The following is a 57,671-nucleotide window of genomic DNA, read 5'->3' on the forward strand; positions in this document are numbered from 1 at the left end:
AGGCTGCCGCCGAACGCTATTACCGCTATTTCCCCGACTCGCAGAATTATCACCAGGCCCACGATTTCGATTTCTGGGTGCTCGATCCGGTGCGCCATCGCTACATCGGCGGCTTTGGTGCGATCCACTGGATCGACGATCTGACCTTGGCCAACCCGTTCGCCGGCAAGGCGGAAATCAGCATGGTCGAGCACATGAACAGCGATCACGCCAAGGCCATCGCCCATTACGTCGAGCTCGCCGGGCTGCCCAACAGCACGCCGGCGCAACTGGCCGGGATCGACAGCGAAGGCATGCACCTGCGCATTGGTCAGGCCGTCTACTGGTTGCCCTTCGCGGCGCCATGTAATACGCCGACACAAGTGCGCGAGGCCTTGGTTTCTCTGGCTCACGCCCAGTCCTGGCCGAAAAAAGCGCAAAGTTAAGCTTGAATTCACGCAAGGGCGACGTCATCTAAGGCTTACTGCAAGGCATTTCTTGCGTTGAGGAAACTTTGATGCGCCCTTTTCTGTTGCTCTTTCTGCTGTTTCCAGTGCTGGAGCTGTTCGTATTCGTCAAAGTGGCAGGCTCAATCGGGTTCTTCCCGGCCCTGCTGCTGATCATTCTCGGCTCGATGTTCGGTGTGTTCGTGCTGCGCGTCGCCGGTCTGGCCACCGCATTGCGTGCCCGGGAAAGCCTGAATCGCGGCGAATTGCCCGCGCAGACCATGCTCGAAGGCCTGATGCTGGCACTGGCCGGTGGCCTGTTGATCATTCCCGGCTTCATCAGTGACGTGCTCGGTCTGGTGATGCTGTTGCCGGTCACCCGTCGTCTGCTGGCGAACAAGATGCGCCAGCGTGCTGAAGACCAGGCGATGCGCCAGCGTGCCTTCGCCGACGACCTGCAACCCCGTGGCGGCCCGGCCCCGCGCGAGCCGCTCGGTCGAGAGCCGAATGTGATCGAAGGCGAGTTCGAACACCGCGACAACAAGTGATATCAGCATCGACACGGCACCTGCGGGTGCCGTGCTCGTTTATGGCTGTTATTTACCGTGTCTGGATGAAAATTTTTTTCCGCCAGCCCTTGTAATCGGCTTGTACGCCCCTATGTATCGGTCACCGAAAGGTTTCCGGTATTCAAACCGGACAGACTTGCGCGGTTCGCTCGACGGACCGCAACCGGCGCAGGCCGGATTCGTTAAACCCGCCGGGACTACACCGGCCGATGAAAACCACAATTAGGAGAGATCGACAATGAAGCTTCGTCCTCTGCATGACCGCGTCGTCATCCGTCGCAGCGAAGAAGAAAAGAAAACCGCTGGCGGTATCGTCCTGCCAGGTTCGGCTGCTGAAAAAGCCAACCACGGTGTGATTCTCGCTGTAGGCCCGGGCAAAGCTCTGGAAAACGGTGAAGTGCGTGCACTGTCCGTGAAGGAAGGCGACAAGGTTGTGTTCGGTCCTTACTCCGGCAGCAACACTGTGAAAGTCGATGGCGAAGACCTGCTGGTAATGAGCGAGAACGAAATCCTCGCGGTTATCGAAGGCTGATATCCCCGTTCATTTTCCCGCTACTACAAAGTATTTAAGGAATATCGATCATGGCTGCTAAAGAAGTTAAGTTCGGCGATGCCGCCCGTACCAAGATGCTCAAAGGCGTCAACGTTCTGGCTGACGCGGTAAAAGCGACCCTGGGCCCGAAAGGCCGTAACGTGGTTATCGAGAAGAGCTTCGGCGCTCCGACCATCACCAAGGACGGCGTTTCCGTCGCCAAAGAAATCGAACTGGATGACCGCTTCGAAAACATGGGCGCGCAGCTGGTCAAAGACGTTGCCTCCCGTGCCAACGATGACGCTGGTGACGGTACTACCACCGCTACCGTTCTGGCTCAGTCGATCGTCAACGAAGGCCTGAAAGCCGTCGCTGCCGGCATGAACCCGATGGACCTGAAACGCGGTATCGACAAGGCGACCATCGCCATTGTCAAAGAGCTCAAAGCCCTGTCCAAGCCATGCGCTGACTTCAAAGCCATCGCTCAGGTCGGCACCATCTCGGCCAACTCCGACAACTCCATCGGCGACATCATTGCCGAAGCCATGGAAAAAGTCGGTAAAGAAGGCGTGATCACCGTTGAAGAAGGCTCGGGCCTGGAAAACGAACTGTCGGTTGTAGAAGGCATGCAGTTCGACCGTGGCTACCTGTCGCCATACTTCGTCAACAAGCCGGACACCATGGTTGCCGAGCTCGACGGCCCGCTGATCCTGCTGGTCGACAAGAAGATCTCGAACATCCGCGAAATGCTGCCAGTGCTGGAAGCCGTTGCCAAAGCCGGCCGTCCGCTGCTGATCGTGGCCGAAGACGTTGAAGGCGAAGCCCTGGCGACTCTGGTTGTGAACAACATGCGTGGCATCGTCAAAGTCGCTGCCGTCAAGGCACCGGGCTTCGGCGACCGTCGCAAGGCCATGCTGCAGGACATCGCTGTTCTGACCGGCGGTACCGTTATCTCCGAAGAGATCGGTCTGAGCCTGGAAAGCACCACCCTGGAGCACCTGGGTAACGCCAAGCGCGTCACCCTGTCCAAGGAAAACACCATCATCGTTGACGGTGCTGGCGTGCAGGCAGACATCGAAGGCCGTATCGCTCAGATCCGCGCCCAGGTTGCCGAAACTTCCTCGGACTACGACCGTGAAAAACTGCAAGAGCGTCTGGCCAAGCTGTCCGGCGGCGTTGCAGTGATCAAGGTTGGCGCTGGTTCCGAAGTTGAAATGAAAGAGAAGAAAGCCCGCGTTGAAGACGCCCTGCACGCAACCCGCGCAGCCGTTGAAGAAGGCGTGGTACCTGGCGGCGGCGTGGCGCTGATCCGTGCTCTGGAAGCACTGACCGAGCTGACCGGCGACAACGCTGACCAGAACGTCGGTATCGCTGTGCTGCGTCGCGCTGTTGAAGCGCCGCTGCGTCAGATCGCTGCCAACTCCGGTGACGAGCCAAGCGTAGTCGTCAACGAAGTGAAGAACGGCAAAGGTAACTTCGGTTACAACGCTGCTTCCGGCGAATACGGCGACATGATCGAAATGGGTATCCTGGACCCAACCAAGGTAACCCGTTCGGCTCTGCAAGCTGCAGCCTCCATCGGCGGTCTGATCCTGACCACCGAAGCAGCGGTTGCCGACGCACCGAAGAAAGAAGGTGCAGCTGGCGGCGGTATGCCAGACATGGGCGGCATGGGTGGCATGGGCGGCATGATGTAAGCCAGCCCTGGCCCTGTAACGCTAAACCCCGCTGGCGAAAGTCAGCGGGGTTTTTTATTGCCCAAGTTCAGCATCCACCCGAACCAATGTGGGAGCGAGCTTGCTCGCGAAAGCGTCGGATCAGCCAACATAAATGTTGGATGACATACCGCATTCGCGAGCAAGCTCGCTCCCACAATTGGATCTGTATTTCAGGCGTTGATTGGTGGTGCCAGGATGCTGGCATCCGCCCTCATCGCTGGGCGATACAGCACCCAGTAATAAGCCCCCAGGCAAATCAGCCAGCAGAAAATCGCCGTCCACACGTTGTGCGAAAAGAAGTGCGCACCCTGCATCATGCGACTGATCGAGAACACCGAGCCCAGTGCAAAGGCGAACACAAACGCCTGCCGCGCCAGTCGCGGGCGGCGGTCGCGCAGCACGAAGAACAGTGCAAACAGGGTGAACCCGGTCGCCGCGTGGCCGCCGGGCCAGCAACGTCCCGGTTTGTCCGTGGCGGGGCGATGCTCCATGAGTTTGCTGTAGGTCTCGTGGCCGCCGAATTGCTCCAGGCTCCATGGGCACTGCACAGCGGTGACGGCTTTGACCGGAGTGACAAATGAAGTCGCCAGCCCCAGCGACAGCACCAGACAGCCCAATTCGCGCTTGAACGGTTTCAGCTTCGCGATGAAAAACGCGCCGATGAAACCCAGAATGGCAAACACCGAGAAGCCGATCACCAGCTGTTTTGCCCGGTCATGCAGGATGTCTTCAAGCACATAGCTGTGCCGTCCGATGAAATCCCCCGCGACCGGGTCGTAGAACATCTGCGCCAGAGCCATGTCCAGATCGGTCAGTTCGAGCAACAGCAGAATGATCGCCGCCGCTGCGGGAATGCCCAGACACAACCACCAGTTCAGCGGTCTTGAAGCGGGAAGGGCAGAGGTCGACACCATGGCAGGTTCCTTGGTCGATGAACGGAGGAGAGAGCGTAATCGCGCGGAGTCTGCGCGCGCTGGCGTCGGCGATTTGTTAACCGAAAGTGAAAAAAACGTCGCAGCGCGCGCAGCGCAGGTTTATCGAAAAACGCCCCTAGCCCTGAGCCACACTTGGCCGTAAGCTGCGCGGGCCAAGACGGCCGTTACCCCGTTCGGAGGAGATGTCCATGCGAATTCTGCTGGTCGAAGACAACCGTGACATCCTGGCCAATCTGGCCGATTACCTGGGCATGAAAGGCTATACCGTCGATTGCGCACAAGACGGCTTGTCCGGTCTGCATCTGGCGGCGACCGAGCATTACGACCTGATCGTGCTCGACATCATGCTGCCCGGCATCGACGGCTACACCTTGTGCAAGCGCCTGCGTGAAGACGCCCGGCGCGATACGCCGGTGATCATGCTGACCGCCCGCGACCAACTCGACGACCGTCTGCAGGGCTTCAAGTCCGGTGCCGACGATTACCTGATCAAACCATTTGCGCTGTCCGAACTGGCCGCCCGCGTCGAAGCGGTCATGCGCCGTGCTCAGGGCGGGGGTCGCCGGGCATTGCAGGTCGGTGACCTGAGTTACGACCTCGACACCCTGGAAGTGACCCGCGAAGGCAAGCTGCTCAAGCTCAACCCGGTCGGTCTCAAGCTGCTCGCGGTGTTGATGCAGAAGAGTCCGCACGTGCTGCGTCGGGAGATTCTCGAGGAAGCGCTGTGGGGCGATGACTGCCCCGACAGCGACAGCCTGCGCAGCCATGTTCACCAATTGCGCCAGGTGATCGACAAGCCATTCGCCAAGCCACTGCTGCACACCGTGCACGGTGTCGGTTATCGCTTGGCCGAGGGGCGAGATGGAGTTTAAGCAGAGTCTTTCCCAGCGGATCATCATCGCCTTTGCGCTGATGAGCGCACTGGTCGCCGGCGCTTTCGCCATGGGCATCGTTGCGACGGTGCACCTGGTGGAAGAGAAACTGATTTCCGCAGGGCTGGGCGGCGACCTGCAACGTTTGCTGCTGATGGACAACGTCTCCGACTGGAGCCATCGGCCCGAGCCGGATCAGTTGTTCTACTTCAGTGGCGGGCCGGGTGATTTCGACCTGCCCAAGGATCTGCGTCACCTCGATGCCGGTTTCCACGAGGTATTTCGCGAGCAGCTGTCCTATCACGCCATGGTCGAAGTGGTGGATGGTCGGCGTTATGTCTTGCTGCAGGACCAAAGCGATTTCGAAGAGCGCGAGCGCGTGCTGTTTGCCGTGGTGCTGGTGGGCTTCGTGCTCAGTCTGGCGCTGGCGGTGTTCCTGGGCTGGGTGCTCGCGCGCAAGGTGATGGCGCCGGTGGTGCGCCTGGCGCGGCAGGTCCGGCATCGCGACCAGTTGCTCGGGCTGGCGCCACCCTTGGCGCCGGACTACGCGGCGGATGAAGTCGGAGAACTGGCGGTGGCGTTCGATGCCACCCTGGGGCGCTTGCGTCAGGCGCTGAACCGCGAGCGTTTGTTCACCAGCGACGTCAGCCATGAATTGCGCACGCCGCTGATGGTCCTCGCCAGTTCCTGCGAACTGCTGCTGGAAAACCCCGGTCTCGATCAGCGCGGTCGCGCCCAGGTCGAGCGCATTGCCCGGGCCAGCGAGGAGATGCGCGAACTGGTGCAGACCTTCCTGATGCTGGCGCGCGCACAAAACGAAGAGGCTGGCGCCGCGCCGCAGCAGAACCTCACGCAAGTCGCCGAGAGCCTGCTGTGCCTGTGGCGCGAGCCGATCGAGCGCAAGGGCCTGAAGCTGATGTTCGAGCCGGGCGATCCACCGGACAGACGTTACAACGCGACCTTGCTCAATGCGGTGATGGGCAACTTGCTGCGTAACGCACTGCATTACACCGAAGAGGGTTTTATTCGCCTTACCCTCACTGCCAACGGTTTTGTCGTCGAGGACTCGGGGGTAGGTATTCCCGAGGAAAAACGCGAGGCGATGTTCGAACCATTTGTGCGCGGTAGCGAGAAACGTGGCGAGGGTCTCGGCCTGGGCCTGTCGCTGGTCCAGCGCATCTGCGAAAACCAGGGCTGGACGGTCAGTTTGAGCACGATGGAGCCCAATGGCTGCCGATTCGAGGTAGATCTTGGCGTGAATGCCAGCAAATAGTGGCTCGAGGCTACTCCCGCCCACCTGTCTAAATCCTGTATAACGTTGTAATACTTTGCAGATTTACCTGACAGAATTTTCACAATTGGATGACCTGACGCTGACACGCCGCTGCTTAAGGTGGCGTCATCAGAACAGGAGTCCAGATGATGGCCGGCCCGATCAAGCTCGATTTTTCCGAAAAATACGACGACCAACACGCACAACGATATCTGCGCAAGCACCAGCAAAGCCTCGGTCGCCGCCTGTCGCACTGGCGCGATGAGCAAGTCGGTCGCAAGGCCTTGGCGCTGGCGGGAGATCCCGGGCTGGTGCTGGATCTGCCCTGCGGTGCCGGGCGTTTCTGGCCAATGCTCGCGGAGAAGCCCAACCGGGTGATCATCGGCGCGGACAATTCCGAGTCGATGATCAAGACCGCGCTGCAAGGGCAACCGGCCGATGTGGTCAAGCGTGTACAACCGCTGCACACCTCGGCATTCGATATCGCTCTGCCGGATAACTCGGTCGACAGCATCTTTTGCATGCGTCTGTTGCACCACATCGGCGAGGCCGAGCACCGTCGGGTGATCTTGCGCGAGTTCGAGCGGGTGACCCGTGACAGCGTGATTGTTTCGTTGTGGGTTGACGGCAATTTCAAGGCCTGGAAGCGCAAGCGCGCCGAGCGGGATCGGCCAAGTCATGATTACCAGAATCGATTTCTGATTCCGGCGGCGACGATCGAGAAAGAATTTGAACAGGCGGGTTTCCGCATTCAGGAACAACTGGACTTCATACCGCTCTATGCGATGTGGCGAGTTTACGTATTACGCAAGAGGTAGAGGATGGCAGTGCAAGCAGCGGTTGAAGCGGATGTCGCTCCCCAGGATCGTTTCGATTATTACTGGAACCAGCGCGGCGAATGGGTTGAAGAGCCCAATGTGCGCCGTGGTGGCGAAAGCGGTGTACAGCGCATAGTCGACCGTGACGGTCAGCTCTTGTACGCCAAGCGCCAGACCGGGCACATCTATCGCAGTTGGTTGCACCCCTTCGGTCGCCCGACCGTATTGCGTGAACTCGATGCGCTGACCGGCGTAAGCAAACTCGGCGTGCGTGTTCCGCAGATCGTTTTTTGCGGCGCGCAACCGGATCCGCAACACAAGTGGCGCGCGCTGCTCGTCACCAAATCCCTCGACGGTTTCCAGGAACTGGAACACTGGCTGGCCGCTGCCGGTGGTCGCGATCAATGTGGCGACGTGGTCTACGAGAAAGTCCTCAAGGACCTCGCCGAGAACCTGGCGCGCATGCACAAGGGCCGCTGGCAGCACAGCTGCATCTACATCAAACACGTTTTCGTGCGCGTCACCGGTGAAGGTGAAGCGGCGCAGGTTGAAGTGGCGTTGATCGATCTGGAGAAGTGCCGTCAGCGTCTGACACCCTATCGCGCCGCGCAGCATGACATGAAGCAACTGCGTCGCCATTCGTCGTTCCGCGATGCCGACTGGAAAAAACTCGTCTACTTTTATGAGACGGCGTTTGGCAGCGCTATCAAAGGTTTATAGCGATGAAACTCGAAATTGCACGAGGTTTGTTCCTGATCGGGGCCTTGGCAGTTGCTTCACTGGCGGTGGCTGCCTGGGAGCAGCCGCGCATGCAGGTCATAGGAGCGTCCGGGAACGACGCTCATTGTTCGGTTCCACGGGTGGCGAAAGCCTCCGTGGCGACCCAGCCCGATCATGATTTGCTGTTGTTCATGTTCGGACTGTCTCAGGGAATGAGGCCAGCCAGTTGAAACGATTCAAGCCCAAATGAAAGGCCTCGCAGTTGCGAGGCCTTTTTTTGGAATACGGATTGTGTAGGAGCTGGCGAAGGCTGCGATCTTTTGATCTTGCTTGATCGTTCCTACGCTCTGCGTGGGAACGCCTCAAAGGACGCTCCGCGTTCCAATGGGACGCGGAGCGTCCCGAGCTGCATTCCCACGCAGAGCGTGGGAACGATCAAAATACCGCATTCGCGAGCAGGCTCGCTCCCACAGCGTGATGCGTGTTATTTGCGGTCCGGTTTCGCCAGGAACGTGTAAACACACGGCAGCACGAACAGCGTAAACAACGTGCCGATCGACATCCCCGTCGCAATCACCATGCCGATATCAAAGCGGCTCACGGCGCCCGCGCCGGTGGCCAGAATCAGCGGCACCATGCCGAACACCATTGCCGCCGTTGTCATCAGCACCGGGCGCAAGCGAATCGCCGCTGCTTCCTCCACCGCTTCACGGGCGCTCAGGCCCTTGTCCTTGCGCAACTGGTTGGCGAATTCGACGATCAGGATGCCGTGCTTGCTGATCAGGCCGATCAGCGTCACCAGCCCGACCTGGGTGTAGATGTTCATGCTCGACCAGCCGAGGAACAGCGGGATCAGCGCGCCGCAGATCGACAGCGGTACGGTCACCAGAATCACCAGCGGATCGCGGAAGCTTTCGAACTGTGCGGCCAGCACCAGAAAGATGATCGCCAACGCCAGGGCAAACGTGACCCACAATGCGCTGCCTTCCTGCACGTACTGGCGCGAGGCACCGCCGTAGTCGAAGGCAAACCCGGCCGGTGCTTCTTCGCGGGCAATCTGCAGCACGGTGTCGATGGCTTCGCCCATGCTCACCAGCGGGAAACCGGAAATCTTCGCTGCGTTGAGCTGCTGGAACTGATTGAGCTGGCGCGGCCGTGCGCGGTCGCTGACCTTGATCAGCGTCGACAGCGGCAGCAATTCGCCCTGGGTGTTTTTCACGTAGTAATTGTTCAGCCAGTCCGGGTTGTCGCGGTAGGCCCGTTCAACCTGGGCGATGACCTTGTAGCTGCGCCCGTCGATGGTGAAGCGGTTGATCTCCGCCTCGCCGAGCAAGGTCGCCAGCGTGCTGCCGAGGTCAAGCATCGACACGCCCATCTGCGCGGCCTTGTCGCGGTCGATATCCACGACTACTTCCGGCTTGTCGAATGCCAGATCGAGGTCGACGAAGGCGAACTTGCCGGACTCCATGGCGCGTTTCTCGATGCGCTCGGCGACTTGCAGCAGCAGCTCGTAGTCATTGGCCGTGTTGACCACGAATTCGAAGGGCAGACCCTCACCGGTGCCTGGCAGGGAGGGCAGGTTGAAACCGAAGATCTGCAGGCCGGGAATGCTCTCCAGTTTGCTCTGCACCTCGGGAAGGATTTCCATCTGCGTGCGGCTGCGCTCGTTCCAAGGTTTGAGCAGGAAACCGCCGATACCGGCCTGCACGCCGTTGTAGCCGTTGATCTGGAACGATGAGTAGTACTCGGGAAACTCTTTGAAGATGGTGATGAATTCGTCGGTGTAGGTGCTCAGGTAGTCGAGGTTGGTCGGCTGCGGTGCGCTGGCCATCATGAAAATGATGCCTTGATCCTCGTCCGGGGCCAGTTCCGATTTGGTGAACTTGAGAAACACCGGAATCAGGCACAGCACGATCACCGCAAACACCAGCACCACCGGCCGGGTATTGAGCGTGCCATGCAGCATGCTTTGATAACGGCGCTTGAGGCCTTCAAAGACGCGGTCGAGGCGATGGGCCAGGCCGCTGGGATTCTCTTCGTGGCGCAGCAGAAACGCGCACATCATCGGCGACAGCGTCAGGGCGACGACGCCGGAAATCACCACTGCGCCGGCCAGGGTCAGGGCGAACTCCTTGAACAACGCCCCGGTCAACCCGGTGAGGAAACCGATCGGCGCATACACCGCCGCCAGAGTGATGGTCATCGACACCACCGGCATGGCAATTTCCCGCGCGCCTTCCAGGGCTGCATCGAACGGCGTCTTGCCTTCCTCGATATGACGGTGGATGTTCTCCACCACGACGATCGCATCGTCCACCACCAGACCGATGGCCAGCACCATGGCCAGCAGCGTCAGAAGGTTCATCGAGTAACCCATCATCTGCATGAAGAACATCACGCCGATCATCGACAGCGGAATGGTCACCACCGGGATCACTACCGAACGCAGCGCGCCGAGGAACAGGAACACCACGACGATGACGATCAGCACCGCTTCGAACAGGGTTTTCACCACCTCATCGATCGACGCCTGAATGAACAGCGTGGCGTCGTAGGCGATTTCGCTTTTCAGGTTCGGCGGCAGCTGCGCTTCCAGCTCGGGCATCAGCTTGCGCACTTCCTTGATCACGTCCAGCGGGTTGGCGCCGGGGGTGGCCTTGATGCCGATGTACACCGACGGCGTGCCGCCGAACGAGCTGATCGAATCGTAGTTTTCCGCGCCCATTTCCACCCGCGCGACATCACGCAGCAACACACGGCTGTCGCCATCGACCTTTAGCGGAATCGCCGCGAAGGCCTCGGCGGATTTCAGTTCGGTGTTGGCGTTGATGCTGGTGACGGTGTACTCGCCTTTCACCTCGCCGGCAGCGGAGAGGAAGTTGTACTGGCGCACCGCAGCGGTCACGTCGGCGGCACTGAGGCCGAAGCCGGCGAGTTTCACCGGGTCGAGCCACAGACGCATGGCGAACACCTGATTGCCGAGAATTTCCGCTTCGGCCATGCCCGGCAGCGTCGCCAGTTTTGGCTGGATGACCCGCGACAGATAGTCGGTGATCTGCGGGTTGCTCAGGTCCTTGCTGAAGAAACTGATGTACATCAGCGCCGAAGCGTCGGCGGATTCCTTGCTCAGCACCGGGTCTTCGGCGTCCTGCGGCAGCTTGTTCTTCACCTCGTTGGCCTTGGCCAGCAGTTCGGTGAACAAGCGGTCGGTGTTGGCACCGATGCGCGCGTAGATCGAAATCACCGAGAAGTTCTGCCGGCTGACCGAGGTCATGTAATCGATGCCCTCGGCGCTGGCCAGGCTCTGTTGCATCGGCTGGGTGATGTAGCCCTGAATGGTTTCGGCGTTGGCCCCGGGATAAGCCGTGGTCACCGTGATCAGGGCGTTTTCCATTTGTGGGTACTGGCGCAGCGGCAGCTTGCTCCAGGCCTGAAAGCCCAGCAGCACAATCAGCAGGCTGACCACGGTGGCGAGCACCGGGCGGCGGATGAACGGATCGGTAAAAGCCATGGGGATTCCTTGATCAGTCGGCGCGAGGCGGACTGTTCTGCTCGCCGAGGGTCTTGTCGTCGCTGATGGCAATGTGGGCGCCGTTGTCCAGTTTGATCTGGCCAGCCGTCACCACTTGTTCGCCGCTCTGCACGCCCTTGTTGATCATCACCAGGCCATCGCGGCGTTCACCGGTTTCGACGAAACGACGTTCGGCGATCAGCAGCGGTTGGCCGTTTTCATCCTTGGCGACGCTGCCGTCCTCGGCCTTCTTCTGCCCGACCACATAAACCGAGTTGCCGTACAGGGTGTAGGTGATCGCGCTTTCCGGCACGACGATGTGCTTCTGCGGATCGGGCAGCAGCACTTCAAGGCTGGCGAACATGCCCGGCAGCAGCTTGCCGTCGGGGTTGGCCAGGGTGGCGCGGACGAGGATATTGCGCGTGGTGCTTTCGACGATCGGGTTGATCGCGCTGATCTTGCCGGCAAAGTTCTGCCCCGGATAAGCGGCGACGGTGAACTGCACGGGCTGGCCGATAGCGAGTTTTGGCACCGCTTGTTCCGGCACGTAGAAGTCAGCGTAGAGGCTGCTCAAATCCTGCAACGTGGCGATTTTGGTGCCGCTGGCGAGGAAGTCGCCAACGTCGACCTGACGGATGCCGATGGTGCCGCTGAAGGGCGCGAGGATGCGTTTTTTCGCCAGCGAAGCGTTGAGCTGATTGACCGTGGCCTTGTTCTTTTGCAGCACGGCGGAAAGGCGGTCGTACTCGCCTTTGGAGATCGCGCGGCTGTCGACCAGTTGCGCGCCACGGCCGAAGTCCAGTTGCGCCAGGCCCAGATCAGCCTTGGCGGTTTCCAGCAGAGCGGTCTCAACGGCGCTGTCGAGTTGCAGCAACGGTTGCCCGGCCTTGACCTTCTGCCCGGATTCGAATTTGAGTTCAGTGACGGTGCCGGAGACTTCCAGACTCAAGTCGACACCTTGCAGTGCCTTGAGCGTGCCGACGGTGGGCAGACGCATCTGCCACGGCTGTTCGCCGGCAGCGGCCACGGCGACACTGATCGGCGGCTTGGGCTTGGAAAAGCCCTGGATCATCGTGTAGATCGAAAAGGCTTTGTATCCGCCCAGTACCAGGACGAGCAGCAAAACAACACCCAACATGATCAGCATGCGGCGACGCAGCATATGTCCAGTTCCTTGGATAAATCATGAGACAGGCGGGCACATTACTCCGAGTCAGGTGGGGATTCCAACTGGCAGTTATTACGTGAAGGCCGGATATGAACCCTGTGGCGAGGGGATTTATCCCCGTTGGGCTGCGAAGCGGCCCCCTGAATCCTTCAGTCATACCGCAATTGCAGTTTTAAGGGCGGCTGCGCCACCCAACGGGGATAAATCCCCTCGCCACAGGATGGGGGGCCATCTCAAAAATGAGCGGGTATCAGGCCATCAAGTGCAGATGGTTGTCCCAGAGCCCCGCCGGCAATTCCAGCGGCTTGGCCAGCAGTTGTTCCTGCCGGCAATCGTAGTAACGGCAACGGCCCTGACCCGAGGTCACGACAAAGCCATCCTTTACCGCTCCGACGCCGGCGCAATCCGGCAGCGGCGCATCGAGGCGCAGTTCGCCGCTGTCCAGATCCCAGATAAAGAAGCGATTGCCGCGCGGCGCTGTCAACGCGACCAGACGCAGGTCGCTGTGCACCGCGACGCTGGCGGTGTAGTGCCCCATCGCCTGCAACTGATCTTCCGCTACCGGGAACGCCACGAACGCTTGCCCGGGTCGCTTAATCGCCAACAGCTCCGAGCGCTCGTGGGACGGCCCCATGAATTGCTGGCCGGCGACGATGGTACCGTCACTGGCGATGCCCAGGTGGCGCACGCTGTTCATCTGCTGGGCGAGGGTTTCCTTGCTCAGCAATGTGCCGTCGCGCTGCATCAGCACCAGGCTTGGCTCCATGGCGTTAAGGTTCATATCGACGCGGCTCTCCGCCTCGGTGCGAATCCCGCCGTTGGCCACCACCAGCGTCTCGCCGTCGGGCATCCACGACACCTGATGCGGGCCGAGGCCGTGGGTAGAGATCTCGCCTGTGTGCACCAGCCGTTCGCCCTCGAATTTGTACACGCCGAGCAGGCCACGCCCGGGATCGCTCGTATCGTTCTCGGTGGCGTACAGGTATTCGCCGTCCTTGTGCACCACGGCGTGGCCGTAGAAGTGCCGGTTCGGCTGCGAGGTCACGGTCTGCAGCAACGTGCCGTCGCGCAGGTCGATCAGGTAACTCTCGGTTCCCGGACGTCGCGCAACGAACAGCGCCAGCGGCTGCGTCGGATGATTGATGATGTCGTGACAACGCTGGCCGACGTGGGTGGCGAACACCCGCGTACCGTCGAGCCGATAGCCGACGGCGTAATGCTTGCCGTCAGTATCGTCACGCGCCGACAGCAGCAGCGGGCTCTGATCCTTGCGTTTGAACAGCGTCCAGCCGCCCAGCGTCACTGCTCCCAGCAGTGCACTACCTAAAGTCAGAACCTGACGTCGCAGCATGGCACTCGCCCTCATCAGTCACCGTCGTTGGCGTTGAAGCCCAGTTGGATGCCCAGCGCCTTGGCCAGTTCGCCTTCGTGCAGGCGATGGACGACGTTGAGGCTGTCGTAGATGTCGTTGAGTTGCTGGCGACCGGCGTCGTCTTCAAGCATTTCGCCGAGCGAACGCTGGGTGCTGTCGAACAGTTTCAGCGAAGCGGCGTAAGCGGCATCGATCTTGTCGGCCAACGGCTTCTGCTCGGCCGGCAGCAGACCGCGCAGGCCTTTGTTGTCGACGCCTTCCCAGACGGTTTTGGCGGCGGCAAGGCTGGCTTCCAGTGCGGTCAGCGACGACTGGCTGCGCCACGCATCCGCCTGGAATGGCTGCGGCACGCCTTTGCTCTGGCGGCCCATCGGCGTGCCGAGTTTTTTCTTCAGGGTATCCAGTGCCGTCACTTGTACGCGCAGCAGATCGGCGATCGCTTCGTGGGAGTCGGCGTAGCGCTGGTTAGGGAACTTGCTCATCTGCGCGAGCATGCCGTCGGTATTGTTCCAGCCCTGCAGGATCTCTTCGGCCAGTTGCTTCTGGCGTTCGCCGATGGCGATCAGCAGCGGGCAGTATTTGGCTTTCTGCGCATCGTTGGCGACGTCAGGCTTGGCGTCGAAGAGGATGTATTCGTAAGCCGACAGGCCTTGCACCACGACGCTGGATTTGGCCAGTGCGGCGGCATCGATCTGCGGCTGGGCGACGACCAGTTGCTCGACCTGACGGCCGACGAGGTTTTTCTTGTCCGGCCAGAACTGCACTTGCCACGAACGATTGCCCTCGGCCAGCGGACCGATCAGCAGCGGTTGCAACTCGGCCCAGGCTTTCTGCGCGTGGAGGAAATCGGCACGGGCGGTTTCCAGGCTTTCCTTGCCCTGGCAATAGGCGAGGGCGCTGACCGCCAGTTGCCGGTCGGCTTCGACCCAACGGGTGTAGGTCGGCAGGATCACCGATTTGGCGATCGCCGCCGAAGTGACCGCTTGCGGGTCCTGCGGCGAGCAGGCGCCGAGGGCGAGCGCGGCAAGGCTGGTGAACAGTAACTTGGGACGGAACATGTCGGGCTCCCGATGTTTTTTCAGTATTTAAAGTGAGTTCAGAAACGCCAGCAACGCAGCGCGCTGCTCGGCATTGAAAGACAAAACCTGTTGCTGCGCCGCCGTCGCTTCGCCGCCATGCCAGAGCACCGCTTCGAGCAGGTTGCGTGCGCGACCGTCATGCAAAAACTGGGTGTGACCGCTGACCGCTTGCGTCAGGCCGATCCCCCACAACGGCGGCGTGCGCCAGTCGCGGCCGGAGGCCTGAAATTCGGTGCGGTTGTCCGCCAGACCTTCGCCCATGTCATGCAGGAGCAAGTCGCTGTATGGACGAATCACCTGATTGGCCAATTCCGGTTCGGCGGCATCGGCGGCGGTGGTGTATTTCGGCGTGTGGCACGACTGGCAACCGGCCTGGAAAAACAGATTCTTGCCGGCCAGCACCTGTGGATCGTTGACGCCACGGCGCGCCGGCACTGCGAGATTGCGGCTGTAGAACAGCACCAGCCGCAGGATGTTGTCGCTGACTTCCGGCTCGCCGTCCGGGCCATTACCGTTCGGCGCCTGTTTGCAGGCAGTCTGCGCCTCGGTGCAATCGTCGAACGGCCGCAGGCTGGTGGTCAGGCCCATGTCACCCGAGAACGCATGAACATTCTGTTGATTGAGATTCGGCTGCCCGGCTTTCCAGCCGAACCGGCCGACGACGGTTTTCTGAAACTGGTCATCCCAGACACGGTTGGGCCGGCCGTTGATGCCGTTGTTCTCTTTCGCCTGGGCGGCGGCGTTGGCGAGGATCGCCTCCTCGGGGATGGCTTCGAGCAGGCCCAGACCAATCATCGGCGGCGCCACCCGCGCGGAAAAACGCGTGTCCGGGTGCATCGGGCCGTAACCGAGTTGAGTGATCTGCAGGGTCGGTTTGCGCAGCTCGACTTCAGTGCCGTCCTTGAAGCGTACCGGCACCGGCGTGTAGTCGACGCGGACCTTGCCTTCCGGGGCGACGCCGGGCACGGCCATGTCCTGGAATTGCCCGCCATACACCGGCTCCGGCACCACGCCGAGCTGTTCGATGACTTTGGCGTAGGGCGGCGCGTCGGGAATCGACAGGCGCACCAGCATCGACACTGCATTGCTTGCATCAGGTGCCGGCGGATGCCCGCGACCGTCCTTGATGTGGCAGTTCTGGCAGGCGTTGGTATTGAACAGCGGGCCGAGGCCGTCGCGCGCCGTGGTGGTCGACGGCGCGATCACCCACGGGCTGCGAAAGAAACTGTTGCCGACACTGAAGTCCACGCGCCGCGACGGCGGCAGGTTGGCCGATGGCAGGGAGAAGGCGTTCTGATCGCTCTTGCGCACAGTCGCCGCACCGCCCGAACGCGCTTCCCCCGGCTCGGCCTTGGTGAAACGCGGGGCGTCATCGCAGGCACTCAGGCCCAGGGCCAGCAACAGTGCGGACAAGCGAAGCGGCAACGACAGCATCAGACATCCTGCAAACGGGCGAAAACAAAGGCGCAAAGTCTAACAGGGCGGGGGAGTTTGAATAAGAGGAATTATCGTTTGCTTGATATCGCGCAAGCCTTGAAGCGCATACCAACACTGTGGGAGCGAGCCTGCTCGCGAAAGCGACGCCAGACGCGCTGAAAATGCTGCGCCGGATCAAGCCTTCGCGAGCAGGCTCGCTCCCACAGGGATAGTGGTGTGCCAATAATGAAAAAGGCGACCCGAAGGTCGCCTCTTTTTGAGCGGACGCTGCGATCAGAATTCGTGATCGGCGCTGTCCGGGTTCAGGTCGCTGATGCCCAGTTTGCCGGCAGCGGCTTCGATCGAGCCGGTCTGCTTGACCAGCGCGGCGATGGCGTCGCGAACCACCTGGTTGCCAGCGGTGTTGCCGGCAGCGATCAACTGGTCGTAGTGCTCACCCTTGTTGGCGTGATCGACCATGACCTGGATCTTCGCTTCGGTCGCGGCCAGATCGGCTTTCAGCGCGGTGTCGGCAGCCGGATCGGCCTTGGCCACCAGCGACGACAGGCTGGCGCCGGTCAGCTTGGTGCCGTCAACACGGGTGTACTCGCCCAGGTAAACGTTACGCACGCCTTTGGCGTCGTAGAAGTGCGAGTAGTGGGTGTTGTCGCTGAAGCAATCCTGCTCGTCTTCGGGGGAGTTGGCTTCCAGGGAAACCTTCATGCGTTCGCCCGCCAGTTCACCCAGCGACAGGCTGCCCATGCCGAAGAGCATTTTGCGCAGGCCGGTTTCGCCTGGCTCGGCTTCCAGGGTGGCGCGGTAGTTGTCGGCCACGTTCGGCTTCCAGTTGCCGACCATTTCTTCCAGGTCGCTGACCAGCAGTTGGGTCACGGCTTTCAGGTAGGCACGACGACGCTCGTTATGACCACCGGTGGCGCCGGCGCCTTCCAGGTAGTCCGAGGCCGGACGGTTGCCAGCGCCAGGGCCGGTGCCGTTCAGATCCTGGCCCCAGAGCAGGAATTCGATCGCGTGGTAGCCGGTGGCAACGTTCGCCTCGGAACCGCCCAGCTCGTTGAGGCTGGCGAGTTTTTCCGGGGTGATTTCTTTCACGTCGACTTTGTCTTCGCCGACCTGCACTTCGGTGTTGGCAATGATGTTGGCGCTGGCGCCCGGGTTACCCAGTGCGTGCTCGTAGGATTTGTCTACGTAGTCGATCAAGCCCTCGTCCAGTGGCCAGGCGTTAACCTGACCTTCCCAGTCGTCGATGATGGTGTTGCCGAAGCGAAATACTTCGCTCTGCAGATACGGCACGCGCGCGGCAACCCAGGCAGCCTTGGCGGCTTTGAGGGTGTCGGCGTTCGGCTTGGCGAGGAACGCGTCGACGGCGGTTTGCAGGGTTTTCGCGGTGGATTCGGCATCGCTGTAAACGGCGAAGACCATGTCGGCGTAGTGCGCGACCACAGCCTTGGCGGCGGCATCGTCAACTTTACCGGCGGCAGGAGCAGGTGCAGCGGCAGGGGCTGGAGCAGCGCTGCTGGAAGCCGGAGTCATTTCGGAGGCTTTTTCTTTGTCCTTGCCTTCGCCGCAACCGGCGAGGGAAATAGCGATGGCCAGCAGACTGGCGGTAGCCAGAGGCATACGAATCATGGCGAACATCCTGCTTCGGTAGTTGAGTGGACTGGCGCCGGTGGCGCGCAAAACTGCGACATAATGCAAATCTTTCGCATTATGTGTAAAGGCGTGCTTGGAAATATTTCTTATTTAGGCAGGTGTGATGGCGCGATCTCTCGCTTTCAGAGAATCGCCGCGTTGCTGCGTTGCGCCTGCTTGAGGTAAATACCCAGTTCCCGCGCTGGCAGCGGTTTGCTGTAGTGGTAGCCCTGACCTTCGTGGCAACCCTCGGAAATGATGTAGCTTTCCTGCTCGGCGGTTTCCACGCCTTCGGCAATCACCTGCATGCCCAGGCTCTTGCCCAGTTGAATGATCGCGCGAACGATGGTCGCGTCATCGTCGTCATCGAGCAGGTCCTGAACGAAGCTCTTGTCGATCTTGATCTTGTCCAGCGGCAGGCTTTTCAGATAACTGAGGGACGAGTAGCCGGTGCCGAAGTCGTCGATCGCGATCAGCGCACCGGAGCGGCGCAGGCTGAGCAGATGCTGGGCGGCGGTGGTGATGTCTTCCATCAGGCCGGTTTCGGTGACTTCCAGTTCCAGACTGCGCGGCGGCAAGCGGTACATCTGCAACAGGTTGTTGACCACCCGCGGCAGCTCGGCGTGGTGCAGTTGCACGGTGGACAGATTGACCGCCATGCGCAGATCGACGAAACCCTGATCGTGCCACTCGCGCAATTGCTTGCAGGCCTGATCGAGCACCCACTCGCCGATGGCGATGATCGTGCCGTTCTGTTCGGCCAGCGGGATGAACAGGTCCGGAGGCACCAGACCGTGTTCCGGATGTTGCCAGCGAATCAGCGCTTCGACGCCGACCACGCGGTGGTCGCGATAGCTGATCTGCGGTTGGTAGACGAGGTAGAACTGGTCGCGGATCAGCGCATCGCGCAGGTCTTTTTCCAGCTCGCGACGACGGCGCATCTCGCTGTCGACGCTGGCGATATAGAACTGATAGCGATTGCGCGAGCGGGTCTTGGCCAGGGTCATGGTCTGTTCGGCTTTCTGCAACAGCTTCTCGGTGCTGTCGCCGTCCTCCGGAAACAGGGTGATGCCGATAGTCGCGCGCAGGCGGATTTCATGATCGTCGAGGGCGAAGGGCGCCTCGAGGTCATCGAGAATGCTTTGCGCCAGTTCTGCTGCTTCGTAAGGCTGTTCAATGTCGGCCTGCACCAGCGCGAACTGATCGCCGCCGAGGCGAGCGAGCGCGCCAAGACGACCACTGTGGGCACGTAAACGATCGGCCAGGGCCAGCAGCAATTGGTCGCCGGTCTGGTAGCTGAATTGCTCGTTGATGCCCTTGAAGTCATCCAGGCCGACGCACAACACCGCGACGCGGCGCTGCAGCTTGCCGGCATCGACGAGAATCTTGTCCAGTTGCTGCTGCAATTGCTGGCGGTTTGGCAGACCGGTGAGGAAGTCGTACTGGGCCATGCGCAGCAGGCTGTTTTCCGCTTCGTGGCGCAGGTGGGTGTTGCGTTCGATGGACTCGAGCAACTGGTTGGCGGTGTTGATCCACAGGCCCAGTTCGTTCTTTTCGTGGCCCTTGATCTGCGGAATCTTGTGCTCGCTGGGACGATCGGGGTTGATCTCGGTGAGGTGCTCGATGATTCGCGACAGCGGTTTGGTCAGCAGCCAGTGATAGACCAGATACAGCACCAGGCCCAACGCCAGTGCCCGCAACACCCCGGAAATGAAAATGATCACCGAGCTGACGATAAACCCTTCGCCATAAGTGGCGGTGTCGAGGGTGATGCTCAGGTCGCCGTAGTATTCGCTGTACGGACCGCGGCCGACCAATTGCGTGGTGAAGGTGCGTTCCTGGCCAAGAATCAGGTCGGTCAGCCAACGGCTGTTGGAATGCTGCAGCTCGCGGGATTTCTGCGCCAGCATGGCTTCGTTGGGATGGCCGATCGAGGCCTGACGCACGGCGTCGTCCTGGAACAGCCCTTCGATCACCTGCATGCCCATTTCCCGATCCAGGCTGTACACGGCCTGGGTCGATGGATCGCGGAACATGTCGAGGATGCGCTCGGCGTCGCCGGCAACCGCCTGACGGGTCTTGTAGGCATCGAAGACAATCTGCGCGCAGCTCAAGACTACGCCTACGATCAATGCCGACAGGAGCACGACCCGGAGCAACTTCACCGACAAGCTGTTCTTGAGTTCCAGCTTCAAAGGGTTATTCCTTGTTCCGTGCGGGTAGCGTCAAGTTGCCATGAGTATTGGCAATCCCGGGTTGGCAGTCAAAGGGACAATCGGGCACGGGAAAAGTCGCCGTGATCCTGGCCGCAATGTCGTCATTTGAGTAATAGCTCTGAATTAACTGTGTCGGTTGCAGTTGCCTTCAACTTGAGCACTGGGTCAAAGATTTTTTCTTGCCTGTGATGGTAGTCGGCTGGGGGCTGGCGGCAAACGGCGCGAAGCTGCTTTTATCGTGCGAGAAACGCCATGCGCCGGGCATAAAAAAACCCGACCGAAGCCGGGTTTCTCGTCTGGCGCGAAGCTTAAGCGGTGAAGGTCTTGCCTTCGAACTGCTCGGCCACGAACTTCCAGTTGACCAGGTTCCAGAACGCTTCAACGTACTTCGGACGCAGGTTGCGGTAGTCGATGTAGTAAGCGTGCTCCCAGACGTCGCAGGTCAGCAGCGGGGTGTCGCCGCTGGTCAGCGGGTTGCCGGCGCCGATGGTGCTGGCCAGGGCCAGGGAACCGTCAGCCTTTTTCACCAGCCAGCCCCAGCCGGAACCGAAGGTGCCGATCGAGGTTTTGCTGAATTCTTCCTTGAACTTGTCGAACGAACCGAACGCTGCGTTGATGGCATCTGCCAGTGCGCCGGTTGGTTGACCGCCGGCGTTTGGCGCCAGGCAGTTCCAGTAGAAGGTGTGGTTCCAGACCTGAGCGGCGTTGTTGAAGATGCCGCCCGAAGAAGTCTTGACGATTTCTTCCAGGGTCTTGCCTTCAAACTCGGTGCCTGGCACCAGGTTGTTCAGGTTCACGACGTAGGTGTTGTGGTGCTTGTCGTGGTGGAACTCCAGGGTTTCCTTGGAGATGTGCGGCTGCAGGGCATCGTGTGCGTAAGGCAGCGGCGGCAATTCGAAAGCCATGATGATTCTCCTAATCAGGTCTGTTGCGGTGAGCGCAAGGCCGATCACGGGCGGCCGGAAATGCACCGGCGAGTTTTTACTCTTTGCGGCGCAGGGTTCGGATCATAGCACCGGGGTCGCGCCTTAACCACGCAACAACTGTGTGGGATAGAGGTTCCAGAGCCTTTGGCAATTATTCATCCGGCGATGATCAACTGCGCGGCCACGGCGAACATCATCAACGCCACCACCAGATCGAGAATGCGCCACGTGCTCGGGCGGGCCAGCCACGGTGCCAGCCACGCCGCGCCGAGGGCCAGGGTGAAAAACCACAGCAACGATGCACTCGCCGCGCCGACCACATAAGCGCCCGGCACCGATTGCTGCGCGCCCAGCGAGCCGATCAGCAGTACCGTATCCAGATAAACGTGGGGGTTGAGCAAGGTCACCGCCAGAGCGCTGAGCATCACTGCGCGCAGCGAACGCACGGTCTGGTTTTCGCCTTGCTCAAGGCTCTGTTTCGAGCAGGCCCGGCGCAGCGCCTGGCTGCCGTACCAGATCAGAAACGTCGCACCGCCCCAACGGGCGATCGCCAGCAGGGTCGGGTTCTGCGCGAGGATCGTCGCCAGGCCGAACACCCCGGCCGCGACCAGAATTGCGTCACACACCACACACAATGCCGCCACCGGCAAATGGTGTTCACGGCGCAGGCTTTGCGCCAGGACAAAAGCGTTCTGCGTGCCGATCGCCATGATCAGGCCGAACGCCACCAACAGGCCGTTTACATAGCTTTGCCACATGAGAGAAATCCTTGAAGGAGAGTGCTTGCTGGCTATTCTCCGATGTGACGCTGTATAAGAAAAACCAATAGTGCTGATCGCCCATTAGGAAAACTGATGTTCGACTATAAATTGCTTTCCGCGCTCGCCGCTGTGGTCGAGCAGGCTGGATTCGATCGCGCCGCACAGGTGCTGGGCCTGTCGCAGTCGGCGATCTCCCAGCGCATCAAATTGCTTGAAGCGCGGGTCGGCCAGCCAGTGCTGGTGCGTGAAACACCGCCATCGCCGACCGAGATCGGCCGACGCTTGCTCAACCATGTGCAGCAGGTGCGTCTGCTCGAGCGCGACCTGCAATCAGTGGTGCCGGCGCTCGACGAAGAAGGCCTGCCCGATCGCCTGCGCATCGCCCTCAACGCCGACAGCCTCGCCACTTGGTGGGCCGCGGCCGTCGGCGATTTCTGCGCCGAGCAGCATTTGTTGCTCGACCTGATCGTCGAAGACCAGACCGTCGGCCTCAAACGCATGCGTGCCGGTGAAGTGGCTGCGTGTCTCTGCGCCAGCGAGCGCCCGGTGGCCGGCGCACGCAGCGTATTGCTCGGCGCCATGCGTTATCGGGCGCTGGCCAGTCCAGCCTTCATCGCCCGGCATTTTCCCGATGGCGTGCGCGCCGAACAGCTGCCGCGCACCCCGGCGCTGGTGTTCGGCCCGGACGATTTTCTCCAGCATCGCTATCTGGCGCTGTTGGGCGTCGACGGCGCGTTTGAACATCACTTATGTCCGTCCTCCGAAGGCTTCATCCGCCTGACCGAGGCCGGTCTGGGTTGGGGGCTGGTGCCGGAACTGCAGGTGCGCGAACAGTTGCAACGCGGGGTGCTGCGCGAATTGCTGCCAGATAAACCGATCGACGTGCCGCTGTACTGGCATCATTGGCGCAATGGCGGCCAGTTGCTGAACCTGCTTACCGAACAACTGCTGCGCTCCTCAAAGCAATGGCTAGTGGCTTGAACGCAGCATCAAGCGTCAAGCTGCAAGCGGCAAGAACACGTACCGTTTCAACTTGCAGCTGAAAGCTCGAAGCTTGCAGCTGCTTCCCTGGAGTTTTTGATGAAGATTTTGGTTACCGGCGCCAGCGGCTTTATTGGCGGGCGCTTTGCGCGTTTCGCCCTGGAGCAGGGCCTTGAAGTGCGGGTCAACGGTCGCCGGGCCGAGAGCGTCGAGCATCTGGTGCGCCGCGGTGCCGAGTTCGTGCCGGGCGATCTGACCGACGCCGATCTGGTGCACGACCTGTGCCGTGACGTCGAAGCCGTGGTGCATTGCGCCGGTGCGGTTGGCGTGTGGGGGCGTTATCAGGACTTTCATCAGGGCAACGTCGAAGTCACCGAAAACGTCGTCGAAGCGTGCCTCAAGCAGCGGGTGCGGCGGCTGGTGCATCTGTCGTCGCCGTCGATCTATTTCGATGGCCGCGACCATCTCGGTCTGACCGAAGAGCAAGTGCCCAAACGCTTCAAGCATCCCTACGCCGCGACCAAATATCTGGCCGAGCAGAAAGTCTTCGGTGCCCAGGAATTCGGTCTGGAAACCATCGCCCTGCGCCCGCGTTTCGTCACCGGTGCCGGCGACATGAGCATCTTCCCGCGCCTGCTGAAGATGCAGCGCAAGGGCCGGCTGGCGATCATCGGCGACGGCTTGAACAAGGTCGATTTCACCAGCGTGCAAAATCTCAACGAAGCCATGCTCAGCAGCCTGTTGGCGCAAGGTTCGGCGCTGGGCAAGGCCTACAACATCAGCAACGGTTCGCCGGTGCCGCTGTGGGATGTGGTCAATTACGTGATGCGGCGGATGGACGTCGATCAGGTGCGCAAATATCGCTCCTACGGTCTCGCGTACAGCGTCGCGGCGCTCAACGAAGGCGCGTGCATGCTCTGGCCGGGACGCCCTGAGCCGACCCTGTCGCGCCTGGGCATGCAGGTCATGAAAAAAAACTTCACCCTCGACATCAGCCGCGCCCGGCATTATCTCGACTACGATCCGAAAGTCAGCCTGTGGGCGGCCCTCGATGAGTTCTGCGCGTGGTGGAAAGCCCAGGACATCCGTTGAAACGATTCGGCCGGGCGGCAATGAACCGCCTTGCGGGTTGAGGGTCAATGCCTGCGGCTGCGGCGGTTATACTTCGCAGCATTTAGCCATCACCGCGTTTGCCAAAGGTTGCCTCAATGTCCATGCGAAACGATGCCCACGACGACGATTTCGACAACGTGCCAAGCCTGCGCGCCGACCCGTTCGATGACGATGACATCGCACCCGGCCCCCGCACTTCCGTGCATTCGCGCAGCGCGCCAGTGGTCAAGGTCAAGGCCGCCAGCACCGGGCCGCTGTGGGCGCTGGTCGGCGCGTTGTTTTTTGCCTTCATCGGTCTGGCCTGGTGGAGCTTCCAGCAGATCTCGCTGATGGAGCAGCAACTGGTCGCCACCCAGGAAAGCTTCGCCCGCATCAGCGAAGAAGCGGCAGGGCGCCTGCAGGATATTTCCGGCAAGGTCGTCGCCAGCCAGAGCAACGTCAGCAGCGACAGCGAAGCGCTGAAGCTGCAAATCAAGCAACTCGAAGGCAAGCTGCTCGACCAGAGCAAGCAGCAGCAAGGCGTGGCCGGGCAGGCCAGCGAACTGGACAAGCGTCTGGCGCAGATGACCGCGCAGACCACCGAACAACAGAACGCCAATACGCAGTTGCAGGCTCAGGTCAAAGCCTTGAGCGCCGAGCTGGCGACCATCAAAAGCACCCCGGCCGATACCAGCAAGGTCGATGCGCAGTTGAAAGCTTTCGATGCCCAATTCAAAAGCCTCGGCGCGGATATCGCCGCGCTGAAGAAACAGGGCAATCCGAGCGCGGCGATCGATCGTCTGGAGCAGGACATCGTCGTGCTGAAAAGTCAGCAGGACAACCGCCCGGCAGCGCCACAGGGTGGCGGCAATACTGCCGAGTTCGATGCATTCCGCGCGCAGATGACCCGCAACCTGAATACCTTGCAGGCGCAGATCCAGAATCTCCAGCAGCAGATCAATTCCCGCCCGTAAGCGCTGAGCGAGGCTGGCGAGCGTTGCTTGCCAGCTTCACGGCGCAATGTTCAGAAACGCTCTGAATATCTCTACATGACCGCAAGCCGTCTACGCTCTTGAAACACCAAAAAGAACGAGGGATGCGCTATGGGGTTTTTGCATAAAGTGGCCTGGCTCGGCCTGATGTTGTTGGCCGGCTTCGGCCAGGCCAGCGCCGCCACTGCCGCCAAGGATGACAGTCAGGCCGCCATCGCCCTGCTGGAAAAAGCCTTGGCCTACTACCACGACAATGGCGACAAGGCGTTCGCCGCGTTCAGCCGCCAGGGTGAGTTCGTCGACAAGGATCGCTACGTGTTCGTCCTCGACACCAAAGGCGTCATGCTTGCCAGTGGCGGGCCGTCATCGGCGCTGATCGGCCGCGATGTCAGCGAAGTGCTCGGGCCGGATCTGCAGAAGGCGTTCAAGGATGCGCTGAAAGTGCCGGAAGGCAACGGCATCCAGCAGGCCGAATACCGCTGGCAGAACTGGGCCGACGGCAAGGTCGAGCGCAAGCATGTGTTCTATCAGCGCGTCGGGCAGCGCATTCTCGCGGTGGGTTACTACTTGCCACGGGCTTCGGCTGAGCAGGCCAGGGCCTTGCTGGACAAAGCCGCGACGGATCTGACCAGGAACGAGAAGGGCACGCTGACCGCGATCAACTCACTCAAGGGCGGTTACTTGCAGGATGACCTGTATGTCTTCGTGGTCGATCTGAACAACCAGCGGTATGTCGCCCACGGCACCAATCTACGCTTGATCAACACTGATTTTGGCAAGGTCAAGGATCCGGAAGGCAAACCGGTGGGTGAGCCGATTCTGGCGCTGATCGGCAAGCAGGATGAAGGCGAATATGAATACCGCTGGAAAAACCCGGTGACCGGCAAGATCGAGGACAAGCATGCGTACCTGAAAAAGGTCGGGCACTTCCTCGTCGCGGTGGGTTACTACAGCCCTTGAGCGCGCGATGATCGTTCCCACGCTCCGCGCGGGAATGCAGCCCGGGACGCTCTGCGTCCCATCCAAGGCCGAACGCAGAGCGTCCGTTGAGGCATTCCCACGCAGAGCGTGGGAACGATCAGCGCAAAAGGCTCATTTCGCGCCGTGCTCCCGCCCGCGCAGCAGGTTGTTCGGCATGGCAATCGCCGCTGCCAGCCCCAGCAACGACACTGCCGTGCTGACCCAGAGCAAGTGGCGGAAGGTCACCAGCAGCTCCGCGCGCAAAGCGTTCTGCGCTTCGCCGGGGGCTGCGTTCAGGCCATCGAGCAGAACGTTGCCCGAATGCCCCTCGCTGATCAGCGAACTGTTTGCCAGATGGGCGAAGCTGGAATCGTGCAGCAACGCCAGCAGCAGCGCCGACATCAGCGCCACGCCCACCGCACCGCCCAGTGAGCGGAACAGGTTGGTGGTGCTGGTGGCGACGCCGATGTCGCGTTGTTCCACCGAGTTTTGCGTGCCGACCAGTGAGGTCGGGAACTGCATGCCGCCAGCGATGCCGCTGAGCAACATGAACAGACCGCTGAGCAGCGTTGCTTGTGGCGGACTGAAGGCCATGCCGAGAATCGAGATCGGCATGAGGATCGCCCCGGTGAGAATCTGCGGTTTGTAGCGTCCGGTGATCGAGGTGCGGCGGCCGGCGAAATAGGCGCCGATCGGCAAGCCCATCGCCAGTGGCAGCAAGTGCAACGCCGCGCTGTCGGCGCCAGCGCCGGTGACGCTTTGAAAGCGCAGCGGCATCAGCACGATCAGCGAAATGGCCTGGAAACTGGTGAAGAAAATCGTGCACCAGCACAACAGGGCATTGCGGTTGGCGAACAGGTGCATCGGCAGCAACGGCTCCCGCGCCCGGCGCTCATGCCAGACGAACAGCGCCAATACCACCACGGCACAAGCGAACAGGCCGAGCACTTCGCTGCTGCGCCATGAATGACCCTGGCCGACTTCGGTGATGCCGAGCAGCAACGCGGTCAGGCCGATGATCATCAGCACCGTGCCGAGATAATCGATCACCGGTTTGCGCTGCGGAATCGGCAAGCCGCGCAGATTGCGCCGAGCCACCCACCAGGCGCCGAGGCCCAGCGGCAGGTTGATCAGAAACACCCAGCGCCACGACAGGTATTCGGTCATGTAGCCGCCGAGCACCGGACCGGCGACGCTGGCCACGGCGTACATGCTGCTGAAGTAACCCTGATAGCGGCCGCGTTCACGCGGCGGGACGATGTCGCCGATGATCGCCTGACTCACCGAGATCATGCCGCCGGCGCCGATGCCCTGAAGGATCCGCGCCAGCACCAGTTGTTCCATGCTCTGCGCCATGCCGCAGAACAGCGAGGCAAGGGTGAACAGGCCCATACCGAACAGCATCAGTTTGCGCCGCCCGTACAGGTCGCCGAGCTTGCCGTAGATCGGCACCGCCACGGTCATCGCCACCATGTAACCGGAAATCACCCAGGCCAGCAGGCTGACGTCCTTGAATTGAGCGGAGATCGCCGGCATCGACACGGCGACGATGGTCTGGTCCAGCGCACCGAGGAAGATCGCCATCATCAAGGCGACCAGCACGCTGCGAATGGCCGGTTTGGGCGTTTCAGGCTGATTGAGAGTGGTCACGGAAAACCTGCGGGCAGTGATTGACCCGCATGGACAAGGCGAGCGGGTAAGTGCTCGCCAGTGTAAGTCGATAGCAGGCTATTCGATAGCCTCGTACGGAAGTCCGACGTAATTTTCTGCAATGGTTTTTTGCCCGGCTTGCGAGCTGACAAAGTAGTCCAGTTCCGAAGCGCTGATGCGCTGGCTGAACTCATCGTGCTCGTCGAAGCGATGCAGCATCGACGTCATCCACCAGGAAAACCGCTCGGCTTTCCATACTCGGCGCAGGCAGATCTCCGAGTATTTTTCCAGCAGATCGGTACGGCCTTCGCGATAGACCTTCAGCAGAATATTGAACAACGTGCTGACATCGCTGGCGGCCAGGTTCAAGCCCTTGGCGCCAGTGGGCGGGACGATATGGGCAGCGTCGCCGACGAGAAACATGCGCCCGTACTGCATTGGCTCGACGACAAAACTGCGCAGCGGCGCGATGCTTTTTTCGATCGAAGGACCGGTCACCAGTTTTTCCGCGAGGGCATCCGGCAGGCGTTTTTTCAGCTCATCCCAGAAACGCTGATCGCTCCAGTCATCGACGTTTTCATCCGCCGGCACTTGCAGGTAATAGCGGGTGCGCGTGGCCGAACGCATGCTGCACAAGGCGAAGCCGCGTTCGTGGCGGGCGTAGACCAATTCGTCGTGGACCGGCGGTGTGTCGGCGAGAATGCCCAGCCAGCCGAACGGGTAGACCCGCTCGAAAATCTTCAGGCAATCGGCCGGAATCGACTGCCGCGCGACGCCATGGAAACCATCGCAACCGGCGATGTAATCGCAATCGACGCGCCAGCTTTCACCGTCCTTTTCGAAGGTGACAAAAGCTTCGTCGCTTTTCATGCCGTGGGGAACGGCATTGCTCGCTTGATAAATTGTTGGCGCGCCGGCCTCCCGACGAGCGGCCATCAGGTCGCGGGTGACCTCGGTCTGGCCGTAGACCATTACTGTTTTGCCGCCGGTCAGCGCGTGCAGGTCGATGTGCACCTGGCGCCCGTCCAGCGCCAGATCGAAGCCGCCATGAACCAGACCTTCGGCATCCATTCGCTGACCGACGCCGGCCTCACGCAGCAGCTCTACCATGCCTTGTTCAAGCACACCGGCGCGGATGCGTCCAAGAATGTAATCGGGCGTCTGGCGTTCGAGGATCAGGGTGTCGATGCCAGCGTTGTGCAGCAACTGGCCGAGAAGCAGTCCGGAAGGACCGGCGCCGATAATGGCGACTTGGGTTTTCAGGATTTTCATTGTTTTTATGACTCGCAAGCTTCACGCAGCAACAACCGGTGAATGATTTTATGGATCGAGTGCTTGCATTTTTCCCTTGCGGGTCTGTCAATTGAAGGTGAAAACTGAGCCGATACCTGTACATTCTGCCAATCGGTGCGATTATCGCCCAAAAACCAGAGGCCTGGATTGAAGTATGAACAAGCCTGCCCTGCCTTCTATTCCGGTGTTCAAGCTCTATGGTGAAAGCCTGGACTGGCCGACCCCGGACTTGCTGCACTGTGAAACCATTTCCTCGCGCAGTCGCGAACATCAATGGGAAATCAAACCTCACCGCCATGCGGATCTGTGCCAGCTGCTGTTCGTTTTCAAAGGTCAGGCAGAGCTCGAAATCGAAGGCCAGCGCACGCAACTCGAGACGCCAGCGATTCAGGTGCTGCCACCGTTGTCGGTGCACGGGTTTCGTTTTTCCGAGGATGTTGAAGGCTTCATCGTTACCTTGGCCACGCCGCTGATCAAGCATTTGCAGGCGCAACTGGGCGATTCGGTACACGCGTTGGCTCGGGCGGAAAACTACCCGGCCGGCAAGGATGGCGATTATCTCAACAGCCTGTTTTCAGCGTTGCAGGCCGAGTACAACGGCCATCAACCGGCGCGGGAAATGCTCATGCATTCGCTGGTCAGTGTGATCATGGTCTGGGTCAGCCGTCAGGCGATCGTCCGCCACAAGGCCAGCCAACGGCCGCAACGCCAGCGCGAATACCTCAACGGTTTCATTCAGTTGGTGGAAGAGACTTACCGCCAGCACGTCAAGGTCGAAGACCTCGCCCATCGCCTGGGCATCTCCGTGTCGCACCTCAACGGCACCTGCCGTGAACTGGCCGGGCAACCGGCGTTGCAGATCATGCACGAGCGTCAGTTGCTGGAAGCCAAGCGCCTGCTGACCTACACCAGCATGACGATTTACGAGATGTCGGAGCTGTTGGGGTTTTCCGATCCGACCAATTTCACGCGCCTGTTCCGCCGCCGGGTGGGAATTTCGCCAAAGGCATTCCGCGACCGCTTGAAGGCCGAGCAACAACCTTAAAAGCACCACCCAACACCTGTGGGAGCGAGCTTGCTCGCGAAGGCGGAGCGTCATCCAACAAACAGGCTGACTGACCCACCGCTTTCGCGAGCAAGCTCGCTCCCACAGGGTTGCATTCCAGCGCAGGTCTATCAGCGCAATGCGTTCAGCGTGGCATTGTGCGGAATACACCGCTCATAGTTGCAGCTCGCATACTCGCGCGGCAGCTGGCGCAACTGCTCGACCCGCCAGGCAGCGGTGCCGTACAGCGCCAGCGTGGCGGCGCAGGTGATGAAGATGGCGGCGTATCTTTTTGTTTTGATGTTCATGGTGTTCGACCTCTGAACGTCTACCTTGCGGTATTACTTTGAGCATAGGTCAGCGGCGCGCACTTGCCAGCGAGTGCGCTTGAGGATTTAGCCGGCCATTCAGGTGATTGATGCCCATGTCGGAGCGGGTTTACAGGCCGGCATCCCAGGCCGGGGCCTCGGGAAAGCGCTCAACCAGAAAGTCGAGCATGCTGCGCAGTGCCGCCGGCATGTGTTTGCGTGAGGCGTACACCGCGTAGATATTCATCTGGCGCGGTTCGACATGTGGCAGCAAACGCAGCAGTTCGCCGCTGTGAATATGCACGCCAGCCTGGTAGGTCGGCAGCATCGCCACGCCCGCGCCGGCCAGGGTTGCGCGCAGAAGGGTGCTGGCCTCGTTGGCGCTGATATTGCCCTGCACCGGTACCGAAACCGGTTCGCCATCCTCCTCGAAATGCCACAGGCTCTTGCCGAAATAGGAATGGGTCAGGCAGTTATGTCGGCTCAAATCCTCAACCGTTTGCGGCGCCGGATGCTCAAGCAGGTAAGCCGGCGCTGCGCAGACCACCGAGCGGCACACGGTCAGGCGCCGGGCGATCAGATTCGGATCAAGATCATTGCTGGTGCGAATCGCCAGATCGATGCGTTCATCGACCAGATTCACCGTGCGGTCGAGCATCTGCAGATCGATGCTCACGCCGGGGTAAAGCCTGACGTATGCCGCCATCGCATCGGCCAGTTGCGCCTGGCCAAACGAGGTGCTGACGCTGATCCGCAGCAGTCCGCGCGGCGCGTCATCGGGTTCGCTGACGGCGGCCTGCATGTCGTGCGACAGGTCGATCATCTGCCGGCAGCGCGGGAGGATTTCACTGCCGGCGGCGGTCAGGCTCAATTTGCGCGTGGTGCGGTGCATCAGCCGCGCACCGACCCAGTCTTCCAGCTCCGCCAGATAGCGCGACACCACTGGCCGCGACAGGTCGAGGTGATCGGCCGCCGCCGACTGGCTGCCCAGGTCCACCACCGTGACGAATACCCGCATTGCTTGAAGCCGATCCATGATTTGCCCGCTTTCAGAAACAAACTATGTCCAAGCATCGCATTTTTTGTACTGAGTCTGGCAACTAAGCTCTGTTGCATCGCCAGACTGGCATTCGTAATCCGGAGCAACAAATGATCGGCTTCACCCCCTTCAAACGCGTTCTGCTCGCCGCAGCATTTTTCGGCTTTGCCGCCCATGCATCCGCTGCCGAGCTGAGCCTCGATGTCTACAACCCGGGCACCCAGGCGATTTTCCCGGTCAGCTCGGTGCTGGTCAGCGGTGAGAAAGAAGCGATTCTGGTCGATGCGCAATTCGGCAAATCCCAGGCCGAACAGGTGGTGGAGAAGATCCGCGCCAGTGGCAAACAGTTGACCACCATCTACATCAGCCACGGTGACCCGGATTACTACTTCGGCCTCGACACCCTGACCAAAGCATTTCCGCAGGCAAAAGTGCTGGCTTCGCAGCCGACCGTCGATCACATCAAGCACACCGTCGACGGCAAGCTGGCGTACTGGGGGCCGAAAATGGGCGCCGACGTGCCGGCGAAAACCATCGTCCCGGACGTGCTCAAGGGCGACAGCCTGACCCTCGAAGGCAAGCAATTGCAGGTGATCGGCCTCGACGGCAAGCAACCGGATCGCAGCTTCGTATGGATCCCGTCGCTGAAAGCGGTGGTCGGGGGCGTGGTGGTCGCCGAGAACATTCATGTGTGGATGGCCGACACCCAGACCGCGCAATCCCACGCCGACTGGCTGCACACCCTGCACACTATCGAAAGCCTGAAACCGCAAACCGTGGTGCCCGGCCATTTTCTGGGTGACAGCAGCCGCTCGCTGGCCAGCGTGAAATTCACTGCCGATTACATCAAGGCCTTCGATGCCGAAACCGCCAAGGCCAAAGACTCTGCTGCACTGATCGCAGCGATGAAAAAACGCTACCCGCAGCTGGGCGAGGAAAGCTCGCTGGAGCTCAGCGCGAAAGTCGCCAAGGGCGAGATGCAGTGGTAAGCCGAACCTGAACACGCAGCATTTTCAAGCCAACTGGAGAATGTCATGAGCAAGATCGCAATCATTGGTGCCACCGGCCGTGCCGGTAGCCAACTGCTGGAAGAAGCCCTGCGTCGCGGCCACAGCATCACCGCCATTGCCCGCGATACCTCAAAGGTCGGTGATCGCGCCGGTGTCGTCAGCAAGAGCCTCGACGTGCTGGATTCGGCGGCGCTGCAAGCGGCGGTGGCCGGTCACGACGTGGTGATCAGCGCAGCGCATTTCGCCACCGTCCCGGCCTCGGCGATTGTCGGACCGGTAAAACAGGCGGGCGTGAAGCGCTTGCTGGTGGTCGGCGGCGCCGGTTCGCTGTTGCTGCCGGATGACACGCGGGTGATCGACAGTGCCGGTTTCCCGGCCGAATACAAAGCCGAGGCGAGCGCAGGTGCTGAGTTTCTTGATGCGTTGCGTCAGGAGCAGGAACTGGACTGGACCTTTTTGTCGCCGTCGGCGGAGTTTGTCGAGGGTGAACGCAGCGGCCAGTATCGCGTCGGCAAGGATCATCTGTTGGTCAGTGCCGAAGGACGCAGCTGGATCACCTTTGCCGATTACGCGATTGCGCTGATTGACGAAGTGGAAACGCCGAAGCATTTGCGGCAGCGCTATACAATCGGGTATTGAGTCAAGCCTTTTCCCCTCACCCCAGCCCTCTCCCGGGGGAGAGGGAGCCGACCGAGTTGTCTTGGGTCACGCATTGACCTGAACGGCCGTGTCGATTATGGATTCGGCGTGGCTGTGTCAGGTCGATGAATTTCTTGAGTATCCCCAATCAGTTCCCTCTCCCTGGAGAGAGGGAGCCGACCGAGTTGTCTTGCGTCACACATTGACCTGAACGACCGTGTCGATTGTGGATTCGGCGTGGCTGTGTCAGGTCGATGAATCTCTTGAGTATCCCCAATCAGTTCCCTCTCCCTGGGGAGAGGGCTAGGGTGAGGGGAGAGGCTTCAGCGCAAATGAGCCTGCTCAACCAGCCAGAGCATCAGCTCCTCAAGTTGCGGCGAGGGTTCGGCTGCGGCAGGCACCACCACGTAATATGCCAACCCCGTCTTCACCTTCAACGCAAACGGCATCACCAGCCGTCCTGCGTTCAGATCATCGCCAATCAGCGACCAGTCTCCGATCGCCACCCCGGTCCCGTGCGAGGCCATCGACATCGCCTGATCCAGCGTTTCGAAATGCTGCCCGCTGCCAAGGTTGCCCAATCGCAATCCCGCCGCGTCGAGCCACACCGACCAGTCCTGAATGTCGTGGGTCGGGTGCAATAACAGATGCTCTTGCAAATCCTGCGGTGAATTCAGCGCCGGCGAACCTTTGAGCAGTTGCGGTGAGCAGACCGGTGTCAGTTGCTCGTCGAACAGATGCAGTGCGCCTGGCGAATTGTCCGGCGGCGGACCGTAGATCACGGCGGCGTCGAATTGCTCGCGCTGGAAATCCACACCGTGTTGCAGCGAGGCCGTCAGTTTCACCGGCACGTCCGGGCGTTCCTTCTGCCATTGCAGCAGACGCGGCAGCAGCCAGCGCATCACGCAGCTTGGGGCCTTGAGTTGCAACGTCTGGTGTTTGAGCCCGATCTGCTCGGTCGCTTCACTGATCAGCCCGAAGACCTTCTCCACTTGTGGCAGCCATTCGCGGCCTTCAGCCGTCAGCGCCAGACCTCGGGCCAGACGGATGAACAGCGGATAACCGAGCTGTTCTTCCAGCCCGGCGATCTGCCGGCTCACCGCGCCCTGAGTGATGTGCAACTGCTCGGCGGCGCGAGTGAAATTGCAGCATTGCGCGGTGATCCAGAACGTATGCAGAGCGGGCAGGGGTGGCAGGCGTTTCATGGCGATCCGAGGTATGACGTGGGGACATGGCTAGTATGACTTTTAATCGATTGTTGCTGCCAGTTGCGCACCGTTCCAATGGGCACTCCACGGACCCTGTGGGAGCGAGCCTGCTCGCGAAGACGGTTCAAGGTTCGACACGGATGTTGGCTGGACCGCTTATTCGCGAGCAGGCTCGCTCCCACAGGGAGTGTTCAGTGAATGAAAGGGCAATCAACATGGCAACGTGCGGCGAAGTACTGGTCAGGCTGTTGGAAAATTACGGGGTCGAGCAGGTGTTCGGCATTCCCGGTGTGCATACCGTTGAGCTGTACCGAGGCCTTGCCCGCTCAAGCATCAACCACGTCACGCCTCGTCATGAACAGGGCGCCGGGTTCATGGCTGACGGCTATGCGCGTACCAGCGGCAAACCCGGTGTGTGTTTCATCATTACCGGCCCGGGCATGACCAATATCACCACGGCCATGGGCCAGGCTTACGCCGATTCGATTCCGATGCTGGTGATCTCCAGCGTGCAGTCGCGCAGTCAGTTGGGCGGTGGGCGCGGCAAGTTGCATGAGCTGCCGAACCAGAGCGCACTGGTCGGCGGCGTCGCAGCGTTCTCGCACACGCTGATGTCGGCTGCCGAATTGCCGGCGGTGCTGGCACGTGCGTTTGCCTTGTTTCAGGCCGGACGACCACGACCGGTGCACATCGAAATTCCGTTGGACGTGCTGGTGGAAGAGGCCGATGAATTGCTCGCCAGCCTGCCGGTGAATATCGATCGCGCCGGCGCCGCACCGGCTGCCGTGAGCCGCATGAGCAAAATGCTGGCCAGCGCGCAACGTCCACTGATTCTTGCTGGCGGCGGTGCTATCGACGCGGCGCCGGAGCTGACCCGACTCGCCGAACTGCTCGACGCTCCAGTGGCGCTGACCATCAACGCCAAAGGCATGCTGCCGACCAGCCATCCGTTGTTGATCGGTTCGACGCAAAGCCTGGTCGCCACTCGCGCACTGGTCGCTGAAGCCGACGTGGTGCTGGCGATCGGCACGGAGCTGGCCGAGACCGATTACGACGTGACCTTCGCCGGCGGCTTCGAGATTCCCGGCAAGCTGCTGCGCATCGACATCGATGCCGATCAGACCGTGCGCAACTACCCGCCGCACGTCGCACTGGTCGCTGATTCGCGCAACGCCGCGCAAGCCTTGCTCAGCACGCTGACGCAAAAGCCGCTGGCCGAGCGCCGTAATGATTGGGGCCAGGTTCGCGCCGCGCGTCTGCGTGATGAATTGGCGGCGAGCTGGGATGCGCCGACGCTGGCGCAGACGCGTTTCCTCGAAACCGTGTTGCACGAGCTGCCTGACGCGGTGTTCGTCGGCGATTCCACGCAACCGGTATACACCGGCAACCTCACTTTCAACCCCCAGCGTCCGCGTCGCTGGTTCAACGCATCCACCGGTTACGGCACCCTCGGCTATGCGTTGCCGGCGGCGATTGGCGCGTGGCTCGGTGGGCAACTCGATAACGGCGCGCGCCCGCCAGTAGTGTGCCTGATCGGCGACGGCGGCTTGCAGTTCACCCTGCCGGAACTGGCCAGCGCCGTTGAAGCACGGGTGCCGGTGATCGTGTTGCTGTGGAATAACCAGGGTTACGAGGAGATCAAAAAGTACATGGTCAACCGCGCCATCGAACCGGTTGGCGTGGACATCTACACCCCGGATTTCGTTGCCGTGGCCAAGGGCCTCGGTTGCGCCGCGCAAGCCATCAGCAATATCGACGAATTGCGCGCAGCGCTGCGTAAAGCGACGGACCGGCAAGGCCCGACGCTGATTGAAATCGACCAGAACCAGTGGATGCAGGCGGTGGCCCAATGATCAGCTTTCCAACCACACTCGACGGCCTCTACATCAATGGTCAATGGTCGTCAGGCCGCGAACATCTGCGGGTGATCAATCCCGCTACCGAAGCGCTGCTGACCACCGTCAATGGCGGTGACGACCACGCCGTCGACCAGGCGATCAGCGCGGCGACCGAGGCGTTCAAACACTGGTCGACAACCACCGGCGCCGAACGCGCTGCGATCCTGCGCAACATTGCCAACGGCGTGCGCAACGGTCGCGATCACTTGATGAATCTGCAGTCGAGTAATAACGGTAAACCGCAGTTCGAAGCGGCCATCGATGTCGATGACGTGATCGCCACTTTCGACTATTACGCCGAACTCGCCGAAGGCCTCGACGCCGGGCAGGACAGCAACGTGCCGCTGCCCAGCGATGACTTCAGCGCACGCCTGCGTCGTGAGCCATGCGGTGTGGTCGGGCTGATCGTGCCGTGGAATTTCCCCATGGTCACCACCGCTTGGAAACTGGCGCCAGCGCTCGCCGCCGGTTGCTGCGTGGTGCTGAAACCTTCTGAAGTGACGCCGTTGCCGGAGCTGGAACTGGCCGCGATCATCGCTGCATCCGGCTTGCCCGACGGCGTGTTCAATCTGGTCTGCGGCACTGGTCTGGCGGTAGGCGCGCCGTTGTCGGCGGATCCACGCATCGCCAGGATTTCCTTCACCGGCAGCAATGCGGTTGGCGTGCAGGTGATGCAACGCGCTGCCGAAACCGTGAAGTGTGTGAGCCTGGAGTTGGGTGGCAAATCGTCGTTGCTGGTGCTGGCGGATGCCGATTTGGAGCTGGCGGTGGAACTGGCCTGTGGTGGGGCGTTTTTCAACGCCGGGCAGATGTGCTCGGCCACCAGTCGCGTGCTGGTGGCCGAGGCATTGATGGACGAATTTCTTCAGCGCCTGCAAAAACGTGCGGAGGCGATTCGAGTGGCCGATCCGTTCGATCCGGACGTGGAGATGGGCGCGCTGGTCAATCAGGCGCAGTACCAGCGGGTGCTTGGGCATATTGATCGCGGTTTGAGCGCCGGGGCGAGGTTGGTGTGCGGCGGCAATCGTCCGGCGCATTTGCCGCGCGGTTATTTTTTGCAACCGACGGTGTTCACCGACGTGCCGCTGGACAGCGCGTTATGGCGTGAAGAGATTTTCGGGCCGGTGGTGTGTGTGCGCGGTTTCGCCAGTGAGAGCGAAGCGATTGCGCTGGCCAACGACACGCAGTTCGGCCTGGTCGCGAGTGTGGTGACGCGAGATGCTGCAACGGCGGATCGCGTGGCCAATGCCTTGCAGGCAGGGCTGGTGTGGATCAATGCCCCGCAGGTGATTTTCCCGCAGGCGGCATGGGGCGGTTACAAGCAGAGCAGTGTCGGCCGCGAACTGGGGCCTTGGGGGTTGGCGGCGTTTTTGGAGATCAAGCACGTCGTGCGCGCGGTGTAGAAGCCTGCCCTCACCCCAGCCCTCTCCCGGGGGGAGAGGGAGCTGACCGAGATGTCTTGCGTTCTCCGTCGACCTGAAAAACCGAGTCGATTAGGATTTGAAGGTCATCAACCCAACGCCGGGTTGGCCTGGCTTGGCTGATTCCGGATTCAGCACCGATATCGCAAGTCGCTGAACCTCTCCAATATCCCCCAATCGGTTCCCTATCCCTCTGGGAGAGGGCTAGGGTGAGGGGCCTCTATGGAGTTACACCGACAGCCGCAACCGCGCCAGATCCCGCAACGGCGGCGCGCCAAACAGGCGGCTGTACTCGCGGCTGAACTGCGACGGACTTTCATAGCCCACCCGATACCCCGCCGCCGAAGCTTCCAGGCCTTCGGTCAACATCAGCCGCCGCGCCTCTTGCAGGCGCAATTGCTTCTGGTACTGCAACGGACTCATCGCGGTCATCGCCTTGAAACGGTGATGCAACGTCGACACGCTGAGGTTCACTTCCCGCGCCAGATCATCGATGCGCAGCGGTTGCTCGAAGTTGCCGTTGAGCCATTTGATGGCCTGGCTGATGCGATGGCTCTGGCTGTTGGCAATCGCAATCTCATACAAACGATGACCCTGCGGACTACGCAGCAGGCGATAGAGAATCTCCCGGCGAATCAGCGGCGCGAGCATGGCGATGTCTTTCGGCGCGTCGAGCAGCCGGGCCAGACGCAGCACCGCGTCGAGCATGGCGCTGTCGATTTTTTCCACGTACAGACCACGCCCGGTCGGCCGCGTCGGCACGCCCATCGGGCCGGCGTCGGCGATCAGCGCGGTGATTTCGGTCGGATCGATATCCAGGCGCACGGCGAGGATCGGTTCCTCTGGCGAGACATTGACCACGCGGCCGCTGAGCGGCATCGAAACCGATACCACCAGATAATTCAGCGGGTCGTAGTTGAAGAACTCGTCGGCCAGGCGGACCTCTTTGCGCCCCTGCGCCATGATGCACAGCGCCGGCTGCGCGAGTACCGGGGCAAAGTCATGGGACTGGGTGTGACGCGACATCACCAGTGAGCCGATGGCAGTCTGGTAGCTGCCATCGTCGCTGGTGTTGCGGCGGATGATCGCCGCCAGCTCCGCGCGCTGCTTTTCCATATCGGCGCTGGGTTCGGCTTGAAAACGATCGAATGACGTCATGCACGGCATCCTCGGCAAGTGAGGGGGGAATGCAGCAGAGCATATGTTTGTGCAAGCAGCAGCGGTAGACACATTCTGCCAAATGCTTGCCTGATTCTGCCCGCAGGTGCGCGCAGGTCTCCCGCCAGTCGATTCCGTAGGAGCTGCCGAAGGCTGCGATCGTTGATCTTCAAGGCAAAAGCCAAAGATCGCAGCCTTCGGCAGCTACTACACAAAACGCGTATGACAGACGTGTTGCGCGGGTTTACAGGTTGTTACAGGTCGTCTGCGCAGTCTCGCAGGATTGTGCAACGCGAAGGCAGGAATCGACTAACGGCGCAGCCGGCCCGGCCCTTAATCTTTGCTTCAGTCGCAGCCCGTCCCCCGGCTGCCACGCGATTTCATGGAGGGTTGATCATGTCCAAGCAAATGCCTGTCAGTCATATGGCCTTCGTTCGTGCCCAGGCCGGGCGTTCGGCGGAACTCGGCGTGCGCCTGAGCGCGTTGATCGAGGTCTCGCGCGCGGCGCCCGGCTGCCTGAGTTTTTCCCTGCAACACTCGCAGTGCGACGCCGACCTGTGGCTGGTCAGCGGCTACTGGAGCAGCCAACAGATGATGACGACGTATTTCAACAGTCCGTCAATGGAAGTCTTCGCCGAGCTGGTGCAGGACCTGGTGGTCAACAGCCTCGACTTCCACACCTTCAGGGACGTTTCCGCCGCGCAGGCCCTCGGTCAATGCGCCGCGCCGATACACAAACTTGCCGGTTGAGGGTTTAATGTCCGGCTTATTTGATTGAGCCAGGATCCGCGACATGGCACGTAAAGAGTTTGAGCGCTTCGAAGCAGTCTCCGCAGTCGTCCCCGTCGAGCTGGGCGGCAACAAGGGTTATTACGCGGCGATCGCGGTAAAGGCCCTGGTCGATGGCGGCGCCCCACGCTTTCACAAGTTGCTCAATGAGCAAGTGTTCCCCGGCGCCATTGCTGCCGATGACGCAGCCATCAACGAGCTGGACAAGCTCAAGGGCGTCACTGACGACGCCGAGCTGATCTGGTAATTACTTCTGTGCGCCCGGGCGCCACATTTTGAACAGCGCCTCAGGCCCCAGCTGGAAATAATCCGCCGGCCCGCCGCCGCGCAAAATCGGTTGTGCGGCGGCGGTGTCGTAGATGCCATCCTTCAGCAGCCATTTGGCGATGTGCACCGCGACCACCTCGCCGAGGATCAGCCAGCTCGGCACGGTTTCGCCATCGGCGCGTTGCAGCTGGATGATCTGCGTGACCTTGCACTCGAAGGACACTGGACTCTCGGCGACCCGTGGCACCGAAATCACCTTTGACGCCACGGTGGTCAGCCCTGCCAGTTCAAACTCATTGACCTCAGGCGCGACCATCGCGCAGCTCTGGTTCATCTGCTCGGCCAACGGGCGCGTGGCGAGGTTCCAGACGAACTCCCCGGTCTGCTCGATGTTCTTCAGACTGTCTTTGCGCCCGACACTGGAAAAACCAATGATCGGCGGCACGTAGTTGAAGGCGTTGAAGAAACTGTATGGCGCGAGATTGAGCCGGCCTTCGGCATCCTGGGAGGAAATCCAGCCGATGGGGCGCGGGCCGACGATGGCGTTGAACGGATCGTGAGGCAGGCCGTGGCCGTTGGCGGGTTCGTAGAAATGGATGTCATCGGGCATGGGGAGCGGATTCCTGAGCTGCATTCGGATGCAGTCATAGTGCAAGGACCCGGCGCATATTTCCAGCCAGACGCGAGACCCCGTAGGATTCGTGGCAGGACACAGATTTTGTGGCCTGCCAGCGAAGTAGCCCTTTCAATCAGTGACGATCCGCGAATGCTTCTGGGTGTCTTTCATGGTGATGTACACCAGCAGCGACACGGCAATGCACGCCGTGACGTACCAGTAGTAACCGGTTTCCATGCCGATGCTCTTGAACCACAGCGCGATGTATTCGGCAGTGCCGCCGAAGATCGACACGGTCAACGCGTACGGCAGGCCAACGCCCAGGGCGCGGATTTCGGTCGGGAACAATTCGGCTTTGACCACCGCATTGATCGAGGTGTAGCCGCTGACGATGATCAACGCCGCCATGATCAGGAAGAACGCGCCCCACCATGTCTGGATGGTGTGCAGGGTCATCAGGATCGGCACGGTGAAAATCGTACCGAGCACGCCGAACGCGATCAGGATCGGACGCCGGCCGATCTTGTCCGACAGGCCACCGATGATCGGTTGCAGACACATGAACAGGAACAGCGTGGCGGCGGAAATGGTGGTCGAGTCGGAGATGCTCATGCCGACCGTGTTCACCAGGTATTTCTGCATGTAGGTGGTGTAGGTGTAGAACGCCAGGGTGCCGCCCATGGTCAGGCCGACCACGGTCAACAGCTCTTTTGGGTGGCGCATCAAGGTGCGCATCGCGCTTTCCTTGGACTTCTCTTTCTTGGTGAACGATTCGGTTTCTTCCATGCCGCGACGCAGGTACAGCGCCACGACCGCACACAGCGCACCGATGGCGAACGGGATACGCCAGCCCCACGCGTAGAGCTGTTCGGTGGTCAGCATGTTTTGCAGCACGATCAACACGCCGAGGGCGATGAGCTGGCCGGAGATCAGGGTCACGTACTGGAAGCTGGAGAAGAAGCCGCGACGTTCCTTGGTCGCCATCTCGGACAGATAAGTCGCCGAGGTGCCGTACTCGCCGCCGACCGACAGGCCTTGCAGCAGGCGGGCGAACACCAAGAGGATCGGCGCGCCGATGCCGATGGTTTCATAGTTCGGGCTCAGGGCGATCAGCAGCGAGCCGAAGCACATCAGGTACACCGAGGCCATCAGCGCTTTCTTGCGCCCGACCTTGTCGGCGTACATGCCCATCAGCCAGCCACCTATCGGACGCATCAGGAAGCCCACGGCGAAGATCGCAGCGGTGTTCATCAGTTGCGCGGTGGTGGAGCCGGCGGGGAAGAAGGTTTTCGCGAAGTACAGGGAGAAGGCGGCGTACACATACCAGTCGTACCACTCGACCATGTTGCCGACAGAGCCGCTGAAGATCGATTTGATCCGGCTGGCGGTGGTTCTCGGTTTGGCCGGCACGGCAGCCGACCCAAGGGGCAGGGCGTTGGAGTTATCCATTGAAGGATCCTTCGTTTAATTGTTTTTGTGGAGCGCGTCGGAACGCAGCCTGCCAGGGCTATAGCAGGAGGTGTGCCAAGGGGTGAGGGGCCGGTTTAGAGGGGGTGGCGGGAAAGGATGAGCGGAAATCCGCTTATGGCTGGATTGTGGTGAGCGGAAAATTGCTCATTAGGTTGATCGGCCATTGTTGCCTGTGCTGGCTCCTTCGCGGGCAAGCCCGCTCCCACAGGGTTTTGTGCTGAACCCTGAATTTGTGACCTCCACCGACCATTGTGGGAGCGGGCTTGCCCGCGAAGAGGCCCGATCAAACAATGAAAAGTCAGCTGCCTTGAACAAATATCTCCCGACTCAACCCATGCCGCTGCATCTTTTCATTGAACGTGCGGCGCGGCAGTTGCAGTTCTTCGAGCACGGCTTTGACATCACCTTTGTGCCGGGTCAACGCCGCGCGCAGACATTGCGCTTCGAACGCTTCCTGCTGCGCCGCCAGCGATTGCCCCGGATCGATTCCGGCGACCGGTTCATCGAGCCCCAATACCTGACGCTCGGCGACGTTGGCCAGTTCGCGCACATTGCCCGGCCAGTCATGGCTGAGCAGGTGACTGAGCTGCGCACCGGTCAACGGCGGAAAGGTCCGGCCCAGACGCTGAGCGGCATTCTGCGCGAAGGTCTCGAACAGCAACGGAATGTCTTCGCGGCGATCGCGCAGCGGCGGCAAGCGCAGTTCTGCAACGTTGAGGCGATACGCCAGGTCCTCACGAAAACGCCCGGCGCGGGCTTCATCGAGCAGATCCGGTTTGGTCGCCGCGACAATGCGCAAATCAACGCGAATGCTCTGGTTCGAACCCAGCCGTTCAAGCTTTTGCTCCTGCAAGACCCGCAGCAATTTCACCTGCTGGGCCAGCGGCATGCTCTCGATCTCGTCGAGAAACAGCGTGCCGCCATCGGCATATTCCAGCTTGCCGATACGTTTGCCCGAGGCGCCGGTAAACGCGCCGCTCTCATGGCCGAACAGCTCGGCCTCGAACAGTTGCTCCGGGATCGCCGCGCAATTGAGCGCTACAAAGGGCTTACCGGCGCGCGGGCCGAAATCATGCAGGCAACGCGCGACCAGTTCCTTGCCGCTGCCGGTTTCGCCCCGGATCAGCACGTTGACCGGCAACGTCGCCAGATCCAGCACCTGCCGACGCAATGTCTGCAAGCCGCGGGACACGCCGAGCAGCGTCGCATCGAGCTTTGCGCGGTTGTCGGCCAGTTCGTGCAGGGCGCGGTTTTCCAGGACCAGGCGGCGTTTGTCCAGCGCCCGGCGCAGGCTGCCGAGCAGGGTTTCCGGGCTGAACGGTTTTTCCAGAAAGTCGTAGGCGCCATCGCGCATCGCCTCGACCGCCATCGGCACGTCGCCATGGCCGGTGAGCAGAATCACCGGCAGATCGCTGTCGCGCTGTTGCACTTCGGCGAGCAATTGCAAGCCGTCCATGCCGGGCATGCGCACGTCGCTGAGGATCACCCCGGCAAAATGTTCCGGGAGCGCGGCGAGGCATTCTTCGGCACGGCTGAACAATTGCACCTGAAACCCCGACAGGCTCAGCCACTGTTCAACGGCGTCGCGAATGCTGCTTTCGTCGTCGACCACCATCACCGAATTGAGCATCAGATGTGTGCCTCCAGATCGATTGGCAGGGTCAGGCTGAACACCGCGCCGTGGTCGCCATTCTCGACGCTCAGGCGCCCGCCGGATTCATGCACGATGGCGAAGGATACTGCCAGCCCCAGGCCGAGACCATCACCCACCGGTTTGGTGGTAAAGAAGGGATCGAACACCTGGCCCAGGTGTTCCTCGGCAATGCCGCCGCCGTTGTCGCTGACGCTGAGCCGCCACAATTGCTCATCGGCCTCCAGACGGATTTCCAGGCGCTTGCAGGCTTTACCCTGCATCGCATCCAGCGCGTTGCGCAGCAGGTTGATCAGCACCTGTTCCAGACGAATCGCATCACCGCGCACCCACGCCGGACGGGTCAGATGCAACACCAGGCTGACTTGTTCGTCACGCAGCCGCGCATCGAGCAGTTGCAGCGACTGATCGACCACCGTCGCCAGATCCAGACGTTCGCGCAAACCGCTCGGACTCTTGCGGGCGAAGGTCTTGAGGTGGCCGGTGAGGGCAGCCATGCGCGTGAGCATGTCGTCCACCGGTTTCAGCGCCTTGTAGGCGTCATCGACGCGGCCATGTTCGAGCAGCAGGCGCAGGGTGGCCAGCTGCATGCGCTGGGCGGTCAGCGGTTGATTGATTTCGTGGGCCAGCGCGGCGGACATCTGCCCCAGCGCGGCGAGTTTGGCCGACTGCACCAAACCTTCCTGCGCGGTGCGCAAGTCGCGGGTGCGCTCCTCGACCAAACGCTCAAGCTCTTCACGATTGCGCTGACGGACCTTGGCCAGCCGCCAGCGCTGATTGAGAAACAGCAACAAGAACACCAGCGCCAGCCACACACCGGCGGCGGCCAGCGCAGCGTTGCGCAAGTCCTCGAAGGCCACTTGCGGGCGGCGCAGCAGATGCAGGGTCCAGCCTTCGGTCGTCAGCGGCAGCGATTCCCACAAATAATCCGCCGTGCCTTGTGGACCTTCGACCCGGCGCAGATCGCTGTTGTCATCGAAGCGCCGTAGCGGCAAATGGGTCAGCGGCAGCAGCGATTGCTTGTCGTACTGACGCGTGGTTTTGATCTCAGCCAGATCATCGGCGCTCAACGGCCGCAAGGCGCGATAACGCCAGCCCGGCTGATTGGCGATAAAGATGATCCCGCGTGCATCGCTGACCAGCAGCGTGTCGCTGCCCTGGCTCCATTCACGTTCCAGTTCGGGAAATTCCAGCTTGACCACCATCGCGCCGAGAAACTCGTCGTTGTCGCCAAGTACGGCGCTGGAAAGGAAATAGCCGGGAATGCCGCTGGTCACGCCCACTGCGTAAAAACGCCCGGTGCCTTGGGTGCGGGTCTGGCTGAAGTAGGGACGGAAGCCGTAATTGTGGCCAACGTAACTGCTGGGCAAGCGCCAGTTGCTGGCGGCCACGGCCAGGCCTGTACGATCCAGCAGTTCAAGGGTCGAGGACTGCGCCGCACCGTTGATCTTTTCCAGCTTCACATTCAATGCCGCTTGCTGCGCAGCATCGACCGGTCCGGCCAGGGCCGAACGCAATTGCGGGTCCAGCGCCAGCACGGCGGGCAGGGCGCGATAGCGGTCGATCAGGGTGTGCAAGGAGTTGGCGTACAACCCCAGTTGCTGATTGGCGCGGGCCGCGTCTTCTTCCAGCGCCTGACGCTCGGCGTGGCGCATGGCGAGCGTCGCGGCAATGACCGTGCCGGCAATGATCAGCAGGGAATACAACGACAGACGCAGGGTACGGGAAGTCGGCAGCATGCTGGATCAAAGGTCGGCAGGACGGGCGGGCACGATAGCATGGGCCGAGATGGCCGGGCGCGCTGTTCGCGCCGGCCGTGTCTGCTAAACAGCTGTCTCCTGTACCTGACGTCGATGCACAAGATTCAACCTCGGCTTCGGCACCGGTCTTGCCTGAGGTTCGGCAGCGAGCGAGCGCTCCAGTTGCTGCAGGCGTTCAGTCACGCCTTGCGCCTCGCTCGGCGCTTCGATGATTGCCTGTGCGGTTTGCATGACCTTGTCGATGGCTTCGAACGGGTCTACACCATTCCTGGACAGCTTCATGACCTGACGCTGTTTTTCTGCATCCAGTGCGTCCAGTTGGGCATAGAACATCTGCTGGATGTGCTCGGAGTAGCTGTTGAGGTTATCCGTGAAGGTCTTGATGCTGTCGATAAGCGCAGCACCTCCATCAAGAAGAGCCCCCGCACCGTCGACGGCTTTTGCAGCGCCGTCGCCCAGCGTTTTCAGCCCGTCCTTGAGCTCTTGGGTGTGCAGTGTTTGCGCTGCTTTCAAACCTTTCTTGAAGAAGTGATAGCGTAATACCGGGAACACAATTGCCCCCGCGATTGCCCCTGCGCCGGAACCGATGGCGTTGCCGATTCCGGGTACCACGGTGCCGATGACACTGCCGATGGCGATGCCTTTGCCGATACCGTAAAAGACCGATTTGATGCCGGCCCGGGAGGTGATGAATTTGCCGAACGTCAAGCTTTTGCGCACCTCCTCGATGTTCTGGCCTTCAGCAATCAGGCCATCGAACTCGGTGGTCAGGTTGTGCAATTGCTCCGCCGCAGTTTGCGCTTGATCAAAGATACCCACCGCTTTTCTGATCAGGTCAAACACCACTTTGAAGGCACCGGTCTGGTCGACATGGACGATCGGGTTGTTACCGACGAATCCATACAGGTTCAAACCGTCCACATCCCCCGCCGGATCAGCACTGAGCCAGCGCTGCAACCACGGCGCGTAATAGCGGGCGCCGTAGTAGTACAAACCGCTGACATCCATTTCCTTGCCGGAATATCGGATGAAGCGGTATTCGATTTCCGATTCCGGCGCCATCCACGCGGTTTCGCCGAACGGGTAATAGCCTTCTGCGCTGGTGACCACGGCGCCTTCATTGAGCTCCATCACGCAAGAGCCGAGGTGGTCTTCGAGGGTGTAACGCATCTGGTCGTCTATCGGCGCTGAACGTTGCGCCCAATGCAGGCAGCGCGCGTTACCGAGGCTGATGATGTGCAGCTCCTCGCCGTTGTCCTTGCTGCGAATTTCCAGCCCCGGCAGGTAGCGCACCTGGTGGAAGTGGCGGACCTTGTCGGTAAACCATTCATGACATTTGAGGACCCGCTGGCCGGCGCTGTACTGGTAATACTCGGCATCGTTATCGCCGTCCTGACGGATAACCAGATCCACGCGCTCCAGCTCATCACGCCTGTTCCAGTGCATTGACGGACCGTGGCGCAGCTTGCGTTGATTGCCGTGCGGGTCGAACCAGCTGCCGAAGTCCGGCGGCTCGTCGCCTGTTTGCCAGCGCACCCCGCGATTGCTTTTGTCGTCGATGCGCATCGTGCGGGTGCGACTGTTGCCGTCGCGCTGATGACGCAGTTCGATCAGGTTGCCGCCATCGTCGTAGCTATACGTCTGGGTGTAATTGAGGCGGTTTTTCTCGTCGGGCGGTCGCGGCAGGCCAGGAATGTCCGGGGGCAGCGCGTCGTCATGACCGGTCGCGCGGATCAGGCGGTACAGGGAGTCGTAGTCGAATTCACGGTGGCCGTCGACCCGTTGATTGGCGAACCAGGTTGGCTCGAAGGCGTGGTCTTCGATGCGGATGATATTGCCGGCGCGATCGTAGAAATATTGCAGATCCTGCAATCTGGAGTGAGCGGTTTTCTGACTGGTGCGCGTATGCAGGCGTCCGTCGGCCGGGTCATACGTCCACTGACTCAGGACACCGTTACCGGCCAGTTGCGAGGTGATCTGATTGTTGGCGTTGTACCGCGCATCCAGCAAGACCTGCGTGACTTTCGTCTCGACTTGCAGCTCCATTTGCCTGAGTTGCCCGGCAAGACCATAGCGCGATGCTCTGCGATGGCCGCCGGCATCGGTTTGCTCCAGCACCGTGCCCAGCGGGCTGAACACCTGATGGCTGGTGAAAGCCTGTGTGTCCTGGAAAGTTCGGGTTTCCTGCATCGGCTGGCCGGCGAGGGAATAGCTGGATATCGCCAGAACACCAGACGCATCGGTTTGCTTGATCAACCGTCCGCGCAGGTTGTGGTTGGTGGTGTCGGCGCCACCGGCGTAGAGGAAAGTTTCGACCTCTTCCTCTTCCTCCTCATCCTTTCTGGTGACCTGGAGTCTGACGACACGCAGCTGGTCGTCAAAGGTCGATCGCCAGGCATGGCCGCGCTCGTCCCAACGTTGCCGAGGCTCACCGGCCAGTCCCGGCAGTACCAAACGCCAGCCGGCATCGACGCTGTCGATTTTCAACACGATGCCGTTGAGCGAGTAGTGAGTAGTGAGGTTGGGTGCAGATAAGCGCGGATCCCGTTTTTCTAGCAGGCGCCCGGCAGGGTTGTGAGTCTGGCAGGTGATCAGGGGCTTGATTTCTCCATGCGTCGTTGCACACAGATAGGCAATATGCCTGACGACCAAAGCCCGGGGATCCTTGACCTGCACGCTTGGCGTATGGATATGCGTTGATCTATTCAAGGGCCAGGTGCTCATGATTTATCCAGGCGCAGAACCACGGTAAAACTGCCTGAAGGCAAGCGAACTTGTTTACGCCGTCTTTTGACCGTTGTATTGGCGATATCTGCCAATCAACTCGATACCGCGCCTTGCTTCAGCCATGCGCAAGGAAATTTCTTTCTTGATCCGATCCCGGCTGATTGAGCTGGAGTTCTGGGTTCCGACGCTACCTGTTGCAAGATCCAGCGCATAACCGAATGAGCCCACCAGACCTTGGTCATAAAATTCGTTGACTCCGATTTCGCTGAAAGCCGCATTGATGTCGCTTTGGTCCTGTTCAAGCAGGTCGATAATCAAACCCAACGCTGCCTCGAGATCATCAATTTCGATATCCCTTAAACCAGCCAGCGCTGTGGCTGTGTCCTTTCCAGAGTAAGCAATGGCCATCATGTCACTTGCAGCGGGTATCTGCGCAAACTTGCTGAGCGTTTTCTCGGCCACTGTTTCGATCAGCTTGTTTGCTCCCTCGGAAGTCCGAGGATCATATGATCTGGCTATTTTTTTTGCGTATCTCAGAGGGGTTAAAATGCCTGTTGTGGCGTTGCTGTGAATGCTCTCGGGATTCAGTTTTTTGGCATTGGGCAGGACGGGAGTGGAAACAGTTGTAATTTCGCCGAGTTTGTCGATTGCCGCGCCGGAGATTTTTGAGGCGACGATCCCTCCGATAAATGTCCCGACTCCGGGCAATATCAGCGTCCCAAGTGCTTCGCCGCCTTTCCCTGCTGTCGTGGTGGCAACTCCCTTGCCAATGTTGAAGCCTGTGTTTATGGCCATGCGTTTGGAAATGTCCGTAGCGCTGAACAGTCCGTTCAATTGCCGATTGTACGTTTGCAGCTCATTGCCCAGGTTATCCAGGACTTTTGCGTAGGTCGCGATGTCCTGCCTGACGTCAGACGGTAAGTCTTTTTTGTTACCGTCGTTATCTATGAACAGAATCGGGTTGTTACTGACAAAACCATACAGATTCAACCCATCCACATCCCCCGCCGGGTCCGCACTGACCCAACGCTGCAACCACGGCGCGTAATAACGGGCGCCGTAGTAGTACAAACCGCTGACATCCATTTCCTTGCCGGAATATCGGATGAAGCGGTATTCGATTTCCGATTCCGGCGCCATCCACGCGGTTTCGCCGAACGGGTAATAGCCTTCTGCGCTGGTGACCACAGCGCCTTCATTGAGCTCCATCACGCAAGAGCCGAGGTGGTCTTCGAGGGTGTAACGCATCTGGTCGTCTATCGGCGCTGAACGTTGCGCCCAATGCAGGCAGCGCGCGTTACCGAGGCTGATGATGTGCAGCTCCTCGCCGTTGTCCTTGCTGCGAATTTCCAGCCCCGGCAGGTAGCGCACCTGGTGGAAGTGGCGGACCTTGTCGGTAAACCATTCATGACATTTGAGGACCCGCTGGCCGGCGCTGTACTGGTAATACTCGGCATCGTTATCGCCGTCCTGACGGATAACCAGATCCACGCGCTCCAGCTCATCACGCCTGCTCCATTGCAATGACGGACCGTGGCGCAGCTTGCGTTGATTGCCGTGCGGGTCGAACCAGGTACCGAAGTCCGGCGGCTCGTCGCCCGTTTCCCAGCGCACCCCGCGATTGCTTTTCTGGTCGATGTACATCGTGCGGGTACGACTGTTGCCGTCGCGCTGATGACGCAATTCGGTCAGATTGCCGCCATCGTCGTAGCTATACGTCTGGGTGTAATTGAGGCGGTTTTTCTCGTCGGGCGGTCGCGGCAGGCCGGGAATGTCCGGGGGCAGCGCGTCGTCATGACCGGTCGCGCGGACCAACCGGTACAGGGAGTCGTAGCTGAATTCGCGGTGGCCGTCGACCCGTTGATTGGCGAACCAGACGGGCTCGAAGGCGTGGTCTTCGATGCGGATGATATTGCCGGCGCGATCGTAGAAATATTGCAGATCCTGCAATCTGGAGTGAGCGGTTTTCTGACTGGTGCGCGTATGCAGGCGTCCATCGGCCGGGTCATACGTCCACTGACTCAGGACGCCGTTACCGGCCAGTTGCGAGGTGAGCTGATTGTTGGCGTTGTACTGCGCATCCAGCAAGACCTGCGTGACTTTCGTCTCGACTTGCAGTTCTATTTGCCTGAGTTGCCCGGCGAGACCGTAGCGCGATGCTCTGCGATGGCCGCCGGCATCGGTTTGCTCCAGCACCGTGCCCAGCGGGCTGAACACCTGATGGCTGGTGAAAGCCTGTGTGTCCTGGAAAGTTCGGGTTTCCTGCATCGGCTGGCCGGCGAGGGAATAGCTGGATATCGCCAGAACACCAGACGCATCGGTTTGCTTGATCAACCGGCCGCGCAGGTTGGAGTCTGCTTCGGCAGAGCCTGGGGCGTACGTGAAGGTATCGAGCTGATTTTCGCCGTTTCCCGAAACTTCGAGCTGCACCACGCGCAATTGCTCGTCAAAGGTCGACTGCCAGACGTGCCCGCGCTCATCCCAACGGTGTCCGGGCTCCCCGGCCCTGCCCGGCAGCAGCAGGCGCCAGCCGCTATCCTGGCTGTTGGTAAACACGGCGATATCGTTCAGCGCAAACACGCTGGTTGTGTTTGCTGTCGGCAGGCGTGGATCCTGTTGCGCGACCAGACGCCCGGCGACATCGTGGCGCTGGCGGGTCACGAGAGCTTTCGGCGTGTCACCCGCCACGGTACGCAAATAAGCGACCTGACGGACTGGCAGGCCACGTCCGTCGCTGGCTGTCAGCGAAGGCGTGCGCCAATGTGTGGAGGCGGTCATGAGCCTGACCCACGCGTAGACATCACCTCTTCAGCGGTGTCGTTGAAGTCTTCGCTGGCGTGATACCAGGGATGATAAGTCTCACGGGAAAAGTCGCCCTTGGCGTTGATCAGCTTGATCGGACGCCCCGTTGCGTCATAGAACAGCTGATCGAACAACCCGAGTTGGCGCAGCGATTGATCATTGACGTAGCGGTGGGTATTGGCGAAAAACGGCCGGTATTGGCGCTGCGGCAGACCTTTGTTGTTGTATTCGACGCGTTCACTGATGCGCCAGCGTGTCTGCGTCGGTTGCTCACCTTCTTCGATGAGCAACTCACCATCCTCACCCACCACATAAGCCAGCCCCGGATCGACCTTCTGCTGGGTTTGCAGGACCCGACCAAAGCCGTCGACGCAGGTTTTGACGATCTGGATCTGCGCCTTTATGGCGTCGTACGGATAGCGGTCGGCGCTGAGCACTACGGTGTGAACCGGTTCTCGGTAAGCCAGTTCAATGGCCATGAGCAATTGCCGGTCTTCAGTCGTCAGGCCGGGATTTCGCGCAAGCCGGCGACGTGCGCTGGCGCGGATCTGCCCGCCGGGCAACAGGTCACTTTGCTTGATCGCGCGGCTTTGAAGTGTGGAGGCGGGTATCAGACCCATCCAGCTGAAAAGGTTTTTGTGCAGAGTGCTCGCTGCGTGTCCTATGGTATCTTCCGGAAACTCAATGGCGTATTCCGGACTGGGATCCGGCAAGGTCCAGTCATCGGTCAGCTTGTCGAATCCGGCAGGTTTGCCGTTCTCGGTACCGTGAAAGCTGATGATCAGTGGCTGACCGGAAGGCTCGTAGATGACTTCTTCAGTGTTGTCATTGGCGTCGGTGATTCGCTTGGGTTTCAGGGCGTGATAATCGAACTCCGCGACCTGAACGGCACAACCGTCGGGCAATTCCATGCGCATGACCGTCAGATAGTGTTGATCGTATTCGGCTTTGGTCACGCCATGGCTTGGCGTTTCATTGAAATCGAGCACGTTGTAGAACGCTTGCAAGTCGCCGTACCGGGCCAGATTGAACCGCGACGACCAGAGGTTTGATTCCTCGCTGGGCGGTGCTTCGAACAGCAGCGCCATGGGTGAGTAACCAATTGCCGCGAGGGCCTCGCGGATATTCAGGTCCGGCACAATGCTGTAAGCGTCCAGCGCGGTTTTATCCAGCAGGGCAAGCTCCAGAGAGTGCGACAGCGCTTCGAATCCGGCGACGCCGTCATCCAGTTCAATACCCTCTACGTCCACATAACGCTGTATGGATTGCGAAGTCAGTACCCTTTCCATGGCCCATTCTTGCGTATCCTGCAGCTCTCTCAGTGATTCGAAAGACACCCGTGCCGGGTTCAACTCGCCGGGGAGCGTGCCTTTGGCCAATTTCAGCGCATCGCCCCGTTCCAGATACGGCAAGCCCAATCGCCATTGCTGTGGCTCTGGCAGATTGATCAGACGTGCACGGGTTTCACTGATGTAAAAGTATTGCTGCGCCTCGTCGTGAGCGTCGGACCACCATTGATTCAGATGGTCTTCGGTGAAGGGGGGCGGGCTCTGGGCGGTCAACCTGCGCGCATAGCTCACCGTAAGTGCGTGGGTCGCGGCGCCATAAGCGTTCCAGCGCAGGGTGACATCGTGGCGGCACAGCGGGTCGTTGATAAAACCGTCGTACTGATAGCTGATGGCTTCGACCTGAAGGGGCAGCAGAACGGCTGCGGCATATGGCCCCTGCGGCCGCACCTCGCGAACCAGATAGCGCTTCTCTTCTACCGAGTACAGTGCGGCTGCACCGGGCGCCTGCGCATCGGCGCGGTAGGGGAAAATTTCTGTTCGAGCGACCGAGCCAACCAGTGCCTGCGCAATCCGATAGCGACTGTCGGAGCCCTCCGGGGTGACGGGCTCATCGATTTCACCTTTGGGGTGGTAACGACTGAACAGGGTTTCGCCCAACGGGCAGGCGTCCACATCCGCGCTGAAATAATCGTCGCGGGAGCGATTGATTTCCTGACCGTTGTGAAACCAGGTGCATGTTTGCACCGGCTCGCTGAAGCCAGGCTCTGAAGGATCGGTTCCAACCTCGCAGTCAAGTTGCTGCAAGTAGCCGAACCCGCGAAATTCCCTCTCCCTGCCGTCGTAGAACCCTTCGCGCCAAGTGAACGACTGGGTCAACCGGTTGCCGGTGATCTCGTCGTGCTGCTCCTGTTTTTTCACCACGGCCAGCGGAAATGGCAGGTGACATACCGGTGCACGCTCAAGTGCCAGCAGCCGCTCCTTTTCATCCAGCCATTCCTGAGCCGAGCTGCGATAAGTCACGCTGCTGGAACAGCCCATGTTGTTGTTACTGTTGACCAGCAGGTAGGGCTTGGCTGCAACAAAATCGTAACGCCAATGCCGCGGCTGGATATGCGGCACCGTCAGAATCAGGCTGGCGCAACCGAGGCCTTGCAGGTCGGCGAAACTGACCTGGCACAAACGGTCATAGCGCACGTCTTCGGGCCACGGCACGCTGACGGGAATCTGCTCCAGGCCGTTGCCGCCCCGGTTCAGGTAAATGTCGAACCCTTCGGATCGCAGATAGATCAGCGCGGGCGCGCCGGAGCCATCGAGATCGGCCAGACGTACTCGCGAGGCGTCGAATTCTTCATGGGTGAAGGGCAGGGCGCTGATCTTGCGACCTTGTCCGAATTTGCCATGACCAAGATTCGGCCAGCAGCGGACCTCGTCATGGCGGATGCGGCACAGCTCGGGCATGTCGCTGCCGAGCAGGTTGCCCAGAAGCACCAGTTCGGTTCGCGAGTTGCTGAACACCGGCAGACGGTCGTCTGCGTATTCATGGGGGATTTCCTGTGCGGCGGCGAAGCCTTTTTCGCGCAGGCTGGCATAGAGGCGCACGCGGTCGGGGCTGATGCTGGCCGCTGACATCAGCCCGTCCCCGCTGAAATCCCCCATGGTCAAAGTCAGATCCTGGTGTTCCCGGGGAAACGTGTCGAACGCGCTGAACAATTCGAATTGCCGCTGCGCATTCAGCGCATGAAACCCGCAGTAACCCAACCGGGCGATGATCAGGTCCAGGCGGCCGTCGCCGGTCAGATCAAGCAGTTGCGCCACGGCGCGGTTGCGATCTGCCACCGGGATCTTGTCCAGCAGAGCCCATGGGCCGTAACCGATCAGTTCGGTACCAGGCGCCGCGCGCAGCGGTTCACGGTAATACCAGGCGTTGTTGTAGCGGCAGAGAAAGCCCGGCACGCCCTCGCCATACAGATCGACGCATTGATAGAACCCGCCGTCTTCGATGCCCGGTTGAGTCTCGTTTTCCAACAGGCGTGCGGGTGTCTGATTGATCTCGAAGGGCGAGTATTCGAACTCTAGCGGCGGTGAGTGCTCGACATTGCCTTGCGCATCGAAGGCCTGATAGTGCGCCGCGCTGATCTGGCTGTAGGCCCACTGCGCAGGGTTCTGGATCGGTCGATATTCCAGCAGCAGGCGACGTGCAAGTTTTGCCTCTGTCGCCAGGCCCCCGGGGAAGTGATGAAACATCAACACTTGCTGGCAGAGCCTGCGGGTGCTCAGCTCAAAACCCTGGCCATAGGTGGAAAACGAATCCGGTCGCAGCCGCCAGCGGTTCACTTCTTCGTAGCTCGGGGTCTCCGTCAGCGAACTGCTGCGTTCGCCGTAATCGAACACCAGTTGAAAATGCCATGGCAGATCCGTCGGCCGGTCAGTGTCCCAGCTGTAAAGGCGATCGCTCGCCGTGGCATTGCCGTAACACACCCGGCGCAGATAGCGCTGGGCGCGGTAGTCGTGAATCGGGTCTGGCTCGTCAGGCTGATCGTCGGCCTTGTACTCGTAGCAGATGTGTTCTCCATGGGCGTTCATGCTTTCACACAGCAGCCAGCTACTGATGCGCGATTCGTCGTCGGGGTCGGCACGGCGTGCGGCGCTGGTTTTGCCGTAGACATGCAACGTACCGTCGGCGCCGTGGATCAGCCAGAAAGGGGCTCCACCGTCAGCCGGATGCCAGCATTCGCGCAGGGAAAAATCACTTTCGATCCGCGCCCGGTAGATCACGACGTTGTGCTCAGGAATGGGGCGATCCCTGTAGCTGTGCTCCGTGCGCGACTTCAGGTTTCCGGCATCATCGAGCTCCGGCATCCATACCTCGCCGTCATGCCCGATGATTTCATCGTGCTCGGTATAACGTGGAACACCTTTATTGGTGCGGCGGCTGATCTGGCTCAGGCCCAGGTTGCAACCGAGGCCAAACGGGCTGTTACCGCTCTGGCTGTTGATTGACAGGGATATTTGCGGATCGTAACCACGACCGCTCGATAGCGGAATCGGCAATTCGCATCCAGCCGAGGCGGTGGGACCGACGGCGCTCCAGCTCTTGCCGATGGTGGCGATCGATGAGCTCTTGGCGATGGAGGGAGCTGTGATGCTGAGGTCTTGATCGGCCATGGTCGAGTCCATTCGCGCTACATAGGGCGTATGGATAGACGCTAACAGGAGTGGGCCGCTAATGGACCTGTCAGATCTGACAGGTGCGCAAGATCATTTTCTGTGCTTGGGACATTCTGTTATCGCGATTGGTTTGAACAAGCAAATACGGCCGGGGCATCTTTGCGGATGCGCCGGCCGTCTTCATGACGCCAGAGGCTTACTGCACTTCTACCGCCAGGCTTTCGCTGATCTTCTGTTGCCAGATCGCCGGGCCAGTGATGTGTACCGACTCACCTTTGCTGTCCACCGCTACGGTGACCGGCATGTCCTTGACCTCGAACTCGTAGATCGCTTCCATGCCCAGCTCGGCAAATGCCAGCACCTTGGACTTCTTGATCGCTTGCGCAACCAGGTAAGCGGCGCCGCCGACAGCCATCAGGTACACGGCCTTGTTGTCCTTGATCGCTTCGATCGCAGTCGGGCCGCGCTCGGATTTGCCGATCATGCCCAGCAGGCCGGTCTGCTCGAGGATCTGGCGGGTGAACTTGTCCATCCGCGTTGCGGTGGTCGGGCCGGCCGGGCCAACCACTTCGTCACCGACCGGATCAACCGGGCCGACGTAATAAATGAAGCGACCTTTCAGATCCACCGGCAGGGTTTCGCCCTTGTTGAGCATCTCGACCATGCGCTTGTGCGCGGCGTCGCGACCGGTGAGCATCTTGCCGTTGAGCAGCACGGTTTCGCCCGGCTTCCAGCTCTGCACGTCTTCCGGGGTCAGGGTGTCGAGGTTGACGCGACGGGCCGACGGGCCGGCTTCCCAGACGATTTCCGGGTAGGCGTCCAGCGGTGGCGCTTCCAGCGAGGCTGGACCGGAACCGTCGAGCACGAAGTGCGCGTGACGAGTGGCGGCACAGTTCGGGATCATGCACACCGGCAAGGATGCGGCGTGGGTCGGGTAATCCATGATCTTCACGTCGAGCACGGTGGTCAGGCCACCGAGGCCCTGGGCGCCGATGCCCAACTGGTTGACCTTCTCGAACAGTTCCAGACGCATTTCTTCGATGCGGTTCTGCGGACCACGGGCCTTCAGCTCGTGGATGTCGATGGATTCCATCAACACTTCCTTGGCCATCACTGCGGCCTTCTCGGCGGTGCCGCCGATGCCGATACCCAGCATGCCCGGTGGGCACCAGCCGGCGCCCATGGTCGGCACGGTCTTCAATACCCAGTCGACGATCGAGTCGGACGGGTTGAGCATTGCCATTTTCGACTTGTTCTCGGAACCGCCGCCCTTGGCCGCCACGTCCACTTCCACGGTGTTACCCGGGACGATGGAGTAGTGAATTACGGCCGGGGTGTTGTCCTTGGTGTTCTTGCGAGCGCCTGCAGGGTCGGCAAGGATCGATGCCCGCAGGACGTTTTCCGGCAGGTTGTAAGCGCGACGCACGCCTTCGTTGATCATGTCGTCCAGGCCCATGGTGGCGCCATCCCAGCGCACGTCCATGCCGACACGGACGAACACGGTGACGATACCGGTGTCCTGGCAGATCGGGCGATGGCCGGTGGCGCACATGCGCGAGTTGATCAGGATCTGCGCCATCGAATCACGGGCCGCTGGCGATTCTTCGCGCAGGTAGGCTTCGTGCATCGCCTGGATGAAATCCACGGGGTGGTAATAGGAAATGAACTGCAGGGCGTCGGCAACGCTCTGAATCAGGTCATCTTGCTTGATCACGGTCATGAGTCGCGCTCCTCTGAAAACGGTGGGGAAGCTACAGGCTTCTAGCTTCGAGCGGCAAGTTAAAGCATTACGCGGACAGCTTGAGCTTGCCGCTTGAGGCTTGCGGCTTATGGCTGTCCCTTTGTGGCGCGACGCTAAAAAGGCGCGGCAGTATACCGCGCCTCGGTGGTGGGGGCACATTGGCTTTTGGTCGGATGACCCTGTGGCGAGGGGATTTATCCCCGCTCGGCTGCGCAGCAGTCGTAAAACCTGTGAGCTCAGTGTGATTGACAGGTTGCAGGGGGCCACTTCGCAGCCCATCGAAGAGAAATCCCCTCACCACAGGGACCTGGTGCGGGCATCAATGCAGCTCATTCAGGTCATGCATTTGACGTCAATTTTCGAGCCCGAAAATCGGTGGTCATTTAGCGACCGGCCCTCTAAAGTGGCATCCGGTCTGTAGAGTAGGACACTCGGTCAGCCTCCTATCGCACGGTGAGTCAACGATTGACCCATAACGCCATTCAACGCCTTTTGCTCAAACGCTTCGCCCTCGCTGCGGCCACCTACGGATTGGCTTTGCTGCTGCTGTGGCTGGCGTTTTTCACCGGGCATTATCAGCAATCGCTCAGTGGAGTGGCTATCGGCAGCGCTCTGGTGGTCATCAGTCAGGCGAGCCTTTTCGCCATGTTCTGGAGCGGGCGCAACCAGCGCTTCGCCGACCCCAGCCTGACCGAAGCGCAAGTGCTGATGGGGCTGGGCTGGCAGACGTGGCTGA

General features: G+C 60.6%; 45 protein-coding genes (2 of these 45 running past the window's edge). 21 read left to right on the forward strand and 24 right to left on the reverse strand.

The features are described from left to right. From AAEZ10_RS08310 to groL, 4 genes are all read left to right on the forward strand, one after another. Positions 1–425: the 3' portion of a HugZ family pyridoxamine 5'-phosphate oxidase gene (locus AAEZ10_RS08310; protein ID WP_073473138.1), read on the forward strand. 301 nt of this gene lie to the left of the window's left edge; 425 of the gene's 726 nt are visible here — the last part of the coding sequence; the start codon falls outside the window, past its left edge; the stop codon is at positions 423–425. 71 nt (positions 426–496) lie between these two features. Further along, positions 497–973 carry an FxsA family protein gene (locus tag AAEZ10_RS08315; RefSeq protein WP_122706500.1) on the forward strand — a complete coding sequence of 159 codons (477 nt, stop codon included), beginning with the start codon at positions 497–499 and terminating at the stop codon, positions 971–973. A 259-nt stretch (positions 974–1,232) separates the two neighbouring features. Next, on the forward strand, positions 1,233–1,526 hold the full coding sequence (locus tag AAEZ10_RS08320; RefSeq protein WP_007916610.1) for a co-chaperone GroES: 294 nt from the start codon (positions 1,233–1,235) through the stop codon (positions 1,524–1,526). A gap of 50 nt (positions 1,527–1,576) precedes the next feature. Beyond that, the gene (gene groL, locus AAEZ10_RS08325) at positions 1,577–3,223 is read left to right on the forward strand and encodes a chaperonin GroEL (protein ID WP_016773419.1); all 1,647 of its coding nucleotides are present in this window, start codon (positions 1,577–1,579) and stop codon (positions 3,221–3,223) included. Positions 3,224–3,414: 191 nt separating this feature from the next. Here groL and AAEZ10_RS08330 read toward each other — a convergent pair whose 3' ends face one another. Then, positions 3,415–4,158 carry a phosphatase PAP2 family protein gene (locus tag AAEZ10_RS08330; RefSeq protein WP_350568747.1) on the reverse strand — a complete coding sequence of 248 codons (744 nt, stop codon included), beginning with the start codon at positions 4,156–4,158 and terminating at the stop codon, positions 3,415–3,417. A gap of 209 nt (positions 4,159–4,367) precedes the next feature. On the opposite strand from AAEZ10_RS08330, the gene colR reads away from it, so the two are divergent. The 5 genes from colR to AAEZ10_RS08355 all read left to right on the forward strand — a co-directional run bounded on the left by colR (position 4,368) and on the right by AAEZ10_RS08355 (position 8,092). Then, on the forward strand, positions 4,368–5,051 hold the full coding sequence (colR, locus tag AAEZ10_RS08335) for a two-component system response regulator ColR (protein ID WP_016773421.1): 684 nt from the start codon (positions 4,368–4,370) through the stop codon (positions 5,049–5,051). Further along, complete coding sequence (locus AAEZ10_RS08340; RefSeq protein ID WP_073473133.1) at positions 5,041–6,324, forward strand: sensor histidine kinase; 1,284 nt, start codon at positions 5,041–5,043, stop codon at positions 6,322–6,324. The genes colR and AAEZ10_RS08340 overlap by 11 nt, the downstream gene beginning before the upstream one ends. 149 nt (positions 6,325–6,473) lie before the next feature. After that, positions 6,474–7,142 carry a class I SAM-dependent methyltransferase gene (locus AAEZ10_RS08345; protein WP_038861247.1) on the forward strand — a complete coding sequence of 223 codons (669 nt, stop codon included), beginning with the start codon at positions 6,474–6,476 and terminating at the stop codon, positions 7,140–7,142. Between the two features lie 3 nt (positions 7,143–7,145). Beyond that, entirely contained in the window at positions 7,146–7,862 is a 717-nt protein-coding gene (locus tag AAEZ10_RS08350) for a lipopolysaccharide kinase InaA family protein (protein ID WP_024014147.1), read from the forward strand. A 2-nt stretch (positions 7,863–7,864) separates the two neighbouring features. Next, positions 7,865–8,092 carry a hypothetical protein gene (locus AAEZ10_RS08355; RefSeq protein ID WP_041479852.1) on the forward strand — a complete coding sequence of 76 codons (228 nt, stop codon included), beginning with the start codon at positions 7,865–7,867 and terminating at the stop codon, positions 8,090–8,092. A 254-nt stretch (positions 8,093–8,346) separates the two neighbouring features. Here the strand turns inward: AAEZ10_RS08355 and AAEZ10_RS08360 are convergent, their stop codons facing one another. From AAEZ10_RS08360 to AAEZ10_RS08400, 9 genes are all read right to left on the reverse strand, one after another. Further along, positions 8,347–11,373, reverse strand: a complete 3,027-nt coding sequence (locus AAEZ10_RS08360; RefSeq protein WP_125925635.1) for a multidrug efflux RND transporter permease subunit — start codon at positions 11,371–11,373, stop codon at positions 8,347–8,349. Between the two features lie 13 nt (positions 11,374–11,386). Further along, positions 11,387–12,535, reverse strand: a complete 1,149-nt coding sequence (locus AAEZ10_RS08365) for an efflux RND transporter periplasmic adaptor subunit (protein WP_350568751.1) — start codon at positions 12,533–12,535, stop codon at positions 11,387–11,389. A 256-nt stretch (positions 12,536–12,791) separates the two neighbouring features. Beyond that, positions 12,792–13,892 carry a DUF1513 domain-containing protein gene (locus tag AAEZ10_RS08370; protein ID WP_071173419.1) on the reverse strand — a complete coding sequence of 367 codons (1,101 nt, stop codon included), beginning with the start codon at positions 13,890–13,892 and terminating at the stop codon, positions 12,792–12,794. Positions 13,893–13,906: 14 nt separating this feature from the next. Continuing rightward, the gene (locus AAEZ10_RS08375) at positions 13,907–14,971 is read right to left on the reverse strand and encodes an imelysin family protein (RefSeq protein ID WP_024014143.1); all 1,065 of its coding nucleotides are present in this window, start codon (positions 14,969–14,971) and stop codon (positions 13,907–13,909) included. Positions 14,972–14,998: 27 nt separating this feature from the next. Further along, the gene (locus AAEZ10_RS08380; protein WP_502947681.1) at positions 14,999–16,423 is read right to left on the reverse strand and encodes a di-heme oxidoreductase family protein; all 1,425 of its coding nucleotides are present in this window, start codon (positions 16,421–16,423) and stop codon (positions 14,999–15,001) included. 279 nt (positions 16,424–16,702) lie between these two features. After that, on the reverse strand, positions 16,703–18,055 hold the full coding sequence (locus AAEZ10_RS08385) for an imelysin family protein (protein WP_122746738.1): 1,353 nt from the start codon (positions 18,053–18,055) through the stop codon (positions 16,703–16,705). A gap of 146 nt (positions 18,056–18,201) precedes the next feature. After that, positions 18,202–20,253: a putative bifunctional diguanylate cyclase/phosphodiesterase gene (locus AAEZ10_RS08390; protein ID WP_110646249.1), complete on the reverse strand. Its 2,052-nt coding sequence runs from the start codon at positions 20,251–20,253 to the stop codon at positions 18,202–18,204. Positions 20,254–20,582: 329 nt separating this feature from the next. After that, positions 20,583–21,179, reverse strand: a complete 597-nt coding sequence (locus tag AAEZ10_RS08395; protein WP_016773431.1) for a superoxide dismutase — start codon at positions 21,177–21,179, stop codon at positions 20,583–20,585. A gap of 176 nt (positions 21,180–21,355) precedes the next feature. Next, complete coding sequence (locus AAEZ10_RS08400) at positions 21,356–21,958, reverse strand: LysE/ArgO family amino acid transporter (RefSeq protein WP_016773432.1); 603 nt, start codon at positions 21,956–21,958, stop codon at positions 21,356–21,358. Between the two features lie 96 nt (positions 21,959–22,054). On the opposite strand from AAEZ10_RS08400, the gene AAEZ10_RS08405 reads away from it, so the two are divergent. The 4 genes from AAEZ10_RS08405 to AAEZ10_RS08420 all read left to right on the forward strand — a co-directional run bounded on the left by AAEZ10_RS08405 (position 22,055) and on the right by AAEZ10_RS08420 (position 25,986). Further along, on the forward strand, positions 22,055–22,942 hold the full coding sequence (locus AAEZ10_RS08405) for a LysR family transcriptional regulator ArgP (protein ID WP_101162211.1): 888 nt from the start codon (positions 22,055–22,057) through the stop codon (positions 22,940–22,942). Positions 22,943–23,041: 99 nt separating this feature from the next. Continuing rightward, positions 23,042–24,034: an NAD-dependent epimerase/dehydratase family protein gene (locus tag AAEZ10_RS08410; RefSeq protein ID WP_073471899.1), complete on the forward strand. Its 993-nt coding sequence runs from the start codon at positions 23,042–23,044 to the stop codon at positions 24,032–24,034. A gap of 116 nt (positions 24,035–24,150) precedes the next feature. Continuing rightward, on the forward strand, positions 24,151–25,008 hold the full coding sequence (locus AAEZ10_RS08415) for an ATPase (protein ID WP_076563987.1): 858 nt from the start codon (positions 24,151–24,153) through the stop codon (positions 25,006–25,008). 129 nt (positions 25,009–25,137) lie between these two features. Then, positions 25,138–25,986, forward strand: coding sequence for a cache domain-containing protein (locus tag AAEZ10_RS08420; RefSeq protein ID WP_073471904.1), 849 nt, complete (start codon positions 25,138–25,140; stop codon positions 25,984–25,986). Between the two features lie 132 nt (positions 25,987–26,118). Here the strand turns inward: AAEZ10_RS08420 and AAEZ10_RS08425 are convergent, their stop codons facing one another. Beyond that, on the reverse strand, positions 26,119–27,636 hold the full coding sequence (locus AAEZ10_RS08425; protein WP_071173411.1) for an MDR family MFS transporter: 1,518 nt from the start codon (positions 27,634–27,636) through the stop codon (positions 26,119–26,121). 78 nt (positions 27,637–27,714) lie between these two features. After that, on the reverse strand, positions 27,715–28,908 hold the full coding sequence (gene pobA / locus AAEZ10_RS08430) for a 4-hydroxybenzoate 3-monooxygenase (RefSeq protein ID WP_073471909.1): 1,194 nt from the start codon (positions 28,906–28,908) through the stop codon (positions 27,715–27,717). A 175-nt stretch (positions 28,909–29,083) separates the two neighbouring features. Between pobA and AAEZ10_RS08435 the strand changes: the two genes are divergently transcribed. Next, positions 29,084–29,974, forward strand: a complete 891-nt coding sequence (locus tag AAEZ10_RS08435) for a helix-turn-helix domain-containing protein (protein ID WP_071173409.1) — start codon at positions 29,084–29,086, stop codon at positions 29,972–29,974. A gap of 131 nt (positions 29,975–30,105) precedes the next feature. Here the strand turns inward: AAEZ10_RS08435 and AAEZ10_RS08445 are convergent, their stop codons facing one another. Both AAEZ10_RS08445 and AAEZ10_RS08450 read right to left on the reverse strand, forming a co-directional pair. Beyond that, positions 30,106–30,282, reverse strand: coding sequence for a hypothetical protein (locus tag AAEZ10_RS08445; RefSeq protein WP_016773438.1), 177 nt, complete (start codon positions 30,280–30,282; stop codon positions 30,106–30,108). Between the two features lie 130 nt (positions 30,283–30,412). Beyond that, positions 30,413–31,318: a LysR family transcriptional regulator gene (locus tag AAEZ10_RS08450; protein WP_323167727.1), complete on the reverse strand. Its 906-nt coding sequence runs from the start codon at positions 31,316–31,318 to the stop codon at positions 30,413–30,415. 113 nt (positions 31,319–31,431) lie between these two features. Between AAEZ10_RS08450 and AAEZ10_RS08455 the strand changes: the two genes are divergently transcribed. Both AAEZ10_RS08455 and AAEZ10_RS08460 read left to right on the forward strand, forming a co-directional pair. Continuing rightward, entirely contained in the window at positions 31,432–32,310 is an 879-nt protein-coding gene (locus tag AAEZ10_RS08455) for an MBL fold metallo-hydrolase (protein ID WP_071173407.1), read from the forward strand. A gap of 45 nt (positions 32,311–32,355) precedes the next feature. Then, a complete protein-coding gene (locus tag AAEZ10_RS08460) occupies positions 32,356–32,970 on the forward strand; it encodes an NAD(P)-dependent oxidoreductase (protein ID WP_350568760.1) in 615 nt (204 codons plus the stop codon). A gap of 323 nt (positions 32,971–33,293) precedes the next feature. Here AAEZ10_RS08460 and AAEZ10_RS08465 read toward each other — a convergent pair whose 3' ends face one another. After that, the gene (locus AAEZ10_RS08465; RefSeq protein ID WP_350568762.1) at positions 33,294–34,175 is read right to left on the reverse strand and encodes a LysR substrate-binding domain-containing protein; all 882 of its coding nucleotides are present in this window, start codon (positions 34,173–34,175) and stop codon (positions 33,294–33,296) included. 218 nt (positions 34,176–34,393) lie between these two features. Here AAEZ10_RS08465 and AAEZ10_RS08470 point away from each other — a divergent pair, with 218 nt between their 5' ends. Together AAEZ10_RS08470 and AAEZ10_RS08475 are read left to right on the forward strand one after the other, a co-directional pair. Continuing rightward, positions 34,394–36,031 (forward strand): 5-guanidino-2-oxopentanoate decarboxylase, encoded by a 1,638-nt coding sequence (locus tag AAEZ10_RS08470; protein ID WP_350568764.1) that lies wholly within the window; start codon positions 34,394–34,396, stop codon positions 36,029–36,031. After that, positions 36,031–37,479 (forward strand): aldehyde dehydrogenase family protein, encoded by a 1,449-nt coding sequence (locus tag AAEZ10_RS08475; RefSeq protein ID WP_350568911.1) that lies wholly within the window; start codon positions 36,031–36,033, stop codon positions 37,477–37,479. Before AAEZ10_RS08470 ends, AAEZ10_RS08475 begins: the two co-directional genes overlap by 1 nt. 246 nt (positions 37,480–37,725) lie before the next feature. Here the strand turns inward: AAEZ10_RS08475 and AAEZ10_RS08480 are convergent, their stop codons facing one another. Further along, positions 37,726–38,655, reverse strand: coding sequence for an AraC family transcriptional regulator (locus tag AAEZ10_RS08480; RefSeq protein ID WP_016773445.1), 930 nt, complete (start codon positions 38,653–38,655; stop codon positions 37,726–37,728). A gap of 396 nt (positions 38,656–39,051) precedes the next feature. Here AAEZ10_RS08480 and AAEZ10_RS08485 point away from each other — a divergent pair, with 396 nt between their 5' ends. Then, complete coding sequence (locus AAEZ10_RS08485) at positions 39,052–39,405, forward strand: putative quinol monooxygenase (protein WP_122746747.1); 354 nt, start codon at positions 39,052–39,054, stop codon at positions 39,403–39,405. 43 nt (positions 39,406–39,448) lie between these two features. Then, positions 39,449–39,691 (forward strand): hypothetical protein, encoded by a 243-nt coding sequence (locus tag AAEZ10_RS08490; protein ID WP_041479831.1) that lies wholly within the window; start codon positions 39,449–39,451, stop codon positions 39,689–39,691. On the opposite strand, the gene AAEZ10_RS08495 is transcribed toward AAEZ10_RS08490, so the two are convergent. The 8 genes from AAEZ10_RS08495 to AAEZ10_RS08530 form a co-directional block, all read right to left on the reverse strand. Further along, positions 39,692–40,321, reverse strand: a complete 630-nt coding sequence (locus AAEZ10_RS08495; protein ID WP_073471923.1) for a flavin reductase family protein — start codon at positions 40,319–40,321, stop codon at positions 39,692–39,694. A gap of 135 nt (positions 40,322–40,456) precedes the next feature. After that, entirely contained in the window at positions 40,457–41,776 is a 1,320-nt protein-coding gene (locus AAEZ10_RS08500; protein ID WP_024014128.1) for an MFS transporter, read from the reverse strand. A 319-nt stretch (positions 41,777–42,095) separates the two neighbouring features. Further along, the gene (gene mifR / locus AAEZ10_RS08505) at positions 42,096–43,427 is read right to left on the reverse strand and encodes a two-component system response regulator MifR (protein WP_350568768.1); all 1,332 of its coding nucleotides are present in this window, start codon (positions 43,425–43,427) and stop codon (positions 42,096–42,098) included. Next, positions 43,427–45,187 (reverse strand): sensor histidine kinase, encoded by a 1,761-nt coding sequence (locus AAEZ10_RS08510; RefSeq protein WP_125917718.1) that lies wholly within the window; start codon positions 45,185–45,187, stop codon positions 43,427–43,429. The genes mifR and AAEZ10_RS08510 overlap by 1 nt, the downstream gene beginning before the upstream one ends. Before the next feature lie 84 nt (positions 45,188–45,271). Further along, positions 45,272–47,932: an RHS repeat domain-containing protein gene (locus tag AAEZ10_RS08515; RefSeq protein WP_350568770.1), complete on the reverse strand. Its 2,661-nt coding sequence runs from the start codon at positions 47,930–47,932 to the stop codon at positions 45,272–45,274. A gap of 54 nt (positions 47,933–47,986) precedes the next feature. After that, entirely contained in the window at positions 47,987–50,713 is a 2,727-nt protein-coding gene (locus AAEZ10_RS08520; RefSeq protein WP_350568772.1) for an RHS repeat-associated core domain-containing protein, read from the reverse strand. After that, the gene (locus AAEZ10_RS08525) at positions 50,710–55,191 is read right to left on the reverse strand and encodes a SpvB/TcaC N-terminal domain-containing protein (protein WP_350568774.1); all 4,482 of its coding nucleotides are present in this window, start codon (positions 55,189–55,191) and stop codon (positions 50,710–50,712) included. Before AAEZ10_RS08525 ends, AAEZ10_RS08520 begins: the two co-directional genes overlap by 4 nt. 199 nt (positions 55,192–55,390) lie before the next feature. Next, the gene (locus AAEZ10_RS08530) at positions 55,391–56,914 is read right to left on the reverse strand and encodes a fumarate hydratase (protein ID WP_007916251.1); all 1,524 of its coding nucleotides are present in this window, start codon (positions 56,912–56,914) and stop codon (positions 55,391–55,393) included. A gap of 486 nt (positions 56,915–57,400) precedes the next feature. On the opposite strand from AAEZ10_RS08530, the gene AAEZ10_RS08535 reads away from it, so the two are divergent. Next, a protein-coding gene (locus AAEZ10_RS08535) for a GGDEF domain-containing protein (RefSeq protein ID WP_073471934.1) crosses the window boundary here: on the forward strand, positions 57,401–57,671 show its start. The gene runs 836 nt beyond the window's last position; 271 of the gene's 1,107 nt are visible here — the first part of the coding sequence; the start codon lies at positions 57,401–57,403; the stop codon falls past the right edge of the window.

This window comes from Pseudomonas sp. H26/SER47-MNA-CIBAN-0231 (assembly GCF_040310465.1).
GTDB classification, from domain to species: Bacteria; Pseudomonadota; Gammaproteobacteria; order Pseudomonadales; family Pseudomonadaceae; genus Aquipseudomonas; species Aquipseudomonas atacamensis.

Coding starts and splice junctions, on each gene's coding strand:
- AAEZ10_RS08315 (WP_122706500.1), top strand. CDS start 497: ATGCGCCCTTTTCTGTTGCTCTTTCTGCTGTTTCCAGTGCTGGAGCTG.
- AAEZ10_RS08320 (WP_007916610.1), top strand. CDS start 1,233: ATGAAGCTTCGTCCTCTGCATGACCGCGTCGTCATCCGTCGCAGCGAA.
- groL (WP_016773419.1), top strand. CDS start 1,577: ATGGCTGCTAAAGAAGTTAAGTTCGGCGATGCCGCCCGTACCAAGATG.
- AAEZ10_RS08330 (WP_350568747.1), bottom strand. CDS start 4,158: ATGGTGTCGACCTCTGCCCTTCCCGCTTCAAGACCGCTGAACTGGTGG.
- colR (WP_016773421.1), top strand. CDS start 4,368: ATGCGAATTCTGCTGGTCGAAGACAACCGTGACATCCTGGCCAATCTG.
- AAEZ10_RS08340 (WP_073473133.1), top strand. CDS start 5,041: ATGGAGTTTAAGCAGAGTCTTTCCCAGCGGATCATCATCGCCTTTGCG.
- AAEZ10_RS08345 (WP_038861247.1), top strand. CDS start 6,474: ATGGCCGGCCCGATCAAGCTCGATTTTTCCGAAAAATACGACGACCAA.
- AAEZ10_RS08350 (WP_024014147.1), top strand. CDS start 7,146: ATGGCAGTGCAAGCAGCGGTTGAAGCGGATGTCGCTCCCCAGGATCGT.
- AAEZ10_RS08355 (WP_041479852.1), top strand. CDS start 7,865: ATGAAACTCGAAATTGCACGAGGTTTGTTCCTGATCGGGGCCTTGGCA.
- AAEZ10_RS08360 (WP_125925635.1), bottom strand. CDS start 11,373: ATGGCTTTTACCGATCCGTTCATCCGCCGCCCGGTGCTCGCCACCGTG.
- AAEZ10_RS08365 (WP_350568751.1), bottom strand. CDS start 12,535: ATGCTGCGTCGCCGCATGCTGATCATGTTGGGTGTTGTTTTGCTGCTC.
- AAEZ10_RS08370 (WP_071173419.1), bottom strand. CDS start 13,892: ATGCTGCGACGTCAGGTTCTGACTTTAGGTAGTGCACTGCTGGGAGCA.
- AAEZ10_RS08375 (WP_024014143.1), bottom strand. CDS start 14,971: ATGTTCCGTCCCAAGTTACTGTTCACCAGCCTTGCCGCGCTCGCCCTC.
- AAEZ10_RS08385 (WP_122746738.1), bottom strand. CDS start 18,055: ATGATTCGTATGCCTCTGGCTACCGCCAGTCTGCTGGCCATCGCTATT.
- AAEZ10_RS08395 (WP_016773431.1), bottom strand. CDS start 21,179: ATGGCTTTCGAATTGCCGCCGCTGCCTTACGCACACGATGCCCTGCAG.
- AAEZ10_RS08400 (WP_016773432.1), bottom strand. CDS start 21,958: ATGTGGCAAAGCTATGTAAACGGCCTGTTGGTGGCGTTCGGCCTGATC.
- AAEZ10_RS08405 (WP_101162211.1), top strand. CDS start 22,055: ATGTTCGACTATAAATTGCTTTCCGCGCTCGCCGCTGTGGTCGAGCAG.
- AAEZ10_RS08410 (WP_073471899.1), top strand. CDS start 23,042: ATGAAGATTTTGGTTACCGGCGCCAGCGGCTTTATTGGCGGGCGCTTT.
- AAEZ10_RS08415 (WP_076563987.1), top strand. CDS start 24,151: ATGTCCATGCGAAACGATGCCCACGACGACGATTTCGACAACGTGCCA.
- AAEZ10_RS08420 (WP_073471904.1), top strand. CDS start 25,138: ATGGGGTTTTTGCATAAAGTGGCCTGGCTCGGCCTGATGTTGTTGGCC.
- pobA (WP_073471909.1), bottom strand. CDS start 28,908: ATGAAAATCCTGAAAACCCAAGTCGCCATTATCGGCGCCGGTCCTTCC.
- AAEZ10_RS08435 (WP_071173409.1), top strand. CDS start 29,084: ATGAACAAGCCTGCCCTGCCTTCTATTCCGGTGTTCAAGCTCTATGGT.
- AAEZ10_RS08445 (WP_016773438.1), bottom strand. CDS start 30,282: ATGAACATCAAAACAAAAAGATACGCCGCCATCTTCATCACCTGCGCC.
- AAEZ10_RS08450 (WP_323167727.1), bottom strand. CDS start 31,318: ATGGATCGGCTTCAAGCAATGCGGGTATTCGTCACGGTGGTGGACCTG.
- AAEZ10_RS08455 (WP_071173407.1), top strand. CDS start 31,432: ATGATCGGCTTCACCCCCTTCAAACGCGTTCTGCTCGCCGCAGCATTT.
- AAEZ10_RS08460 (WP_350568760.1), top strand. CDS start 32,356: ATGAGCAAGATCGCAATCATTGGTGCCACCGGCCGTGCCGGTAGCCAA.
- AAEZ10_RS08465 (WP_350568762.1), bottom strand. CDS start 34,175: ATGAAACGCCTGCCACCCCTGCCCGCTCTGCATACGTTCTGGATCACC.
- AAEZ10_RS08470 (WP_350568764.1), top strand. CDS start 34,394: ATGGCAACGTGCGGCGAAGTACTGGTCAGGCTGTTGGAAAATTACGGG.
- AAEZ10_RS08480 (WP_016773445.1), bottom strand. CDS start 38,655: ATGACGTCATTCGATCGTTTTCAAGCCGAACCCAGCGCCGATATGGAA.
- AAEZ10_RS08485 (WP_122746747.1), top strand. CDS start 39,052: ATGTCCAAGCAAATGCCTGTCAGTCATATGGCCTTCGTTCGTGCCCAG.
- AAEZ10_RS08490 (WP_041479831.1), top strand. CDS start 39,449: ATGGCACGTAAAGAGTTTGAGCGCTTCGAAGCAGTCTCCGCAGTCGTC.
- AAEZ10_RS08495 (WP_073471923.1), bottom strand. CDS start 40,321: ATGCCCGATGACATCCATTTCTACGAACCCGCCAACGGCCACGGCCTG.
- AAEZ10_RS08500 (WP_024014128.1), bottom strand. CDS start 41,776: ATGGATAACTCCAACGCCCTGCCCCTTGGGTCGGCTGCCGTGCCGGCC.
- mifR (WP_350568768.1), bottom strand. CDS start 43,427: ATGCTCAATTCGGTGATGGTGGTCGACGACGAAAGCAGCATTCGCGAC.
- AAEZ10_RS08510 (WP_125917718.1), bottom strand. CDS start 45,187: ATGCTGCCGACTTCCCGTACCCTGCGTCTGTCGTTGTATTCCCTGCTG.
- AAEZ10_RS08515 (WP_350568770.1), bottom strand. CDS start 47,932: ATGAGCACCTGGCCCTTGAATAGATCAACGCATATCCATACGCCAAGC.
- AAEZ10_RS08520 (WP_350568772.1), bottom strand. CDS start 50,713: ATGACCGCCTCCACACATTGGCGCACGCCTTCGCTGACAGCCAGCGAC.
- AAEZ10_RS08525 (WP_350568774.1), bottom strand. CDS start 55,191: ATGGCCGATCAAGACCTCAGCATCACAGCTCCCTCCATCGCCAAGAGC.
- AAEZ10_RS08530 (WP_007916251.1), bottom strand. CDS start 56,914: ATGACCGTGATCAAGCAAGATGACCTGATTCAGAGCGTTGCCGACGCC.